The sequence below is a fragment of the Stenotrophomonas sp. RS-48 genome (assembly GCF_030053245.1).
Classification (GTDB): Bacteria; Pseudomonadota; Gammaproteobacteria; order Xanthomonadales; family Xanthomonadaceae; genus Stenotrophomonas; species Stenotrophomonas maltophilia_P.
Genome location: NZ_JASGBV010000019.1, coordinates 1 through 54,997 on the forward strand (window position 1 = coordinate 1; position 54,997 = coordinate 54,997).

54 protein-coding genes, 2 tRNA genes and 2 pseudogenes (1 of these 58 cut by a window edge) are annotated in these 54,997 nt (G+C 66.7%); 29 read left to right on the forward strand and 29 right to left on the reverse strand.

Going from position 1 to position 54,997, the window contains the following annotated elements; all coding sequences use genetic code 11:
* Positions 1 to 434: 434 nt before the first annotated feature.
* Complete coding sequence (locus QMZ25_RS04175) at positions 435 to 2,540, reverse strand: phosphoglycerol transferase I (protein WP_283219179.1); 2,106 nt, start codon at positions 2,538 to 2,540, stop codon at positions 435 to 437.
* Between the two features lie 283 nt (positions 2,541 to 2,823).
* Positions 2,824 to 4,467, reverse strand: a complete 1,644-nt coding sequence (locus QMZ25_RS04180; RefSeq protein WP_227255316.1) for an AarF/UbiB family protein — start codon at positions 4,465 to 4,467, stop codon at positions 2,824 to 2,826.
* 210 nt (positions 4,468 to 4,677) lie between these two features.
* Here QMZ25_RS04180 and QMZ25_RS04185 point away from each other — a divergent pair, with 210 nt between their 5' ends.
* Positions 4,678 to 5,604 (forward strand): DUF808 domain-containing protein, encoded by a 927-nt coding sequence (locus QMZ25_RS04185; protein WP_111186575.1) that lies wholly within the window; start codon positions 4,678 to 4,680, stop codon positions 5,602 to 5,604.
* A gap of 52 nt (positions 5,605 to 5,656) precedes the next feature.
* Here the strand turns inward: QMZ25_RS04185 and QMZ25_RS04190 are convergent, their stop codons facing one another.
* Entirely contained in the window at positions 5,657 to 7,195 is a 1,539-nt protein-coding gene (locus tag QMZ25_RS04190) for a GGDEF domain-containing protein (protein ID WP_053519859.1), read from the reverse strand.
* Positions 7,196 to 7,300: 105 nt separating this feature from the next.
* Here QMZ25_RS04190 and QMZ25_RS04195 point away from each other — a divergent pair, with 105 nt between their 5' ends.
* Positions 7,301 to 7,936, forward strand: coding sequence for an NAD-dependent dehydratase (locus QMZ25_RS04195; RefSeq protein ID WP_283219180.1), 636 nt, complete (start codon positions 7,301 to 7,303; stop codon positions 7,934 to 7,936).
* Positions 7,936 to 8,120, forward strand: a pseudogene (locus tag QMZ25_RS04200) (HTH domain-containing protein); the annotation flags it as partial. The gene QMZ25_RS04195 and the pseudogene QMZ25_RS04200, both read left to right, overlap by 1 nt.
* A 459-nt stretch (positions 8,121 to 8,579) precedes the next feature.
* On the opposite strand, the gene QMZ25_RS04205 reads toward QMZ25_RS04200, so the two are convergent.
* The 3 genes from QMZ25_RS04205 to QMZ25_RS04215 all read right to left on the reverse strand — a co-directional run bounded on the left by QMZ25_RS04205 (position 8,580) and on the right by QMZ25_RS04215 (position 11,309).
* A complete protein-coding gene (locus QMZ25_RS04205; protein ID WP_283219181.1) occupies positions 8,580 to 9,347 on the reverse strand; it encodes an SDR family oxidoreductase in 768 nt (255 codons plus the stop codon).
* Between the two features lie 64 nt (positions 9,348 to 9,411).
* On the reverse strand, positions 9,412 to 10,284 hold the full coding sequence (locus tag QMZ25_RS04210; RefSeq protein WP_227255315.1) for an NADPH-dependent F420 reductase: 873 nt from the start codon (positions 10,282 to 10,284) through the stop codon (positions 9,412 to 9,414).
* Between the two features lie 92 nt (positions 10,285 to 10,376).
* A complete protein-coding gene (locus tag QMZ25_RS04215) occupies positions 10,377 to 11,309 on the reverse strand; it encodes an NADPH-dependent F420 reductase (protein WP_283219182.1) in 933 nt (310 codons plus the stop codon).
* A gap of 117 nt (positions 11,310 to 11,426) precedes the next feature.
* Between QMZ25_RS04215 and QMZ25_RS04220 the strand changes: the two genes are divergently transcribed.
* Positions 11,427 to 12,332: a LysR family transcriptional regulator gene (locus tag QMZ25_RS04220; protein ID WP_227255314.1), complete on the forward strand. Its 906-nt coding sequence runs from the start codon at positions 11,427 to 11,429 to the stop codon at positions 12,330 to 12,332.
* Between the two features lie 138 nt (positions 12,333 to 12,470).
* Here QMZ25_RS04220 and QMZ25_RS04225 read toward each other — a convergent pair.
* From QMZ25_RS04225 to pdhA, 5 genes and pseudogenes are all read right to left on the reverse strand, one after another.
* Positions 12,471 to 12,743, reverse strand: a pseudogene (locus QMZ25_RS04225) (Arm DNA-binding domain-containing protein); the annotation flags it as partial.
* Between the two features lie 122 nt (positions 12,744 to 12,865).
* Positions 12,866 to 14,251, reverse strand: coding sequence for a dihydrolipoamide acetyltransferase family protein (locus tag QMZ25_RS04230; RefSeq protein WP_053519855.1), 1,386 nt, complete (start codon positions 14,249 to 14,251; stop codon positions 12,866 to 12,868).
* The gene (locus QMZ25_RS04235) at positions 14,248 to 14,601 is read right to left on the reverse strand and encodes an SH3 domain-containing protein (protein WP_053519854.1); all 354 of its coding nucleotides are present in this window, start codon (positions 14,599 to 14,601) and stop codon (positions 14,248 to 14,250) included. Before QMZ25_RS04235 ends, QMZ25_RS04230 begins: the two co-directional genes overlap by 4 nt.
* Position 14,602: 1 nt before the next feature.
* A complete protein-coding gene (locus tag QMZ25_RS04240; RefSeq protein WP_053519853.1) occupies positions 14,603 to 15,670 on the reverse strand; it encodes an alpha-ketoacid dehydrogenase subunit beta in 1,068 nt (355 codons plus the stop codon).
* Complete coding sequence (pdhA, locus tag QMZ25_RS04245) at positions 15,663 to 16,745, reverse strand: pyruvate dehydrogenase (acetyl-transferring) E1 component subunit alpha (protein ID WP_053519852.1); 1,083 nt, start codon at positions 16,743 to 16,745, stop codon at positions 15,663 to 15,665. The genes QMZ25_RS04240 and pdhA overlap by 8 nt, the downstream gene beginning before the upstream one ends.
* 335 nt (positions 16,746 to 17,080) lie before the next feature.
* On the opposite strand from pdhA, the gene QMZ25_RS04250 reads away from it, so the two are divergent.
* The 4 genes from QMZ25_RS04250 to QMZ25_RS04265 all read left to right on the forward strand — a co-directional run bounded on the left by QMZ25_RS04250 (position 17,081) and on the right by QMZ25_RS04265 (position 21,522).
* Positions 17,081 to 17,956 (forward strand): tryptophan 2,3-dioxygenase family protein, encoded by an 876-nt coding sequence (locus tag QMZ25_RS04250; protein WP_053519851.1) that lies wholly within the window; start codon positions 17,081 to 17,083, stop codon positions 17,954 to 17,956.
* 179 nt (positions 17,957 to 18,135) lie between these two features.
* On the forward strand, positions 18,136 to 19,635 hold the full coding sequence (locus QMZ25_RS04255) for an oligopeptide:H+ symporter (RefSeq protein ID WP_053519850.1): 1,500 nt from the start codon (positions 18,136 to 18,138) through the stop codon (positions 19,633 to 19,635).
* A gap of 16 nt (positions 19,636 to 19,651) precedes the next feature.
* Positions 19,652 to 20,251, forward strand: a complete 600-nt coding sequence (locus QMZ25_RS04260; RefSeq protein WP_065174365.1) for a thioredoxin family protein — start codon at positions 19,652 to 19,654, stop codon at positions 20,249 to 20,251.
* Between the two features lie 131 nt (positions 20,252 to 20,382).
* Positions 20,383 to 21,522, forward strand: a complete 1,140-nt coding sequence (locus QMZ25_RS04265; protein ID WP_283219183.1) for a hypothetical protein — start codon at positions 20,383 to 20,385, stop codon at positions 21,520 to 21,522.
* 43 nt (positions 21,523 to 21,565) lie between these two features.
* Here the strand turns inward: QMZ25_RS04265 and QMZ25_RS04270 are convergent, their stop codons facing one another.
* Complete coding sequence (locus tag QMZ25_RS04270) at positions 21,566 to 22,060, reverse strand: MarR family transcriptional regulator (protein WP_065174367.1); 495 nt, start codon at positions 22,058 to 22,060, stop codon at positions 21,566 to 21,568.
* 129 nt (positions 22,061 to 22,189) lie between these two features.
* Here QMZ25_RS04270 and hppD point away from each other — a divergent pair, with 129 nt between their 5' ends.
* Together hppD and hmgA are read left to right on the forward strand one after the other, a co-directional pair.
* The gene (gene hppD / locus QMZ25_RS04275; RefSeq protein WP_227255313.1) at positions 22,190 to 23,302 is read left to right on the forward strand and encodes a 4-hydroxyphenylpyruvate dioxygenase; all 1,113 of its coding nucleotides are present in this window, start codon (positions 22,190 to 22,192) and stop codon (positions 23,300 to 23,302) included.
* A gap of 83 nt (positions 23,303 to 23,385) precedes the next feature.
* Entirely contained in the window at positions 23,386 to 24,684 is a 1,299-nt protein-coding gene (gene hmgA / locus QMZ25_RS04280; protein WP_065174368.1) for a homogentisate 1,2-dioxygenase, read from the forward strand.
* 3 nt (positions 24,685 to 24,687) lie between these two features.
* On the opposite strand, the gene QMZ25_RS04285 is transcribed toward hmgA, so the two are convergent.
* Positions 24,688 to 25,212 carry a hypothetical protein gene (locus tag QMZ25_RS04285; RefSeq protein ID WP_263176226.1) on the reverse strand — a complete coding sequence of 175 codons (525 nt, stop codon included), beginning with the start codon at positions 25,210 to 25,212 and terminating at the stop codon, positions 24,688 to 24,690.
* A gap of 121 nt (positions 25,213 to 25,333) precedes the next feature.
* Between QMZ25_RS04285 and QMZ25_RS04290 the strand changes: the two genes are divergently transcribed.
* On the forward strand, positions 25,334 to 25,990 hold the full coding sequence (locus tag QMZ25_RS04290; protein ID WP_053515542.1) for a hypothetical protein: 657 nt from the start codon (positions 25,334 to 25,336) through the stop codon (positions 25,988 to 25,990).
* A gap of 73 nt (positions 25,991 to 26,063) precedes the next feature.
* Entirely contained in the window at positions 26,064 to 27,029 is a 966-nt protein-coding gene (locus tag QMZ25_RS04295) for a sodium:calcium antiporter (RefSeq protein WP_197571976.1), read from the forward strand.
* A gap of 64 nt (positions 27,030 to 27,093) precedes the next feature.
* Here the strand turns inward: QMZ25_RS04295 and QMZ25_RS04300 are convergent, their stop codons facing one another.
* From QMZ25_RS04300 to QMZ25_RS04335, 8 genes are all read right to left on the reverse strand, one after another.
* Entirely contained in the window at positions 27,094 to 27,483 is a 390-nt protein-coding gene (locus QMZ25_RS04300) for a Na+/H+ antiporter subunit G (RefSeq protein WP_053515546.1), read from the reverse strand.
* Positions 27,480 to 27,764, reverse strand: a complete 285-nt coding sequence (locus tag QMZ25_RS04305; protein WP_053515548.1) for a K+/H+ antiporter subunit F — start codon at positions 27,762 to 27,764, stop codon at positions 27,480 to 27,482. The genes QMZ25_RS04300 and QMZ25_RS04305 overlap by 4 nt, the downstream gene beginning before the upstream one ends.
* Positions 27,761 to 28,267: a Na+/H+ antiporter subunit E gene (locus QMZ25_RS04310; RefSeq protein ID WP_164151955.1), complete on the reverse strand. Its 507-nt coding sequence runs from the start codon at positions 28,265 to 28,267 to the stop codon at positions 27,761 to 27,763. Before QMZ25_RS04310 ends, QMZ25_RS04305 begins: the two co-directional genes overlap by 4 nt.
* A complete protein-coding gene (locus tag QMZ25_RS04315) occupies positions 28,264 to 29,799 on the reverse strand; it encodes a monovalent cation/H+ antiporter subunit D (RefSeq protein WP_053515551.1) in 1,536 nt (511 codons plus the stop codon). Before QMZ25_RS04315 ends, QMZ25_RS04310 begins: the two co-directional genes overlap by 4 nt.
* Positions 29,796 to 30,173: a Na+/H+ antiporter subunit C gene (locus QMZ25_RS04320; RefSeq protein ID WP_053515553.1), complete on the reverse strand. Its 378-nt coding sequence runs from the start codon at positions 30,171 to 30,173 to the stop codon at positions 29,796 to 29,798. The genes QMZ25_RS04315 and QMZ25_RS04320 overlap by 4 nt, the downstream gene beginning before the upstream one ends.
* Positions 30,173 to 33,001 carry a monovalent cation/H+ antiporter subunit A gene (locus tag QMZ25_RS04325; RefSeq protein ID WP_283219184.1) on the reverse strand — a complete coding sequence of 943 codons (2,829 nt, stop codon included), beginning with the start codon at positions 32,999 to 33,001 and terminating at the stop codon, positions 30,173 to 30,175. The genes QMZ25_RS04320 and QMZ25_RS04325 overlap by 1 nt, the downstream gene beginning before the upstream one ends.
* 319 nt (positions 33,002 to 33,320) lie before the next feature.
* Complete coding sequence (locus tag QMZ25_RS04330; RefSeq protein WP_283219185.1) at positions 33,321 to 33,806, reverse strand: Mpo1-like protein; 486 nt, start codon at positions 33,804 to 33,806, stop codon at positions 33,321 to 33,323.
* A gap of 117 nt (positions 33,807 to 33,923) precedes the next feature.
* Positions 33,924 to 34,850 (reverse strand): phosphoribosylaminoimidazolesuccinocarboxamide synthase, encoded by a 927-nt coding sequence (locus tag QMZ25_RS04335; RefSeq protein ID WP_053515559.1) that lies wholly within the window; start codon positions 34,848 to 34,850, stop codon positions 33,924 to 33,926.
* A gap of 141 nt (positions 34,851 to 34,991) precedes the next feature.
* Between QMZ25_RS04335 and QMZ25_RS04340 the strand changes: the two genes are divergently transcribed.
* The 9 genes from QMZ25_RS04340 to QMZ25_RS04380 all read left to right on the forward strand — a co-directional run bounded on the left by QMZ25_RS04340 (position 34,992) and on the right by QMZ25_RS04380 (position 42,638).
* On the forward strand, positions 34,992 to 35,321 hold the full coding sequence (locus tag QMZ25_RS04340) for a DnaJ domain-containing protein (protein WP_005411327.1): 330 nt from the start codon (positions 34,992 to 34,994) through the stop codon (positions 35,319 to 35,321).
* Positions 35,322 to 35,350: 29 nt separating this feature from the next.
* Positions 35,351 to 36,028, forward strand: coding sequence for a ribulose-phosphate 3-epimerase (gene rpe / locus QMZ25_RS04345; protein WP_065174373.1), 678 nt, complete (start codon positions 35,351 to 35,353; stop codon positions 36,026 to 36,028).
* A gap of 12 nt (positions 36,029 to 36,040) precedes the next feature.
* Positions 36,041 to 36,523: a GNAT family N-acetyltransferase gene (locus tag QMZ25_RS04350; RefSeq protein ID WP_065174518.1), complete on the forward strand. Its 483-nt coding sequence runs from the start codon at positions 36,041 to 36,043 to the stop codon at positions 36,521 to 36,523.
* 206 nt (positions 36,524 to 36,729) lie between these two features.
* Positions 36,730 to 37,659, forward strand: a complete 930-nt coding sequence (gene yegS / locus QMZ25_RS04355; RefSeq protein ID WP_283219186.1) for a lipid kinase YegS — start codon at positions 36,730 to 36,732, stop codon at positions 37,657 to 37,659.
* Between the two features lie 175 nt (positions 37,660 to 37,834).
* The gene (trpE, locus tag QMZ25_RS04360; protein ID WP_283219187.1) at positions 37,835 to 39,310 is read left to right on the forward strand and encodes an anthranilate synthase component I; all 1,476 of its coding nucleotides are present in this window, start codon (positions 37,835 to 37,837) and stop codon (positions 39,308 to 39,310) included.
* Between the two features lie 108 nt (positions 39,311 to 39,418).
* Entirely contained in the window at positions 39,419 to 40,006 is a 588-nt protein-coding gene (locus QMZ25_RS04365; RefSeq protein ID WP_074900025.1) for an aminodeoxychorismate/anthranilate synthase component II, read from the forward strand.
* 18 nt (positions 40,007 to 40,024) lie between these two features.
* On the forward strand, positions 40,025 to 41,056 hold the full coding sequence (gene trpD / locus QMZ25_RS04370; protein WP_197600278.1) for an anthranilate phosphoribosyltransferase: 1,032 nt from the start codon (positions 40,025 to 40,027) through the stop codon (positions 41,054 to 41,056).
* A gap of 74 nt (positions 41,057 to 41,130) precedes the next feature.
* The gene (gene trpC, locus QMZ25_RS04375; protein ID WP_164151962.1) at positions 41,131 to 41,925 is read left to right on the forward strand and encodes an indole-3-glycerol phosphate synthase TrpC; all 795 of its coding nucleotides are present in this window, start codon (positions 41,131 to 41,133) and stop codon (positions 41,923 to 41,925) included.
* Positions 41,922 to 42,638, forward strand: coding sequence for a haloacid dehalogenase-like hydrolase (locus QMZ25_RS04380; protein ID WP_283219188.1), 717 nt, complete (start codon positions 41,922 to 41,924; stop codon positions 42,636 to 42,638). Before trpC ends, QMZ25_RS04380 begins: the two co-directional genes overlap by 4 nt.
* Before the next feature lie 152 nt (positions 42,639 to 42,790).
* Here QMZ25_RS04380 and QMZ25_RS04385 read toward each other — a convergent pair whose 3' ends face one another.
* Positions 42,791 to 43,552, reverse strand: a complete 762-nt coding sequence (locus tag QMZ25_RS04385) for a sulfite exporter TauE/SafE family protein (RefSeq protein ID WP_065174379.1) — start codon at positions 43,550 to 43,552, stop codon at positions 42,791 to 42,793.
* A gap of 62 nt (positions 43,553 to 43,614) precedes the next feature.
* Positions 43,615 to 44,304, reverse strand: coding sequence for a cAMP-activated global transcriptional regulator CRP (crp, locus tag QMZ25_RS04390; RefSeq protein ID WP_010482649.1), 690 nt, complete (start codon positions 44,302 to 44,304; stop codon positions 43,615 to 43,617).
* Between the two features lie 149 nt (positions 44,305 to 44,453).
* On the opposite strand from crp, the gene speD reads away from it, so the two are divergent.
* Positions 44,454 to 45,248, forward strand: a complete 795-nt coding sequence (gene speD / locus QMZ25_RS04395) for an adenosylmethionine decarboxylase (protein WP_019661504.1) — start codon at positions 44,454 to 44,456, stop codon at positions 45,246 to 45,248.
* A 167-nt stretch (positions 45,249 to 45,415) separates the two neighbouring features.
* Complete coding sequence (gene sugE, locus QMZ25_RS04400; RefSeq protein ID WP_005411314.1) at positions 45,416 to 45,736, forward strand: quaternary ammonium compound efflux SMR transporter SugE; 321 nt, start codon at positions 45,416 to 45,418, stop codon at positions 45,734 to 45,736.
* A gap of 61 nt (positions 45,737 to 45,797) precedes the next feature.
* Here the strand turns inward: sugE and coq7 are convergent, their stop codons facing one another.
* A complete protein-coding gene (coq7, locus tag QMZ25_RS04405; protein WP_053515583.1) occupies positions 45,798 to 46,442 on the reverse strand; it encodes a 2-polyprenyl-3-methyl-6-methoxy-1,4-benzoquinone monooxygenase in 645 nt (214 codons plus the stop codon).
* A gap of 195 nt (positions 46,443 to 46,637) precedes the next feature.
* Between coq7 and rplM the strand changes: the two genes are divergently transcribed.
* On the forward strand, positions 46,638 to 47,066 hold the full coding sequence (gene rplM, locus QMZ25_RS04410; protein ID WP_005414692.1) for a 50S ribosomal protein L13: 429 nt from the start codon (positions 46,638 to 46,640) through the stop codon (positions 47,064 to 47,066).
* Positions 47,067 to 47,068: 2 nt separating this feature from the next.
* Positions 47,069 to 47,461, forward strand: a complete 393-nt coding sequence (gene rpsI / locus QMZ25_RS04415; protein ID WP_053515585.1) for a 30S ribosomal protein S9 — start codon at positions 47,069 to 47,071, stop codon at positions 47,459 to 47,461.
* Between the two features lie 220 nt (positions 47,462 to 47,681).
* Here the strand turns inward: rpsI and QMZ25_RS04420 are convergent.
* Together QMZ25_RS04420 and QMZ25_RS04425 are read right to left on the reverse strand one after the other, a co-directional pair.
* Positions 47,682 to 47,756: transfer RNA gene (locus tag QMZ25_RS04420), tRNA-Gln, on the reverse strand.
* Positions 47,757 to 47,808: 52 nt separating this feature from the next.
* Positions 47,809 to 47,885: transfer RNA gene (locus QMZ25_RS04425), tRNA-Met, on the reverse strand.
* 121 nt (positions 47,886 to 48,006) lie between these two features.
* Here QMZ25_RS04425 and QMZ25_RS04430 point away from each other — a divergent pair.
* The 3 genes from QMZ25_RS04430 to bfr all read left to right on the forward strand — a co-directional run bounded on the left by QMZ25_RS04430 (position 48,007) and on the right by bfr (position 49,556).
* On the forward strand, positions 48,007 to 48,624 hold the full coding sequence (locus tag QMZ25_RS04430; protein ID WP_053515586.1) for an RNA pyrophosphohydrolase: 618 nt from the start codon (positions 48,007 to 48,009) through the stop codon (positions 48,622 to 48,624).
* 108 nt (positions 48,625 to 48,732) lie between these two features.
* Entirely contained in the window at positions 48,733 to 48,942 is a 210-nt protein-coding gene (locus tag QMZ25_RS04435) for a bacterioferritin-associated ferredoxin (RefSeq protein ID WP_032951724.1), read from the forward strand.
* A gap of 143 nt (positions 48,943 to 49,085) precedes the next feature.
* Entirely contained in the window at positions 49,086 to 49,556 is a 471-nt protein-coding gene (gene bfr, locus QMZ25_RS04440) for a bacterioferritin (RefSeq protein WP_005414691.1), read from the forward strand.
* 1 nt (position 49,557) lies between these two features.
* Here the strand turns inward: bfr and QMZ25_RS04445 are convergent, their stop codons facing one another.
* The 3 genes from QMZ25_RS04445 to QMZ25_RS04455 are packed head-to-tail and all read right to left on the reverse strand — an operon-like array spanning position 49,558 to position 54,261.
* The gene (locus QMZ25_RS04445) at positions 49,558 to 51,720 is read right to left on the reverse strand and encodes an ATP-binding protein (RefSeq protein ID WP_283219189.1); all 2,163 of its coding nucleotides are present in this window, start codon (positions 51,718 to 51,720) and stop codon (positions 49,558 to 49,560) included.
* Between the two features lies 1 nt (position 51,721).
* Positions 51,722 to 53,599 carry an EAL domain-containing protein gene (locus QMZ25_RS04450; RefSeq protein WP_065174381.1) on the reverse strand — a complete coding sequence of 626 codons (1,878 nt, stop codon included), beginning with the start codon at positions 53,597 to 53,599 and terminating at the stop codon, positions 51,722 to 51,724.
* Positions 53,600 to 53,643: 44 nt separating this feature from the next.
* Positions 53,644 to 54,261, reverse strand: coding sequence for a DUF4126 domain-containing protein (locus QMZ25_RS04455; protein ID WP_065174382.1), 618 nt, complete (start codon positions 54,259 to 54,261; stop codon positions 53,644 to 53,646).
* A gap of 179 nt (positions 54,262 to 54,440) precedes the next feature.
* Between QMZ25_RS04455 and QMZ25_RS04460 the strand changes: the two genes are divergently transcribed.
* A protein-coding gene (locus tag QMZ25_RS04460; RefSeq protein WP_053515594.1) for a DUF6776 family protein crosses the window boundary here: on the forward strand, positions 54,441 to 54,997 show its 5' portion. Its footprint extends 187 nt past the window's final position; the window shows 557 of its 744 coding nt (coding positions 1-557); it begins with the start codon at positions 54,441 to 54,443; its stop codon lies beyond the right edge, outside the window.

The following is a 54,997-nucleotide window of genomic DNA, read 5'->3' on the forward strand; positions in this document are numbered from 1 at the left end:
GGGGGACGCTGCAAGTACGTCCATGTAAGCTCGGTCGCCGCATCCATGCGGCTCACGCCCCCGCAACCGGGCCCACCCCGCCTTCGACAGATTTCCGCGATCTGCTGGAATTGCTTTTGGGGTCAGATCCGTTTTCTTCCGCAGAAAACGGATCTGACCCTAGATTGATTTCGATATCTGGCAGAAGTGTCGACCAAGGTCGACACCTGCCTACGGCTGCCGGAAACCGTCAGAGGTGGGGCGGTGTGGGTTGGCAGGACCGTTGGCGCCATGGATGGCGCCATCGAGCCCCCATGGATGGGTTTACGGCGTGTCCTGCCAACCTACACCGCCCCGCCATCCCACGGAATGCACGCTGTTGCTGTTGCTGTTGCTGTTGCTGTTGCCTTTGCTCCAGCTTGCAGCAGGTGCAGGGCACAGCCCTGCAGAGAACCCTATCCCCGCGGTCGGCTGCGCGATGGCACCAGCGCGAAGGTATCCACGGCCAGCTTCTCGGCGTGATTCAACCAGGCGCGGATCTCCAGATCGTCCACTTCATGATCCAGTCCGAAGGACACATTGATCTTGCCGTCGGCATCAGGCTGGACCCACTGCTGGGCCAGCACCACCTTGCGCTGCGATGACACGGCCTCGATCCAGAAACCGCGATCCGGGCGCGTGCTTGCCACCAGCTGCAGCATGTACTGGCCGGCGCGGGTGCGGCGGCCCTTCTGGGTGATCATGTGGGCCTGGCGCACGCTCGGGCGCGGTCCCTGGAACGCATCCAGCGGCGCGTCCACCGCGATGCCACCACGCAGGTCGTCGTCGCGGTACAGCTTGATGCCGTTGTCGCGGTTCACCAGCAAGGCGCACCAGTCGCCGTCGGCCGACCCATCCTCGAATGCGGTGCAGCGATCCACATAGGCCAGGGTGTTGTCCGGATCGGCATCGTCGAACTGGCGGGACGTGTTCTCCAGATACACCGACTTCAGGCCCCAGTCCTTGTCGTACTCCAGCAGGACCGGCGGCTGCACGTGCTGCATGCCCACCACCACCTGGTCGTCGTTGTCGATCCTCAGTTCGCGGGTCGGCTCGCCCAGCCATAGCGACCGGGCGAATGCCAGGTACTGCGGGTAATCGCGGCCGCCATCGCGACGCGCCGCGACGCTGGCACTGGGGGCACGTGTTTCGTCCAGCAGCGAGCGGCCGAAGCCCATCGTGCGCAGGCCCGGATCGAGCAGGCCCAGCAGGGTGGCGCCGGAGTCCAGCGTCGAGCCGTTCTCCGCCGCCAGCTGGCGCGGCGCCACGCCATCACCGAGGAACAGCAGCAGGTTCTCGCGCTTCTGCCTGGCCAGCACGTGACTGAGATCGTTGGGCATCGCCAGATGGTCCGAGGCGATCACGATCAGCGTGTCCTTGCCGTACGGACTGGCCTGGATGCGCTGGACCAGCTGCGAGATCAGGCGGTCGGTGCATTTGAGCGCGTTGAGCAGGCCGATGTTGCCGTACTGGCTCTGGTAGCGTTCGCCCTTGCACGACACCGGCAGGTGGCCTGCGGGATGGTGCGTATCCATGGTCAGCGTGGTCAGCATGAACGGTGCGCCGGCGCGCGAGAGCTGCTCGAAGCGCTGGTAGGCGGTGTCCAGCAGCACGTCATCGTGTACGCCCCAAGCAGAGTAGTGAATGCGCCCGATCTTCTTCTGCTGCTTGAACCACGCCAGATCATGTACTTCGTCGAAGCCGTGGCTGGCCAGGAACTGGCCCTTGCCGGCGAACTGGCCGTTGGCGCCGCCCAGATAATGGTTGGTGTAGCCCTGCTGCTTCAGGTAGTCGCCCAGGCACACGGCCTTGGGCAGGAAGCTGCCCATCCGGTCCATGCTGTTCTCATCGCCCTGCGAGGTGGTCAGCGGCACGCCGCACATCGATGCCACCAGCCCGGCGATGGTCCAGCCACTGCCTTCGGCCGATGCCAGGCCGCGCACATCCAACGACCTGGCGGCCAGACGATTGAGATTGGGCATCAACCCGGGAAACACGTTCTCGTCCAGATAAGTGCGTTCAAGACTTTCGCCGTAGATCCAGACGATGTTGCGCGGCCGCTGCAACGGCTGGGTAGGCACCTGGTATTCCGGCGCGATGCGCGCGAAATCAACCGGTCGCAGCTGCTGGTAAAGACGCTGGCCGTCGCGCGCCAGCGGACTGACCATGAGCGTGACCACCCATGCGACGGCGAAGCCGGCGAACCAGGCCGCACCCCGTCCGGGCCGATGCCAGCGGCGGATCCGCGTGGCGAACAGCGGTAGCAGCGAAACCAGGGCCAGCACGATGAAGCCGGCGATGTAGCCCTTGAAGTCGGCGACGCCGGCACCCTCCATGTCCGCACCCAGGTGGTACAGCGTGGCGGCGTTGAGTCCGTCACCGGAGAGCTTGTCGATCAGCCACCACGTGCTGAGCGCCAGCAACAGCAGTGAGAACGAACCGGCCTTCCACCACATCCATTTGTCGGAAGCGAGGAACAGCCAGACCAGCAGCAACAACGACAGCAGAAGGATCCAGAGCATAGGCGGCTTCGGCAGTGAACGGGGTGGTGCGATGGACGTCGTACCGACGCGTGTCCATCCGACCGGCGCTGCCGCTAGCATGTGTGCATGACAGGCCGATGACCCGATAGTGCATGCACGAACCTGACTGAAATGTTTGTTGATCGACCGCGTGCGGTAACAGCGCGATCAAGTAAAACGAGCGTGAAAATGCGCGTTGGATTGCATTAAGAACCGCATGAATGCGGCACTTCAGAGACGGACGTATGCCGCAGGTGCACATGTCGCGCACCACGCACTCCGCTCATCGATGGCCGCGTTCCTCGCGTGCCCGCGCGCGCCGATCGAACAACAGCGCGCTGGTGACGATGCCCAGCCCCAACGCCACGCCGATCAGCATCAGCACCAGCGCGATCGCCGGGTAACCGAACACATGCCAGCCGGTATCGAGCTTCATCATCAGCGATGCGGCGAGAATCAGCGCTGCGCTGATGATGCCCGCCGCCACGCGGTTGGCGATCTTCTGCAGGTTCTCCATCAGCCGTGATTCCTCCAGCCCGGTCACCTTCATCTGCAGGCGGTTCTCGGCCAGCAGGGCCATGATGTCCGACAGCTTGCGCGGCCCATCGCGCAGCAGCTGCTGCAGCTCCATCGCCTCGCTGGCGAGGTTGGCGGCCGACAGCGACTTCTTCAGGCGCGCGCGCATCACATGCTGCAGCTGTCGCTCGACGATGCGGCGCGTGTCCAGTTCGGGCGCGAGCAGGCGGCAGACCGTCTCCAGGTTCAGCAGCGCCTTGCCCAGCAGGCTCAGTTCCGGCGGCGTACGCAATCCACAGGCCGTGGCGATGCGCACCATGTCCAGCACCACGCGTCCCTCGGAGAAGTTGCCGCTGGCGGCATAGCGCGCGATCAACTGGCCGGTCTCGCGCAGGTAACGCTCCTCGTCGAAGGCTTCCAGCCGGGTGCTGATGCTGATCAGATCGTCCGCCACTTCTTCGCCGCGGCCATCGACGGCGGCGAACAGGATCTTCAGCAGGCGCTCGCGCAGCCGCGGTGGCATGTGCGCGACCATGCCCAGATCGAAGATGGCGAGGCGACCATCGGGCATCACCCGCAGGTTGCCCGGATGGGGATCGGCGTGGATCTCGCCATGCACGAAGATCTGGTCCAGGTAGCCCCGGATCAGCGCGGCTGCCAACGGGTCCATCGACTGCTCGGTACGGCGTACGCCGGGTATCGCGTCCACGCGAACGCCGGTGGCCAGCTCCATGGTCAGCACGCGCTGGCTGCTGTAATCCCAGATCGGCTGCGGGACCCACAGGCGCCGGAAGGGCCGCAGATGGCGGCCGAAGCGGGCCAGGTTCTCGGCCTCGGCGTGGTAATCCAGCTCCTGCATCAGGGTCTTGGCGAACTCGTTGAGCCAGTCGCGCAGGCGGACCCGGCGGCCGACCTGGGTCAGGTGATCGGCGGCCAGAGCGAAGCTGCGCAACGCTTCCAGGTCCGAACGCAGCTGCGCGGCGACCTCCGGCTTCTGCACCTTCACCGCGACCTGCCGGCCGTCATGCATCACCGCACGATGGACCTGGGCGATCGAGGCGCAGCCCAGCGGCTCGGGGTCGAAGGCCGCGAACAGCTTGCTCACCGGTGCCCCCAGCTCCTGCTCGACGATGGCATGGATGCGTTCGACCGGAATCTCGGCCACCTTCTCCTGCATGCGCTCCAGTGCCGTGGCGAACTCCACCGGCACCATGTCTGGACGTGTGGACAGCATCTGGCCCAGCTTGACGAACGTCGGCCCCAGCGCTTCCAGGTCACTGACGAACTGCTCGGGATTGCCGTCGGCCGGCACCTCGGCCTGGCTGCCGGCTGCGTCCAGGTTCATGCCGGAGAACACCCCCGAATGACGGTAGCGCATCAGCAGGCGCAGGATCTGGCTGCGTCGGCTCATGCCTTTTACCAGCGGTGGATTGCCAGTGGCGGTGGGCGGATTGTTCAAACGGCACTCCTTGTGGACAACGACCGGTAGTGCCGGGCCATGCCCGGCGGAACGGGATCACCTCGCCAGTCTGGCCGGGGCCGGGTAGGCACGCGGTGAATCCACTTCCTCCCGGGCCGTTGGATCGGTCAGAATCCGTCCATCCTCCCTCCTGGAACCCCCATGGCCGGTGCCAGCCTGTTTGCCCTGCTCGACGATATCGCGACGCTGCTCGATGACGTCTCGATCCTGACCAAGGTGGCCGCGAAGAAGACGGCCGGTGTGCTTGGCGACGACCTGGCGCTGAACGCGCAGCAGGTAACCGGTGTTTCTGCCAACCGTGAACTGCCTGTGGTCTGGGCGGTGGCCAAAGGCTCGCTGCTCAACAAGGTGATCCTGGTTCCGGCCGCGCTGGCGATCAGCGCCCTGGAAGCCTGGCTGCATGGTCGTGGCTGGAACGTGCCGCTGATCGTGCCCTTGATGATGATCGGTGGCGCATTCCTTTGCTTCGAGGGCGTGGAAAAGCTGGCGCACCGTTTCCTGCATTCGGCGGACGAGGACGCCGAGCACCAGGCCGAGCGGCGCAAGGCACTGGCCGATGCGCAGGTGGACATGGTGGCGTGGGAGAAGGACAAGGTGAAAGGTGCGATCCGTACCGACTTCATCCTCTCTGCCGAGATCATCGTCCTGACACTGGGCGTGGTTGCCGCCGCCTCGTTCTCCCAGCAGGTGCTCACCCTGGTGGTGGTCGCATTGGCGATGACGGTGTTCGTCTACGGACTGGTTGCCGGCATCGTCAAGCTGGACGACGCGGGCCTGTACCTCTCGCGCAAGGGCGGAGCGGTCGCAGCGTTCGGACGCGGCCTGGTCGCATCGGCGCCGTGGTTGATGAAGTTCCTGTCGATCGCCGGCACCGTGGCCATGTTTCTGGTCGGCGGCGGCATTCTGGTGCACAACGTGCCGGCGCTGCACCACGCGGTGCAGGCGCTCGGTGGCCAGGGCCAGTGGGGCTGGCTGATCGGCGCGGTTGCCAACATGGTGGTGGGTATCGTCGCTGGCGCCATCGTGCTGGCGGCGGTGACCGGCATCCAGAAGCTGCGCGGGAAGTAGCCGTGTCGCCGGACGGGCGGCGGTAGCGCCGGGCCATGCCCGGCGGAGCGCTTCAGCCCGCCTGCACGCGGTTCTTGCCCTGCCGCTTGGCCGCGTACAGCGCCTCGTCGGCCCGTCGCAGCAGCGCCTCGCTGTCATCGCCGGGCTGCCATTGCGCCAGTCCGGCACTGAAATGCACCGGCACGCGCCGGTCCTGCACGGTCAGTACCCGATGCGCCAGTGAGCGCTGCAGGCGCTGCACGGTGGCCATGCTGTCCGCACCGGGGGTCTCCGGCAGCACCAGCACGAACTCGTCGCCGCCCAGCCGCGCGATGCCATCGGTGGCGCGCAGCAGCAGCCTGCACACCGCCACCATGTGCTGCAGCAGCGCGTCACCGCCGGCGTGACCATGCGCGTTGTTGGTCTGGTGGAAGTCATCCAGATCGATCACCGCCACGCCCAGCGGCGTGTTGTTGCGTTCGGCGCGCGCCAGCTCGCGCTGCAGCAGTTCGTCCAGGCCCCGGCGGTTCAGTGCCTGGGTCAGCGGATCGATGCGCGCGAGGTCGCCGGCCATGCGCAGTTCCTGTTCCAGCTCGGCGATGCGTTGTTCAGCGCGCTCCACGTCCAGCCGTGCGGCAGCCAGGTGGTCGCGTGCCTGCGCGGCCTGCTGCTGCACTTTGCCGGTATCGCGCATCACCTCCTGCAGCAGCTGGTTCAGATCGGCGATGCTGCGCGCCTCGCGCAGCTGCAGTGCGTAGCTGCCGATACGGTCATGGTATTCACCGGTGCTGGTGGCCATGCCATCCATGCGTTCGATGAAATCCCCCATCAGTCCGCGCATCGCCGCCTTGGAGTCGTCGATGCCCTGGCGCAGCAGGCCCTGCCGGTAGATCACCTCGCGCAGCTCGGCACGCGTTCGTTCAACGGCCTCGGCCTGCAGCGGGCCGGACAGCAGTTGCCGCACCGCCGCGATCTGGCCCTGCAGCCAGCTGCGATCGTCCAGCAGTTCGCTCACATTCTCCAGCAGCAGTGCGAACAGCTCCAGCAGCAGCGCCTGCTGTTCCTGCCAGCTGCCGGCACGCACGCCGATCTGATGGCCGAGCTCGCGCACACCCTGCTCGATCGGCTCCAGGGCGCTGCCCGGCTGCCAGTGGCGCAGGCGAAGGGACAGCGCCTGCGCCTGCTCGCGCAGGTCCGGGTCGTGCTGCAGCAGCGCCACTACCGCGCCGCCCAGCAGCAGGCGCAGCTGTTCGGACAGGCGCAGGCTGTCGGGCTGCCCATCCGGTGAATGCTGGTCGATGGTGCGGATGTACTTGTCGATCAGTTGCCGCATCGCCCGCCCGTAGCGTGGCCAGTCGGCGCTGGCCTGCGCGGACTGCAGGCGATCACCCATGTCGCCCAGTTCGCCCGGCAGCGTCGCCATGCCATTGGCGAACGCGGCCAGCAGCGGCTCCGGCGCATCGGCACCAGCAAAGAGCCGTTGCAGGCTTGCGCTGCTGCCGCCCTGCAGGACCACGCGCTCGCCCTCACCTGCGTCGGCCACCGCGCGCACGCGTGCCGGCGGACCGAGGGCGGTGCCGGGGGCGGGGCGCGGGTCGGGGTGGTCCGTCATGGAGCGAATCCTGGGGCTGGCAGGGTCTGGTTCCAGCATATCGGCGCGGCTGCCGATGGCTTGAACGGCTAGGATGGGCGACAGGATGCCGCACGGGAGGTGGTAATGCGCGTGATGTTGCTGGGGGCGACCGGCCTGGTCGGCGGGCTGACACTGCCCGGGCTGCTGGACGACCCGCGCTGCAGCGCCGTGATCGCGCCCACCCGGCGTCCGCTGGCGTTGACCCATGGGAAGCTGGAGAACCCGGTGCTGGCCTTTGACGCGCTGCCGGCCTCGCCTGAGTGGGCGCGCGTGGACGCGGTCATCTGCGCGCTGGGCAGCACCATCGCCCAGGCCGGCAGCCGCGAGGCCTTCCACCGCATCGACCATGACTATCCGCTGGCGTTCGCCCGCCTCGCACAGGCACAGGGCGCGAAGACCTATGTATTGAATTCCGCCGCCGGTGCCAACCCGCAGTCGTCGATCTTCTATAGCCGGGTGAAGGGTGAGCTGGAGCGTGACCTGCGCGCGCTGGGGTTTGCTTCGCTGACCCTGGTGCGGCCTGGACTGATCGGCGGCGAGCGCACCGAGGTCCGTCGTGGCGAGCGTTTCGCGCTGGCGGTGCTCGGTGCCCTGGGGCCGGCACTGCCGCGGGCATGGCGGATCAATCCAGCGGCCGAGATCGCCAAGGCACTGACCGGAGCCGCGCTGGCCCCGCAACCCGGTGAGCACGTGGTGACATCAAGCGCACTGGTCGGCTGATGTCGCGTGCGCTGCGCCTGACCCAGCTGCTGCAGCTGCTGCGCCGCCATCGACGGCCGGTGGCCGGGCAGGTGCTGGCCGATGCGCTGGGTATCGGTCTGCGCATGTTGTATCGCGCAAAGGGACGCGCGCAGGGCTCTGACCCGCATAGCGAAGTGGTGTCGGCTACCTGCTGGCGCCTGGCCGTCCCAATTGATTTGCCACCCAGCGACTTTCAGCCATACCCGTTTCGATGTCATCGATCCGGCCATCACGTTCCCGGGGATAGTAGTTGACGGCATCGACGACGACGGTGTCGGGGCCGATCCCGTCGAAGAGATCCTTAGGCAGTTCGGCGATCTTCCACACGGTATGGCGACGAAAACGATCTCGCCGTTACGGGCTGCCTCGGAGACGGTGACCGCCGTGGCGCCGGTTTCGGCGGCAAGCTCGGCAAGCGAATCCGGGCCGCGCGAGTTGGCGACGGACACCTTGTGGCCCAGTTTCGACAGCCGGCGCGTCAGCGAGCCTCCGATCTCCCCGGCTCCTATGATTCCGATATCCATGAGCGAACTCGCATTTCGCTGGTCGGTTTTGACGGAGGTCAGTTTGACTTGCCCGCGACAAGCGCCGGCAGCGTCACGCCTTATCCGCCCAGGCGGAATCAGAGCTTGTAGCCGCCGCTCGCCTCGATCACCTGGGCAGTCACCCAACGACCTTCATCGGAGGCAAGGAAGGCCACGACTGCGGCGATGTCCGAGGTTTCGCCAAAGCGTCCCAGCGCGGTATCGGCTTCGATGGCCTTCACCATGTCGGCGTTTTCGCGGACAGTGGCGTTCATGTCTGTTCGCGTCCAACCCGGCGCCACGGCGTTCACCGTGATTCCGCGCGGCCCCAGTTCCATCGCCAGCGCATGGGTCAGGTTGCTGATGGCCGCCTTGGCCATGGAGTAGATGGGGACGGCCGGCAATGGGCGCGTGGCCAGTCCGGAGGACATATTGATGATCCGACCACCATCGGAGAGACGGCTCAGCGCGGATTGAACGACGAAGAACGGTGCGCGGGCGTGAACCGCGAACATCGTGTTCCAGGCGTCCGGCGTCGCATCGGCAAGACCGCCCCAGCCTGGGTTGCCGGCGTTGTTGACCAGAATGTCGAGCGCCTTGCTGCCCTTCCTTGCAGTGAACTCGTGGTCGAGCGCATCGAACAGTGCCGGGATCGCCGCGGCATCAACCAGGTCGGCGTGAAGTGCGAAGGCGTTGCCGCCCGCTTTCTCGATGGTCGCAACCACTTCTTCCGCGCCTGCGCTGCTTGTGTTGTAGGTGATGGCAACGGTCGCACCGTTGGCCGCAAGCCGCTCGGCAATCGCGCGACCGATGCCGCGCGATCCGCCAGTGACGAGTGCGGTTTTGCCATTGAGGGACTGGGACATGAGATTCTCCTGGGTAAAGCAAAGTGTGATTTCAGTGGCCTGGCGGATCGGATTGCGAGGTGGCTCAGGTGATCCGTTCGCGTGCGATCGGGCCGGGGTTTGCCTCGATGACCGACAGCGCCAGCCGGACAAGACCCTCCGCGTCCCCGGCATATTCATGCTCGGCAATGTGGTGCAGCAGGACGCCGGCCTGCTCCAGTTGCCGGGCGCCTTTGAGGCGGCCGGCGTTGATGGGTTTGAAACCGGCATCAGCGATCAGACCGCGCGTCACCTGCCCGGCCGAAGCGTCGTCGCTGACATAGAAGACGTTGGGCTGCACCGGCGACTTCGACCACGCTGCGGCCTCGAGCAGTGGCGATCCCAGCAGATTGAACGCCTTGACGATACGAGCCTTCGGCAAGCGTTGTTGCAGAACCTCGGAGGTCGAGTTGTCGCGCATGAAGTCCAGCTCGTGGAAATGCTGGAACTCAGCGGTGACGCCGAGCGGATTCATGGTGTCGATGACGGTCTTGCCATCGAGCGCGTCGCCCACTTCGCTGACGATCGCGTCGACCCGCGGCCAGTAGACGGAGAACAGAACGGCCTCGCCGAACTCGGCGGCCTCCCGGATCGTGCCGAGCCGGGCCTGATCGCCCAGTTCTGCCAGCAGCGGTGCGATCTTGCGATCCTCGCCGTCCTTCGCAATGACGAGGTCATGACCTGCGGTTGCCCAGGCTCGCGCTAGGCGACTGCCGACATTGCCAGCATTCAAGATTCCTATCTTCATCTGCTTTCGAGCTTCCCGGTAGCGCGTTGAAAGCACTACTCTAGGGATGATTGAAAAATAGATAAATGGCAGACAAAACGACAGACAGTTGTCTTTATGCGCATCAATAAACGATTGGAACGAGGCCACACGAGTGGCAATCATCGGCACGGCGAGAGGCGCCAGTTGCATGGTTCCACTTGTCTGTCGGGCCAGGCGCACCGTATCGGCCAGAGGCTGTGAACGGTCATCGGGCGCCCGCAAGGGCGCCCGATGTAGAGGCTTTACTTCTTGACGGTCGCGGCGCTTGCCTGGGCCATGAAGAGGTCGACGTGGACCTGCGGCATGCCCTCGAACGTGCCGCCGATCGGTGACGGGCGCTTTGCCTCGTTGATCAAGCGCTGAGCATCTTCGCGCGACACGGGCGTGCCGGGCTGCGTGTAGGCGCGCTCGGCTTCTTCGCCCGTCGCTTTCAGATCTACCGTCGGAGCATAGCGCCAGAAGTAGATGGGCGTGCTCGGTTCAATGCGCCAGCTGTCTGCGAGCGAGCCCGCATCGATGGTATCGAAGCCGATGTTGTCGAAGAACTCGGTCACCGCCTGCTTCGCTCCGGCGTCGTCACCTGCGATCGGCAGCGTCGTGCGGCTCGCCGATCCCTTCGGCGTCGCGTTGGCCTTCATGTGGAGCCAGCTGAGGTTGTGAAGGCCCTTGACGACCTTTGCTCCCGGCAAACGCCGCTGGATCAGCCCACTCGAGGTCAGCTCCCCCTTGTCGAGAACGTCGTTGTTGCCGAACGCGGGATAGTAGTTCGTCTGGTCGAGTACGACTTTGCCCGCGAACTTGCCGACGGGCAGCTGCTCGGAGGCGGCGATCGGGATCGAGAGCGTGACGATGTCACCCGCCGCGATGGCCTCCTCGGTGGTGCCGGCGCTCGCCAGCGGACCAAGTTCCTCGATCAGCTCCTTGAGGGTGTCCGCGCCGCGGGAGTTGCTGATCACCACCTTGTAGCCCGCTGCGATCGCGAGGCGCGCAACGGCCTTTCCGACGAGGCCGGAGCCAATGATTCCGATTGTTTGAGTCATCTTCGCATTCCTTCTATGGGAGAACGGCGGGAATCCGCCGACAGGTTTCATGGGACGCACGCCTGAGCGCGCCGCGATGCAAGCAAGTCGTTCGAACGTCAGGGCGGTGAGCGTCTCGATCGCCGTGACGCTCACAACCGCAGCGAGTCAGTGCCGCCGCTGATTTCATTGAGTGCGACGTGTTGCATGAATCGGACTATGGACTTACGCTTTTGATTGATAAATATATGGATAAGTCAAATACTGTTGTCCATGAATACATCAATCGATCTGCCCGAGATGCGCGTCTTCGTGGCGGTTGTGACCGACGGCTCTTTCACGACGGCTGCGGATCGGCTGGGCACCGACAAGGCGCGTATCAGCCGCATCGTCAGTCGCATGGAGAAGAAGCTCGGCGCACAGCTCCTCACCCGCTCGACACGGCGCCTCAGCGTGACCGAGGTCGGGCGCGATTACTTCGAGCGCGCCATGTGCATCCTGACCGCCGCCGAAGCAGCGGAGGCGGCGGTAGCGCAGCAGTCCAGGGAGCCCAAAGGACTGCTCAAGCTCACGGCTGGATCCGAGTTCGGAACGATGATCGTGGACGGATGGATCGCAGCGTTTCTGCGAACGGCCCCGAAAGTGACGGTGGAAGCGGAATACACGAACCGTCTGGTCGATATCATCCATGAAGGCTTCGACGTCGCCATCCGTGTTGGCGCGCTTGAGGATTCGGGGCTCTCGGCGCGCAAACTCGGCGAGGTGTCTTACGGGCTGTATGCGGCCCCTGGCTATCTGAAGCGCGGGCCGGTGCTTTCCGCCGTCGGCGACCTGAAGCGCCACAACCTGATCATGAAGACGACGCGGGGGCGCTCCAATTGGGCCCTGGTAAATGGTGAGAACACCGAGAAGGTCACGGCATCCCCGCGCTGTGCAGTCAACAGCACGATCGCCGCGAAGAACCTCGCGCTTGCAGGACTCGGGATCACGCACTTGCCGCGTTTCATGGCTGAACCCTATGTGGCAGCTGGCACGCTGTCTTGCGTGCTTCCCGGCTGGGCAGAGGTTCCGGCGCCTGTCCACGCCGTATTCGCGTCGAGCCGCTATATGGATCCCAAAGTGCGTAGCTTCGTGGATCTCTGCCTAAGTGCGTTCAAGGAGGGTGGCGGCGCACAGTGAGTGGCAGATCAGATGGCTGGCCCGCATTGCCGCCCACGCTCTCACGATACGCCACCGCGACCGTCGGTGACGGGCCGATGCGTCAGTCCGGTGTCGGCGGCAATGTCATTGGCGGCTTGCGCCAGTTCCCGATTGCGGAGTCGGTGCCTTGCGGGCGGCGTTCTTGGCTGCGCTCGAATCGCTTCCCCAGCGAACCTCTGCTAACCACTCCTGCGCCAAGGCACGGGCCTGTTCGACGGTCAGTTCCCAGTATCAGGGCAGGGCGGGTTTTGCGCCGCTCGTCGGCGTTCGAGCGGTACTGAAACATGAACACCCGGCGGCCTGTCGGGTAATCTTGCGAAGAAGGCCGGGTACCACGGTGTGCCGGAGTTGGACGGTCAGCGCCTGGAGCTTCGCCGCATCACTGCGGATTTGGAGCCTTGGCGTAGTCCAGCGAAGTGCTGAGCTGGGGGCATCGTGAAACAAAAAAAGCGCCGGGCAGTGCCCGGCGCTTCGTCCAATGATGTGCCAACCAACAGTTGGCACCCATCCCATCAGCTGGCCAGGGCCAGGTCGTCCATCATCGCGCGCAGGAAGCGGGCAGCTTCGCCGCCGGTGGCTGCGCGGTGGTCGAAGGTGACCGACAGCGGGATGACCTTGTGCGCTTCCACGCCGCCCATCACCGGGGTCATCTGATGGCGGGCACGGCCGGCACCGACGATGGCCACGCACGGCGGCACCACGACCGGGGTCGCGTAGCGGCCGGCGAACATGCCGAAGTTGGACAGCGAGATGGTGTAGCCACTCAGTTCCGAGGCCGCGATCGAGCGCGCTTCCACCTGCTCGCGCAGGCGGTTCACGCCTTCGCGGATGCCACGGGCGTCCAGCATGTCGGCGTTGCGCAGGGCCGGCACGAACAGGCCGTCATCGGTGTCCACGGCGATGCCGATGTCCACCTGCGCGTGCAGGGTGCGGGTCAGCGCTTCGCCATCGAACCAGGCGTTCATCGCCGGCACCTTCTGCGCGGCAACCACGATGGCACGCACCAGGCGGGCGGTGACGTCGTTGCCGGGCAGCCAGGCATGGATGTCGGCGTCGTCGTTGAGCGTGGTCGGTACGACCTTGCTGTGCGCATCGGCCATCACCCGCGCCATGTTGCGGCGCACGCCCTTCAGCGGTTCCGGCTGGCCCTTGGCGACCACGCCCGGCGGTTGCGTGCGCATCGGCTTGCCCGCCGCAGACAAGGGGGTGCGGGTTTCGTTCTGTACCGGCGCAGACACCTGCGCCGGGGCCGGCGCGGCATAGGCCGCAGCGGCAGCCGGGGCCGGCGCGGCGCCGAGCTTGGCGGTGCCGTTGGCGGCGGCCTGCTTGACGTCGGCCATGGTCACCGCGCCATCGCTGCCGGTGGCGCGCACGCGGCTCAGGTCGACGCCCAGCTTGCGGGCCATCGCACGCACCGCCGGCACGGCCTTGACGCCACCGACGGCCAGCGCCTGTTCGGTGTGCACGGCATTGGAGCTCTGCATCGCGCCGACCACCGTGCCGGCGTCATCGCGCTCGGCCTTGGCGTCCTCGGCGGCGGCCGGTGCCGGAGTCGGCAGCGGCGGCGGGGTCGGTGCTGCGGCCGCAGCCGGTGCCGGCGCATGGCCGTGGCTGTGGCCGGTGTCCTGGCCATCGGCACGCTGCGGCAGGTTCGGGTCGATCTCGAAGCTGGCCAGCACCGAGCCGGTCGGAATGATGTCGCCGGCCGCACCGGACAGCTTCAGCACCTTGCCGGAGACCGGCGACGGCACTTCCACCACGGCCTTGGCGGTCTCCATCGACACCAGTGGCTCGTCCAGCTTGATCACATCGCCTTCCTTCACGAACCACTCGACGATGGTCGCGTCCGGCAGGCCTTCGCCCAGGTCGGGCAGGTTGAAATTCTTGGTCTGGCTCATTTGCAGTTCTCTTCCAGCAGTTCCAGTTCGCGGGCCGGCAGCCAGCCCGTCGCACCATTGGCGCGCTCGGACCACCACCATCCGCCGTGTTCGTGATGCAGCTTGACCATCTCGCCGCTTTCCACATCCAGCTCGCGGGCGTCGTAATCGCGCAGGGCTTCGGCGCGACCGTCGTCCAGCAGTTGCAGCCAGGCGACGGGCGCCCAGCCGGCGCGTCCATCGCTCGTGCGTACCCAGGCAAACGCCGGCCATTCCTCGTCACGTACGCCTACTTCGACGATCTGGCCGGTGCGGAACCGGAGCGGGTTGGGATACTGGCTGCGGTAAGCCCCAAGGAGGCGGGCCCGCATGTCAGCCTGCCGCCACCGCGCGCTTGGCCGCGGTCACGATCCGGTCCACGCTCGGCAGGTACTTCATCTCCAGGCGGAACAGCGGAATGTGGGTGTCGTAGCCGGTAACGCGCTCGACCGGGGCCAGCAGGTCGTACATCGATTCCTCGGCCAGACGCGCGGCGATTTCCGCACCGAAGCCCGCGGTCTTCGGGGCCTCCTGCACGATCACGCAGCGGCCGGTCTTGGACACCGACTCGGCGATGGTGGCGAAGTCCAGCGGACGCAGCGTGGCCACGTCGATGACTTCGGCACTGATGCCCTCGCCAGCCAGCTTGTCGGCCGCTTCCAGCGCTTCCTTCACCTGCGCACCCCAGGCGACCAGGGTCACGTCGGTGCCGTCGCGCAGCACGAAGCACACGTCCAGCGGCAGGGCTTCGCCGTCGTTGACGACCACTTCCTTGTACTGGCGGTAGATGCGCTTGGGCTCCATGTAGATCACCGGATCGGGATCGCGCATGGCGGCCAGCAGCAGGCCATAGGCGCGCTGCGGGCTGGACGGCAGCACCACGCGCAGGCCCGGCACGTTGGTGAAGATCGATTCGTTGGCTTCGCTGTGGTGTTCCGGCGCACGGATGCCACCGCCCCACGGCACGCGCAGCACCATCGGGCAGTGCAGGCGGCCACGGGTACGGGTGCGCAGGCGCGCGGCGTGGCAGATGATGTGGTCGACCATCGGGTAGACGAAGCCATCGAACTGGGCTTCGGCCACCGGCTTCATGCCCTGCGCGGCCAGGCCGACGGTGAGGCCGGCGATGGTCGTTTCATCCAGCGGGGTGTCGAGGATGCGCTGCGCACCGAAGCGCTGCTGCAGGCCGGCGGTGGCGCGGAACACGCCGCCGTTGACGCCCACGTCCTCGCCCAGCACCAGCACCGACGGGTCGTGTTCCAGCTCCCAGGCCAGCGCCTGGGTGATGGCTTCGATCAGGGTGATGGGGGTAGCGGTCATTGCGATGTCTCCACCGGCGACAGCAGCGCTGTCGGCGGCATTGGCCTGGGAAGCGGAAGCGCCCGTCTTGATGTCATCCATGGCGCTGCTCCAGGGCAATGGCGGCCGCGCGCTGGGCCAGAAGATCCGGCGGCGGATCGGCATACAGGTAGTCGAACATCGCCTCGACCGGCTGCACCGGGGTATTGAGGTACTGGTTCACTTCCTCGTCGACCCTGGCGCCGCACTGCTCCACCCAGGCCTTTTCTTCATCCTCGCTCCACACGCCCTGGGCGGTGAGGTACTTGCGCAGGCGCAGCATCGGCTCACGGGTCCAGGCATCCTTCACTTCGGCGTCGTCGCGGTAGCGGCGCGCGTCGTCGGCGGTGGTGTGGTCGGACAGGCGGTAGGTCATCAGTTCCAGCACGGTGCCGCCTTCGCCGGCGAGGCCGCGCTCGCGCGCCTGTTCCATCGCCGCCAGCACCGCGATCAGATCGTTGCCGTCCACCTGCAGGCAGTGCAGGCCGCCAGCCAGGCCCTTCTGTGCCAGCGTTTCGGCGCCGGTCTGCGCCGAGCGCGGCACCGAGATGGCCCAGCCGTTGTTGACGATGCACAGGATCAGCGGCAGCTTGTAGGCACCGGCAGAGTTCAGTGCGGCATAGAAGTCGGTCTTCGAGCTGCCGCCATCGCCACACACCGCCACCGCGACCTGCTGCTCGTTGTTGAGCTTGAACTTCAGCGCGGCGCCCGCAGCGTGCAGGCACTGCGTGGAAATCGGCACGCAGAACGGGAAGTCCTTCACCGCATTGCCGGTGAAGTCGTTGCCGCGCTCGTCGCCGCCCCAGTACATCAGCACGTCGTACGGGCGCACGCCACGCATGAACATCGCGCCGTACTCGCGGTAGCTCGGGCCGAGCACGTCGCCTTCGCGCATGCCGGCGCCGATGCCCACGTGCGCCGCCTCGTGACCCAGGCAGGCGGCATAGGTACCCAGCTTGCCGGTGCGCTGCAGGGCGATGGATTTGCTGTCGAACGTGCGTACGTACAGCATCTGCTTGAACAGCGGCACCAGGACGCGCGGATCCTTCAGGGATTCGGGCAGGTCGTCGCGGACGAGCGTGCCGTCCGCATCCAGATACTGCAGGTATTCGATCTTGAATTCAGCGGCAACCGTCATCGCGTACTGCACCTTCGACAGAGAAGTTACAAATGATATGAATCGCCATGTTAAGGAACGCGTACGAAATAGCCTTCCTGCGGCGCAACACGGCGATTCCCCGTTGTACCCCTGCCGGCGGGTGGAGGGCCAATAACAACAACGTATTCAGTCGTTGCTGCATAGCATCAGAATACGCCTCCGGCTGACTGCCGGTGCAACGTCGCAAACGGTTCCACGCGCGGGCGCGCCATCGCCGGGTGATCCACGGCCCACCGCACGGCCCGGTATGGATCCTCCGGCTGCCAGCGCGGCGGCAACGCGCTACCCTTGCCGCCCCCGATCTGGTCCCGCCCATGTCCGTCGACAACAACCAACGCGATCTCGAAGCCGGCATCCACACCGACCTGCACGGCCGGCTGACCTACGGCGGCTACCTGCGGCTGGACCAGCTGCTCAGTGCCCAGCAGCCGCTGTCCAACCCGCCGCACCACGACGAGATGCTCTTCATCATCCAGCACCAGACGTCGGAGCTGTGGTTGAAGCTGCTGGGGCACGAGCTTGGCGCGGCCATCGGCTTCCTGCAGCGTGATGAAGTCTGGCAGTGCCGCAAGGTGCTGGCCCGCAGCAAGCAGGTGCTGCGCCAGCTCACCGAGCAGTGGTCGGTGCTGGAAACCCTGACCCCGTCCGAGTACATGGGCTTCCGCGACGTGCTGGGGCCTTCCTCGGGCTTCCAGTCGCTGCAGTACCGCTACATCGAGTTCCTGCTGGGCAACAAGAACGCGCAGATGCTGCAGGTGTTCGAGCATGATCCGGCCGGGCAGGCGCAGCTGCGGAGCGTGCTGGAGGCACCCAGCCTGTACGAGGAATTCCTGAAGTACCTGGCCCGCTTCGGCCACGCCGTGCCGGCGATGTACGAGACCCACGACTGGACCCAGCCGCATGTGGCCGACGACGCCCTGCAGCCGGTCTTCGAGCGCATCTACCAGGACACCGACCGCTACTGGCGCGAGTATTCGCTGTGCGAGGACCTGGTGGACCTGGAGACGGCCTTCCAGCTCTGGCGGTTCCGCCACATGCGTACGGTGATGCGGGTGATCGGCTTCAAGCGTGGTACCGGAGGCTCGTCCGGGGTCGGCTTCCTGCGCCAGGCGCTGGAGCTGACCTTCTTCCCCGAGCTGTTCCAGGTGCGGACCACGCTGCAGGCCGCGCCCCCGCCGGAGCTGGGCTGATCCCCATTCATCCGGATCCCGGCCGGCGGCTGGATCGTTTCAGATGCAAGTTCAGCGAGCAGGCGGGCACCTGCCTCAAACGGCGTGTATTTGACGTGAACGCCACAAGTCGGTGATCCTCGCGCGTTGCTCCATTGCACATCGGACGTGCTCGTCATCCACCGAACCAGGAATCCCGCATGAGCGTAAACGCCACTGCGAACACCCCGGAGCCGGCGCTGCCGGACTTCAAGACCACGCTGGGCCACCCGCGCCCGCTGTGGATGCTGTTCATGACCGAGTTCTGGGAACGCTTTGCGTTCTACGGCATCCGCTGGGCCTTGGTGCTCTACATCGTCGCCCAGTTCTACAACGGCAACGCCGCCGGCGAGGGCGATGCCAGCCGTATCTACGGTGCCTATCTGGCGCTGGTGTACGCGGCGGCGATCTTCGGCGGCTACGTGGCCGACCGGGTGCTGGGCTACCAGCGCTCGATCCTGACCGGCGCGATCATCATGGCGGCCGGCCTGTTCATGATCTCGCTGCCGGAAGAGCATCTGTTCAAGCTCGGCCTGGCCACGATCATCGTGGGCAACGGCCTGTTCAAGCCGAACATCTCCACCATGGTCGGCAAGCTGTATGGCCTGAAGGACGAGCGCCGCGATTCGGGCTTCACCATCTTCTACATGGGCATCAACATCGGCGCGATGATCGCCCCGGTGCTGACCGAGTACCTGGCCCGCAAGGTGTTCGGCACTTCGGAAATGCCGTCGTACAAGGTCGTGTTCATCGCCTCCGGCGTGGGCATGCTGATCTCGCTGGTGTGGTTCTACATCGGCCGGGCCGGCCTGAAGGGCATCGGCGCACCGCCGGCCGGTGCCGAAGGCTTCGGTCGCATCGTGATGGTGCTGGTAGGCGCGCTGGTGGCCATCCCGGTCGCCTACTTCCTGCTGGCGACCGGCGCCACCGCGCTGGCCTGGATCCTGGGCGTGATGTTCGCTGCGCTGGCCGTGCTGCTGCTGGTCGAAGGCATCCGCGAGGGCAAGGTGCAGCGCGACCGCGTGATCGCCATGCTGATCATCTTCGCGTTCAACGTCATGTTCTGGATGTTCTTCGAACAGGCCGGCAGCTCGTTCACCTTCCTGGCCGAGAACATCGTCAACCGTGACTTCGGCAACTGGACCTTCCCGACCGCGTGGTTCCAGTCGGTGAACTCGGTGGCCATCATCACCCTGGCGCCGCTGATCGCCTGGATCTGGGTGGCCCTGGGTCGCGCCAATCCGTCCATCCCGCGCAAGTTCGGCCTGGGCCTGCTGTTCAACGGCGCGGCCTTCGCCCTGCTGATGTTTGCCCTGTCGCAGATGGTCGTGGACGGCAAGATCCCGTTCTGGACCCTGTTCATGGTCTACGTCATCCAGTCCGTCGGTGAGCTGTGCCTGTCGCCGATCGGCCTGTCGATGGTGACCAAGCTGGCCCCGGTCCGCCTGGTCGGCTTCGGCATGGGTGGCTGGTTCCTGTCCACCGGCATCGGCAACAACCTGTCGGGCATCTTCGCCGGCGCCGTCAGTGGTGAAGGCGGCATGACGATCGATTCGGCACTGAAGGGGTATACCTTCGGCTTCTGGGCCCTGATCGGTTCCGGCGTGGTGCTGTTCCTGATCGCCCCGCTGATCAACAAGCTGATGCACGGCGTCAAGTGATGAGAGGGTAGCTGGCATGCGTAGGAAGCTCGGTGGTGCGATGGGGATGGTCTGTGCGGCGCTGATCGGCGCGTGTTCGCAACCCCCGCCACCCGCCGCCACCGGGCCGACGCAGCCACTGGATACCCGTCCCACCGAGCCACCGGTCGCTGACCCCAGCGAACCGGTGGCCTCGGGCAACACCCCGGTGGCGGCGGATATCGCCGCCATCGCCGGGCTCAGTGCACAGTTCGACCCGGCCCGCGACCCCGCCGACGATCTGGCCACCGCCAAGGTGGAAGCCCAGCGTGGCAAGAAGCGCATCATCCTCGAGGTCGGCAACGCCGGCTGCGACCGCTGTCATGCGCTGGACCAGATCGTGGAGGGGGATGGCGACCTGCGCCGTTTCCGCGATGCCCACTACGTGTGGGTGAAGGTCAACGAGAGCGACGAGAAGCCCAACAGCGCTTTCCTCGGCCAGTTCCCGGAGATGGGCCGCGACTACCCCTACCTGCTGGTGCTCGATGCCGACGGCACCCTGCTGGCACCGCAGGCAACGGCGGCAATGCGCAGGGGCGAGACCTACCTGCCGGCGCAGGTGATGGCCTTCCTCAAGCAGTGGGCGCCTGATCGGTAGCGCCGGGCCATGCCCGGCGGATGCGCGCGCCGTCACATTCCCAGCATCGCCGCCTCAATTTCATCGCACGCACGCCGTTACCGGCAAGGCTCCCGGTCGACCCGACGTCGACGCACCCTACCGGAACGCCCATGCACAGCGACCACGCCGAACGATTGCCCGATCCTGCCAGCAGCCTGGGCGAGGGTGGTGCTGGCGAGGGCGTGACCCTGCCGGCACAGGACGCACTGCTGGATGACGTCGGCATCGGCGACAGTGCCCCCGAAGCGGCCCCGCCGCACCATCGCCTGCCGCAGATCGCACTGCCTGACAACGTCGTGCTGAAGGGCGCGGTGCAGACGCTGGTGGAACAGAAATCGCGACTCGATGCGCTGGCGTCGCAGGGCCAGCTGGCCGGCCTGCTGCCGCCGGAATGGCAGGGCAACGGCGTACGCGCCATCGAGCTGTCCACCTTCATCCAGGGCGTGCTGCCGTTCCTGCAGCCGGGAGAACGTGGCGAGACCGCGGCCGCGCGCCTGCCGGTGCGTCATGTGCTGGGCGACGACAGCCGTTGGGGCCTGCCGGATGTGGCCGAACCGAAGTCGCTGGCGTGGTACCTGGCCAGTGACGAACGCGCCACTGCGGGCGGCAGGGACGTGGCCGAAGCCTTTCTGGTCGGGGCGCTGGGCGTGGCGTGGATGCAGGAGGGGCGCAGCCGCGCGGGCTTCCTGCGTGCCGTGGGGCAGGACAGCCTGGCCGCGCGGGTGACCATGCTGGGCTATCCGGCGGCCACCGAGCTGGCGCTGTACAGCGTGGTCGCGCATGGCCAGTCGCAGGTCTGGTGCGTGTACGGTCGCCGTCGCATGCGTCCACTGGTCGCACCATGGCTGAGCGTGCCGCTGTTGACGGCGTACGGGGTGCCCGCACCGGTGCCATGGCCGTCCGGTTTTCCGCCCGTGGACGCCGTTGCCGAGGCGCTCGCGACCGCGCGCCAGGGACGCGCGCTGCCCGAGGTGGATCTGGGCAAGGTGGTGGCGAAGATGGCCGAAGACGCAGCCGGCGAAGCATGGCAGCCGGTCAGCCTGCTGCAGCTCAACACGTGGTCGCCGCGCTGGCATTTCTTCCTCGGCACCTTCGTCGGCGTGCCGTCGCTGCTGCTGGTGGCTGCCGCGCTGGCCCTGCCGGGTGCGGTCGAAGCAGCCACGGTTGCCGCGTCGCTGGGCTTTGCCGGTGGCGCGATCGGTGCACTCGCTGTGCCGTGGATCCATGCGCGGCGCAAGCACCTGAGCTGAACCGTGCTGTCCTGAGACTGGGGCCGAGCCCCGGCGGCACGCCTCAGACGCCTTCGCCCATCCGTTCCAGGCCATCGCCCGCCAGGCGCAGGATCAGCGTTTCCAGCAGCTGTTCCTCCTCCTCGCTCAGCACCGACATCAGCTTGCGGGTGATCTCGATCACCAGCGGCGCGATGGTCTCGTACACCTCGAAGCCCGCTGCCGACAGGGCCAGGACCGAGCGGCGACGGTCGTCGCCATGGGTCTCGCGCTTGATGAAGCCACGCTCGAGCAGGCGCGCCACCGCGCGGCTGACCGCCACCTTGTCCATCGCCGTGCGGTCGGAGACCTCGCTGGCCGACGACCCGGGATACAGCGCCAGGATGGTGATGACCCGCCATTCCGGAATGGCCAGACCGTAGCGATCACCGTACAGCTTGGCGATGTTGCCGCTGACCCGGTTGGACAGCACGCTCAGCCGGTAGGGCAGGAACTGTTCCAGGTCGAGCAGGACGTGCGATGCACGCAGGCGTGTCGAAGCGGGATCGGCGGGGCTCATGTTGCGGTGCACCTTGCTGGTGGTTTCAAGTGTAACTATAAGGGTTGGGTCCAGACCCTGCATTCTCGCCGGGTCGTTACCTGCCCGCACCTGGTTTGTACCGATGCGGTACCGATTCGGAGCCCCGCCATGAATACCGCAGTCCAGCCCTCCTCGCATCCCAATCCGGGCATGCAGGTCACCACCTTCGAGAACCCGATGGGCATCGATGGTTTCGAGTTCGTCGAGTTTGCTGCCCCGGCCGGCCGCGGCCAGGAGCTGCACGACTACTTCCGCAGGATGGGCTTCACGGCGGTGCTCAGGCACAAGCAGCGTCCGATTACCGTCTATCGCCAGGGCGACGTCAACTTCCTGGTCAATGAAGACCCGGATTCGTTCGCTGCCGACTTCGCCGAAAAGCATGGTCCGTGCGCCTGCGGCTTCGCCATCCGCTTCAAGAAGCCGGGCCAGGAGGTCTACCAGACCGCGCTGGGCAACGGTGCCGAGGCCATCGGCTTCAAGCCGGACAGCAAGGCGGTCGGCGCGCCGGTCATCAAGGGCATCGGTGACTGCATGCTGTACCTGGTCGACCGCTATGGCAGCGCCGGCAGCATCTACGACGGCGACTACGAGCCGATCGCCGGCGTCGATCAGCATCCGGTGGGCTTCGGCCTGACCTTCATCGACCACCTGACCCACAACCTGTACTTCGGCAACATGCAGCAGTGGTCGGACTACTACGAGCGGCTGTTCAACTTCCGCGAGATCCGCTACTTCGACATCAAGGGCCTGAAGACCGGCCTGGTGTCCAAGGCCATGACCGCGCCGGACGGCATCGTGCGCATTCCGCTCAACGAATCGTCCGATCCGAAGAGCCAGATCAACGAATACCTGGACGCCTACAAGGGCGAGGGCATCCAGCACATCGCCTGTTTCACCGAGAACATCTACGAGACCGTCGAGGCGATGCGTGCGCAGGGCGTGGATTTCCTCGACACACCGGACACCTACTTCGACGTGATCGACCAGCGCGTGCCGAACCATGGCGAGGACGTGCCGCGCCTGGCGAAGAACAAGATCCTCATCGACGCCGATCCGGAAACCCACCAGCGCAAGCTGCTGCAGATCTTCACCCAGAACTGCATCGGCCCGATCTTCTTCGAGATCATCCAGCGCAAGGGTAATGAAGGTTTCGGCGAAGGCAACTTCACTGCGCTGTTCGAGAGCATCGAGCGCGACCAGATCCGCCGCGGCGTGCTGTAACGTTTCAGACCTGCACCCTCAGCGGTAGCGCCGGGCCATGCCCGGCGGCTTTCCGTTCCGGCCTTGCCGTTCCAGGAGCCCCCATGTCCACCTCCATCACCGCCCGTGGCTACCAGTCCGGTTTCGGCAACGAATTCGCCACCGAAGCCGTGGCCGGCGCGCTGCCGGTCGGGCAGAACTCGCCGCAGAAGGTGGCCCATGGCCTGTATGCCGAGCAGCTGTCCGGCACCGCCTTCACCGCGCCGCGCGGCAGCAACCGGCGCAGCTGGCTGTACCGGATCCGCCCGGCGGTGACCCATGGTGAGTTCACCCCGTTCGCGCAATCGCGCCTGCAGTGCGATTTCGGCTCGCAGCCGGCCTCGCCGAACCAGCTGCGCTGGAGCCCGCTGCCGCTGCCGGAACTGCCCACCGACTTCGTCGAAGGGCTGTACACCATGGGCGGCAATGGTTCGCCGGATGCCCACGCCGGCGTCGGCATTCATCTGTATGCCGCGAACCGGGACATGGTTGGCCGCTACTTCTACGATGCCGACGGCGAACTGCTGATCGTGCCCCAGCTGGGTGGCCTGCGCCTGCTGACCGAGCTTGGCGTGATCGAGATCGAACCGCAGCAGATCGCGGTGATTCCGCGTGGCGTGCGCTTCCGCGTCGAGCTGCCTGATGGCCCGAGCCGGGGCTACATCTGCGAGAACTACGGCGCCCTGCTGAAGCTACCCGATCTGGGGCCGATCGGCGCCAACGGCCTGGCCAATCCGCGCGACTTTGAAACCCCGCATGCGGCCTTCGAGGACCTCGACGGTGAGTTCGAACTGATCGCCAAGTTCGAAGGACGCCTGTGGCGCGCGCCGATCGACCATTCGCCGCTGGACGTGGTCGCCTGGCACGGCAATTACGCGCCGTACCGCTACGATCTGCGCCGCTTCAACACCCTCGGTTCGATCAGCTACGACCACCCGGACCCGTCGATCTTCCTGGTACTGCATTCGCCCAGCGACACAGCAGGGACCAGCAACATGGATTTCGCCATCTTCCCGCCGCGCTGGCTGGTGGCGCAGAACACCTTCCGGCCACCGTGGTTCCACCGCAACATCGCCAGCGAGTTCATGGGCCTGGTGCACGGTGCCTACGATGCCAAGGCCGAAGGCTTCGTGCCGGGCGGCGCCTCCCTGCACAACTGCATGAGCGGCCACGGACCGGATGCACCGACCTTCGACAGGGCCTCCAGTGCCGATCTGTCCAGGCCCGACGTGGTCAAGGACACCATGGCCTTCATGTTCGAGACCCGCGCGGTGATCCGCCCGACCGCCCAGGCGCTTGATGCCGGGCACCGGCAGGCCGATTACCAGCAGTGCTGGGCAGGGCTGCGCAACAACTTCCGATGAGCCTCATGCGGCATCGGTGAAGGCGTCGCAGTGCTCCAGCGGCAGGACTTCCAGCAGCCGCTGCCGTACGCGTTCGCAGTAGCCTTCGGAGGTCAGCGTGGGCAGTACCTGCAACGCCGAGTGCAGCACCTGCAGCACATCGGTCTGCGCACGTGCCTGCTGCAGGTCGCGGAACAGCGCCGCTGCCTGTGGATGCCGCTGCAGCTCCAGGATACCCAGCACATAGATCCGTGAGGCGACCAGCGAGCGACGCCGTTCGATCGGCGTGGCCGCGGTCGCGGGTGTCTGCGGCCGTGCAGGGGTGGGCCCGGATGCCGTCACTGCGGGAGGAGGGGCGTCGGCTTCCAGATAGCCGGCATGGATCAGCTGGATCAGCATGGCCGGCGTCTCCTGGCCCATCAGCCCGCTCAGCTCGGTGACGCTGCGCTGGCCATCGCACAGGATCAGCAACCGGCGCTGGCGCATGTCCAGCGGCGCGCGGTGCGCCTGCAGCGCGGTTCGGGCGAGATCGGTCTTGCGCGGTTGCATGGATGGGACAGCCAGGACGGTGCACGCCGAGCCTGAACGAAGGCGATGAAACAGCGATGACAATGCAGCGCCTGCACGCGGCCTGCGGTAGCGTCCGCCCATCCCTCCTGGAGCGATACCGATGAAGCTGCTGCCATTGGCTGGCCTGATGCTGCTGTCCCTGACCGCCTGTGGCGGTGGTTCGGACAAACAGGGAGCGGCCGGCAGCGGCAGCGACTCGCCGGCCGAGACCGCCAGTGCCACCGGCCCGGCGCAATCGGCCGATCCGGACCTGGCGTCACGGCCGGCCAACGATGCCCGCGCCGACAGCCCCGCACGCCTGGACGGTTTCGGCGGGGTGGCGCTGGGTGCGGGCATCGCCGAGGTGCGCAGCGGCTTCGGCGCGCCGCTGCAGGGGCTGGGCAGCGATGCGGCAGGCAGGCCATTGCCGGCCGACGACGGCAACGAGGACTGCTATTTCCTGCGTCCGCAGCAGGCCGATGACCCACGCCTGATGATCGAAGGCCGCAAGCTGGTCCGCTATGACGTGCGCAGCGCCGCCATCACCGCGCCAGGCGGCGGCAGGGTCGGCATGACCCTGGGCGAGTTGCAGGTGCTGTATCCGGAGCGTGCCGATGTCGGTCCCGACAAGTACGACGACAAGGCCCAGCACCTGCGCGTGCGTCCGGCGCAGGAAGGTGCGGCGGTGATCGATTTCGCCCTGGGGCCCGACGGCCGGGTCAGCGCGTGGCGGGTCGGCCAGACCCCGCAGGTCGATTACACCGAAGGTTGTGGCTGATCCTTGATGCAGCGCCCAGCCTCGCGGCCGGGCCAAGCGTAGAATCGCGCGACGACCGCTGGGGGAGTGCTCGATGATCGCCATTGCCATCGCCTGGTTTCTGCTTGGCCTGCTGCTGCTGGGGCTCGGCGGAGACTCCATCGTCAAGGCCGTTTCCGGCCTGGCCCAGCGCTTCGGTGCCCGCCCGTTCACGGCGGGTCTGCTGCTGCTCGGCGTGGCGACGTCGATGCCGGAGCTGGTGGTCAACGCCCGCGCGCTGGCCGTGGGCCAGCCGGAACTGGCGCTGGGCAACGCGGTGGGCAGCAGCATCGCCAACCTGGGCCTGACCCTGGCGATCGCGGCGATCGCGGCCCCGTTGCTGCTGCGCGCACGCCTTCAGACCGTGCTCTGGTGGTCGCTGCTGGGGGCCGGCGTTCTGTTGATCCTGTTCGGGCTGGATGGCCGCCTCGCGCGCTGGGAAGGTGTCGTGCTGCTGGCCGGCTTCGTCGTCATGCAGGCCGTGCTGATGCGCCGTGGCCGCAGTGAGACCGCCGATGTGCAGGCGGCCATCGCACGATCGGCGCTGAGCCGCACCAGCCTGCCGTTGAATATGCTGCGTGTGCTGGTGGCCGTGGTGGCCCTTTACTGGGGGGCGCGGCTGGTCGTTGGCGCGGCGGCCGACTTCGGCGTCGCACTTGGATGGACGCCGCTGCTGGTCGGCCTGCTGCCGCTTGCGATCGGCACGGCCTTGCCGGAGGTGGCCACCGCCATCGCCGCCGCGCGGCGTGGCCATGGCGACATGGTGCTGGGCCACGTGCTCGGCTCCAGCGCGGTCAATCTGCTGCTGGTGATCGGCGCGATGGCGGCGCTGCAGCCGCTGGCCCTGCCGGCATCGTTCGTGCGCCTGGAACTGCCCGCGCTGCTGGCCTTTGCCCTGGTGCTGTATCCGATGCTGCGTGGCGACCTGAAGATCAGCCGTGGCGAAGGCGTGATCCTGCTGGTGGCGTTCGTCGGCTGGTTCGTATTGGAACTGCTGCTGGTGGGTGCACCGGCACTGTAGCGCCGAGCCCATGCACGGCTCGGCAGCAGATCCCCGCCCTGAGTGGATGCGGGGAGTCGTGTGATCAGCGTGTCGGGCTCTGCTCTTCTTTCCGCGCCGGCTCCGGCGGCGGCAGCTGCTCTTCGGCAGCCCGTTCGTTGCCGGGCAGGGTAGGACGGGTTTCCATCAGCAGCGACAACGCGGCCTTGGCCATCATGTGCGCGCTGATCGGCGCGGTGATGAACAGGAAGACGGTGATCAGCAGCTCGCGCGGCTGCGGATCCTGGCCGAGGAAGATGTGGTAGCAGACCGAACACACCAGCACGCAGCCCACGCCCAGCGTGCTGGCCTTGGTCGGCGCATGCAGCCGCTTGAAGAAGGTCGACAGCTTCACCAGGCCCAGCGCACCGACCAGGATGAAGAAGCAGCCGAACAGCAGCAGGACCGACAGGCCGATCTGGATCGCGGTGATCATTCGACGATGTCCCGGCGCAGCACGAACTTGCTCAGCACCACGGTGCTGCCGAAGCCGAGCATGGCGATCACCAGTGCGGCCTCGAAGTAGATCGGCGAGTTGAGGTACATGCCGAACAGCATCAGTTCGGCGATGGCAGTCACTGAAAGTGTGTCCAGGGCGAGGATGCGGTCAGGCACGCTCGGGCCGCGCAGCAGGCGCCAGGTCGCCAGCAGCATGGCCAGTCCGACCACGTGCATGCATACCACCAGGGTGGTCTGGATGACTTCAAAACCGGTCATGGGAAGATCTCCATCAACGGGGCTTCGTAACGTTGCTTGATCGTGTCGATCAGCGCCTGTGGATCCTCCAGGTGCAGCACGTGCACCAGCAGGAACCTGCGGTCGTCGCTGAGTGCCGCCGACACCGTACCCGGGGTCAGGGTGATCATGCTGGTCAGCGCGGCGATGCCGTGGATGTTGGCGATGTCCAGCGGCAGCCAGATGAAGCCCGGATGGATGTTCTTCTCCGGGCCGAGCACCTGCAGGGCCACCCGGATGTTGGACATCAGGATGTCCCACAGGGTGACGCACAGCAGCTTCGGTACCGGGCGCAACGTGCCGATGCGGGCGAACTCGCGGTCCAGGCGCGCGGCGAACAGCGGCACGACCACGCCCAGCACAAGGCCCAGCACGATCTGGCCAAGGTTGAAGCTGTCGGACATCAGCAGCCAGAACGCCACCACCATCATGCTCAGTGCGGGCGACGGTACCAGGCGGCGGAAAAGGGGGCGTTGCGCGGTCATGGCTGGCGGATCTCCGGTGTGGTCGCGCGCAACTGCTGCACGTACTCGCCCGGCTGCAGCAGCTGGGCGGCGGTGGCGTCGGTATGGCGCATCAGCGGGGCGGCGGCCAGGGTCATGCCGATGCCGTAGGCCAGCAGGATGCAGGCAGCGAACAGCTCGACCCTGCGCAGCTTGGCCTTGCGGGGCGGCGGCGCGTCCGGCTCGGGCAGCGGCACGCGCCAGAACAGGCGGATGCCCCCTCGGGTCAGGCCCATGATGACCAGCAGGCTGCTGACCAGCACGGCCGTCCATACCGCGCCGGTGTACTGCGCCGGCATCCCGGCCAGCAGGGCGGCCTTGGCCAGGAAGCCCGACAGCGGCGGAAGTCCGGCGACCGACACGGCGCCGATCAGGAACAGTACCGCCGGCGTTTCCTTGCCCGGCATCGGTGCGATCACTTCCTTGCGGTCGCTGGCACCGCCGCGTCGGCGCCGGATCAGGTCGGCCACCAGGAACAGCGCGGCAGCGACGAAACTGCTGTGTGGCAGATAGTACAGACCGGCGGAGAGCACCTTCGGCGTGCCCACCGAGAAGGCAATGAACAGGGTCGCGGCCGAGACGATCACCAGGTAGGAGATCAGCACGCGCAGGCGCGCGGCGGCCAGCGCGCCCAGGCCGCCCAGTACCAGCGTGGCCACGCCGGCCCACAGCAGCCAGTCGCGTCCGTATCCGGCCATCGCGCCGGCGTCCTCGCCGAACCACAGCATCTGCACGCGCAGCACGGCGTACAGGCCGACCTTGGTCATGATCGCAAACAGCGCAGCGACCGCAGCAGGTGCGCGCGCGTACGATTCGGGCAGCCAAAGGTACAGCGGCATCAGCGCGGCCTTGGCGCAGAACACCAGCAGCAGCAGGCCCATCGTGGCCTTCACCAGGGTCAGCTGTGCCGGCGGAACCTCGGCGATGCGCTGCGACAGCTCCGCCATGTTCAACGAGCCGAGCGAGGCGTACAGCAGGCCGAGTGCGATCAGGAACAGCGTCGATGCGGTGACATTGAACACCACGTAGTGCAGGCCGATGCGCATGCGCAGGCCACGGCCGCCGCTCAGCAGCAGGCCGTATGAAGCGATCAGCATCACCTCGAAGAACACGAACAGGTTGAAGATGTCGCCGGTGAGGAACGCACCGTTGAGGCCGACCAGCTGGAACTGGAACAGCGCATGGAAGTGCGGCGCGCGCCGGTCCCAGCCCGAGCAGGCATGCAGCAGGCAGGGGATGGCCAGCAGCAGGGTGGTCAGCAGCATCCACGCCGACAGCCGGTCGGCCACCAGCGCGATGCCCAGGCGCGAGGGCCAGTCACCCAGCAGGTAGACGCGGATGTCACCGCCTGCCGTATCGGCGAACAGCAGCCCGACCACCACGGCCAGGGCCGCCAGTGCTGTCCAGGCCACAGTCCGCTGTACCTTCGGACCATAGCGGCGATGCTCGACGAACAGTGACAGTGCGGCGCCGAGCAGGGGAACCAGGATCGGCAGGATCACCAGATGGTTCATGCGCGGTCCTCGCCCTGGCGCGGCGGCGCATCGTCATCGGGCTCGTGCGCGTCCACGTGGTCGCTGTGGTTGTCGCTGCGGCTGCGCATGGCCAGCACGATGCTCACTGCAGTCATCGCGAAGGCGATCACGATGGCCGTCAGTACCAGCGCCTGCGGCAACGGGTCGGTGTAGTTGCCCAGGTGGCTCTCCACGCCTTCCTGCAGCACCGGTGCCTTGCCCTGCACCAGGCGCCCACCGGCAAAGATCAGCAGGTTGGTGGCGTAGGACAGGAAGGTCATGCCAAGGATCACGTCGAAGCTGCGCGCCCGCAGCAGCAGGTACACGCCGATGGCGGTCAGCACGCCGATCGCGGTGGCCAGGGCCAGTTCCATCAGTGCATCTCCCCGGTGCGGGCCGAACGGCGTTGCAGATCGATCTCGCCCTTGCGGGCGGTGCGGGTTCGAGAGGGCTTGACCGTGCCCATCATCGACAGCATCAGCATGGCGCCACCGAACACCACCAGGTACACGCCGATGTCGAAGCCGATCGCGCTGGCCAGCGGCACGTCGCCGATCAGCGGCAGGTGCAGGTCGAGGTGCCCGCTGGTCAGGAACGGCACGCCGAACAGCATCGAAGCACTGCCACTGAGCAGGGCGATCAGCAGGCCGGTGCCGATGCACCGGATGTAGTCGAAGCCGAAGCGCGACTCCACCGATGCCGTACCCTGGATCACGTACTGGATCAGCAGCGGCACCGCCAGTACCAGGCCGGCGATGAACCCGCCGCCCGGGGCGTTGTGACCGCGCAGGAACAGGAAGATGGAGACCGTCAGCGTCAGCGGGAACATGATCTGCGCCAGGTCGGCCGGTACCGGCAGCTTGATCGGCGGCCCGGGCATGATCTGCTCCGGGGCCATCCGCGTGCGGCGCAGCAGCGCGTGCACCACCAGCGCGGCGATGCCGAACACGGTGATCTCGCCGAAGGTATCAAAGCCGCGGAAGTCGACCAGGATCACGTTGACCACGTTCTGGCCATACGCTTCGGGCAGGGCACGCGCGACCAGCTCACCGGCCATGGTGTTCGGCGGCAGGGTCATCGCGGTATAGGCCAGCGCGCCGAGACCGGAACCGGCGATGACCGCGATCAGCGCGTCGCGGCGCTTGCGCCAGCGCGGCCGCTCCGGTCCGGACTGGGCGGGCAGATAGTTCATCCCCAGCAGCATCAGGACCAGGGTCACCATCTCCACCAGCAGCTGGGTCAGTGCCAGATCCGGTGCCGACAGGAACACGAAGGTCAGCGCCACCATCAGGCCGACCCCGCCCACCAGCAGCACCGCCAGCAGGCGCTGCTTGTACACGCGCAGCGTGGCGATCGCGCAGCCCATCATCACCAGCCACAACGCCCAGCCCAGCAGTGGAATCGGCTGCGGCGCGGTCCAGTTCGGGGACGCCGGGTTCGCCACGAACGGCGCGGCGGCCACCACGATCGCGACCAGCACCAGGCCCAGCAGCATCCGCTGCAGGCTGCCGTTGGCAATGCCGTTGGTCAGGCGCATGGCCAGTGCGGAAACCGCATCCAGCTGCGCATGGAACACGTTGCGGCCGGTGGTGGTATTGGTCACGGCATGCAGGTTGATCAGCTTGCGCAGGCCGAAGTACAGGGCGATACCGCCCACCACGCCGATCGCGCTCATCGCCAGCGGCAGGTTGAAGCCATGCCATACCGACAGGCTGTACTCGGGCATGGCGCTGCCGAGGATGGAGGCGGCAGCGGCATGCAGGACCGGCGCCACCGTCAGCGCGGGCGCGATGCCGACTGCCACGCAGACCACCACCAGCAGTTCCACCGGTACCTTCATCCAGCGCGGCGGTTCATGGGGAACGCGGTCCAGCCCGTGCGGGCCGGGGGCGAAGAAGGTGTCGTGCACGAAGCGCAGGCTGTAGGCCACGCCGAACACGCCGGCCAGCAACGCCGCGATCGACACCGCCATGCGCATGGTCTCGGTGCCGCCGGCGCTGATCGCCTCGGCGAACAGCATTTCCTTGGACAGGAAGCCGTTGAGCAGCGGAATGCCGGCCATGGCCAGCGAGGCGATGATCGCCAGTGCGCTGGTGAAGGGCATCAGTTTCCGCAGTCCGCCCAGCTTGCGCATGTCGCGGGTGCCGGTTTCATGGTCGATGATGCCGGCGGCCATGAACAGCGAGGCCTTGAAGGTGGCGTGGTTGAGGATGTGGAACACGCCGGCGACCACCGCCATCGGCGTGGACAGGCCGAACAGCAGGGTGATCAGGCCCAGGTGGGAGATCGTCGAATACGCCAGCAGCCCTTTCAGGTCGTGCTGGAAGATCGCGTTCCAGGCGCCGATCAGCAGGGTCAGCGCGCCGATGCCGCTCACCGTATAGAAGAACAGGTCGCTGCCGGCCAGTGCCGGATGCAGGCGCGCCAGCAGGAACACGCCTGCTTTGACCATGGTGGCCGAGTGCAGGTAGGCCGAGACCGGTGTCGGCGCCGCCATCGCATGCGGCAACCAGAAATGGAACGGGAACTGCGCGCTCTTGGTGAAGATGCCGGTCAGCACCAAGAACAGGGCATAGGGATACAGCGCGCTGGCGCGGATCTGTTCACCGGCCGCCAGCACCACATCCAGGTCGAAGCTGCCGACGATGCGCCCGATCAGCAGCACGCCACCGAGCAGGGCCAGCCCGCCGCCGCCGGTGATCACCAGCGCCATGCGTGCGCCCTCGCGCGCATCCTGGCGATGCGACCAGAAGCCGATCAGCAGGAACGAGCTGATGCTGGTCATTTCCCAGAAGATCATCAGCAACAGCAGGTTGCCCGACAGCACCATGCCGAGCATGGCGCCCATGAACAGCAGCAGGTAGCAGTAGAAGCGGTGGGCGTTGTCCTGCGCACTGAGGTAGTACCGCGCGTACAGCACCACCAGCGCGCCGATGCCCAGCACCAGGCCGGCAAACATCCAGGCCAGGCCGTCCAGCCGCAGATGGAAGTCCAGGCCGATCTGCGGCAGCCAAGGCAGCAGGGTGCGGACGATCTGGCCGTCGAGCACCGCCGGGGTGAGCCAGCCGAGAATGGCCAAGCCGCCCAACGGCGCCAGCGCCGCCAGCCAGGCAGCAGTCGAGCGCGAACTACGGGGGAAGGCCGCAACAGCCGCTGCCATCAGGAACGGCAGGGCCAGCAGCAGAGGCAGGCTGGGGAGCATGCAGGGAATCCATGATTCACGAGCAGGTCAGTGAGGATAACAGGCTGCGAAATGTCGCCGAAAGCCATCGAACGGCGATCAATTGCCTGTAACGTTCGCTGATTCATTTTTTTGCAGTGCAGCATCTGCTCCGCGGTGCCGGCAGGGGCTGCACCCTACGCCCGCGCACGGCGACCGCAGGCCCTGTCGCACAGGGGCTGCCGCTGCGACAGGCGCTCAGGCAAAGGGCTGAGCGTGCAGGCTGGCAGGCCGGCAGTGGACCGCAGGTGAGGAAACCCGCCCGTTCAGGAAGCGAGGGTGACGCTCGCCCGGAGGCGTGTCAGTAACGCCAGTCGAGCCTGCGATAGAGCTTGGCCATCACCCAGGCCGGGCCGATCAGCAGGTAAGTCAGGTCGGTCAGGAAGCTGGGCTTGCGGCCCTCGAACTTGTGCCCGATGAACTGCGCGATCCAGGCCACCACGAACCCCGTCACCGCCAGCCAGAACAGGTTGTGCAGGCCGATCTCGGCCTCCAGCAGGCGGCACAGGCAGCCGAACACGAAGAACTGGATGAGCATGCCGATGCCCAGCGGACGCGACAGCTTGTTGTAGAAGCACCAGGCACTGAACATCGCGAACGCCGACCAGATGCCGTACTGGAACCAGGTGATCAGGGGGGGCAGGCACCACAGCAGGGCCACGGCCGACCACAGGATGGCCGGTACCGCGACCACGTGGATGCGCTGGTTGATCGTATTGCGGTGATCGTCGGAGTAGCTGGCGAAGTAGCGGTCGATCGGCCGCGCGAGCTCGGTGGTGGTCTGCATGCTTCTTCGCTTCCTCCGGTGAGGCCGACAGCATACTCCCGGGCGCCTTCGCACAGCGCCACCCTGGGCGCTGCCGGGCAGGACGCCCCCGGTCGCTGCGACCGGGGGCGCAGGGGATCAGTCGACGCTGATCCCGGCCAAACGCTGCAGCGCCTCGGCGTACTTGGCGCGGGTGCGCTCGATGATCTCCGCCGGGATGTTCGGGCCCGGGGCGGTCTTGCCCCAGTCCAGCGTCTCCAGGTAATCGCGCACGAACTGCTTGTCGTAGCTGGGCGGGCTGGTGCCCACTTCGTACTCGTCGGCCGGCCAGTAACGCGATGAATCCGGCGTCAGCATCTCGTCCATGATGTACAGGCGGCCGTCGGCATCGGTGCCGAACTCGAACTTGGTGTCGGCCAGGATGATGCCGCGCTCGCGGGCGTAATCGGCGGCGAACTTGTAGATGCGCAGGGTGGCATCGCGCACGCGCTCGGCCAGTTCGGCGCCGACCTGCCGCACCATCGCATCGAAATCGATGTTCTCGTCATGGTCGCCCACCGCGGCCTTGGTCGAGGGGGTAAAGATCGGTTCGGGCAGCTGCTCGGCCTGGCGCAGCCCATCGGGCAGGTCGATGCCGCTGACCTTGCCGGTGCGCTGGTAGTCCTTCCAGCCGCTGCCGATCAGGTAGCCGCGGGCGATCGCTTCCACCGGCACCGGCTTCAGCTTGCGGGTGACCACGGCGCGCCGGGCGTACAGCGCCGGGTCCACGCCTTCAGGCAGCACGCTGGCCACGTCGATGCCGGTCAGGTGATTGGGCATCAGGTGCGCGGTCTTGGCGAACCAGAAATTGGAGACCTGGCAGAGCATTTCGCCCTTGCCGGGGATCGGGTCGGGCAGCACCACGTCGAACGCCGACAGGCGATCGGTGGCGACCATCAGCAGGTAGTCGCCCGGCGGGGTCCCTGCAGGCAGCCGCTCGCGCGGGATATCGAACACATCACGCACCTTGCCGCGGTGGCGCAAGGGCAGGCCGGGGAGATCGGATTGCAACAGCGTGGTTGGCACGGGCACTCCTGGGGCGTTGTCGATACGGCTGCCCAACGGACCCGGCGGGCCCGCTGACCAGCGGGCGGCCTAGTGTAAAGCCGTCCGGGCCCGCTGTGACGTAAAATGAGCGTCCATTTCGTCGGTCGACCCCGGAGCGCCATGCGCTGGTACGGAAAACTGCTCGGATTCATCGCCGGCGCCCTGCTGTTCCGGCCCAATCCGCTGTTCGGCGCGGTGGTCGGCCTGCTGATCGGCCATGCCTTTGATTCGGATTGGTTCCGCCTGAACAAGGAGAACCCGTACCGGGAGCTGGGGCTGACCTCCGAGGCCACCGATGCCGAGGTCGAGCGCGCCTACCGCAAGCTGATCTCGCAGTATCACCCGGACAAGCTTGGCGGCGCCGCCCCCGAGCTGCAGCAGCAGGCCGAGCAGAAGTCGCGGCGCATCAACGCCGCCTACGACCGCATCAAGACCCTGCGCAAGCGCTGACCCCTTTCCCCTCGTTGCAAGGCCCGGCCATGTCCCACTGCCTCATCGCCCCCTCCATCCTGTCCGCCGATTTCGCCCGCCTCGGCGAGGAAGTCGACAACGTCCTGGCCGCCGGTGCGGACTGGGTCCACTTCGACGTGATGGACAACCATTACGTACCCAACCTGACCATCGGCCCGATGGTCTGCCAGGCACTGCGCAAGCACGGCGTGACCGCGCCGATCGACGTGCACCTGATGGTCGAGCCGGTCGACCGCATCATCCCGGACTTCGCCGAAGCCGGTGCCACCTACATCAGCTTCCATCCGGAGGCCAGCCGCCACGTGCACCGCACGATCCAGCTGATCCGTTCGCTGGGCTGCAAGCCGGGCATCGTGCTGAACCCGGCCACGCCGGTGGACATCCTCGACTGGGTGCTGGATGACCTGGACCTGGTGCTGCTGATGTCGGTCAACCCGGGATTCGGCGGCCAGGCCTTCATTCCTTCGGCGCTGGACAAGCTGCGCGTGGTCCGCCAGAAGATCGATGCCAGCGGCAAGGACATCCGCCTGGAAATCGACGGTGGCGTGAAGGCCGACAACATCGGCGAGATCGCGGCTGCGGGCGCCGACACCTTCGTCGCCGGCTCGGCCATCTTCAATGCCAAGACCCCTTACCAGGACGTGATCGCGCAGATGCGCGCCAACGTCGCTGCGGCGCGGGGCTGAGGCATGAGCACGGTGGCCGTGTTGAACATCCGCCCGGCCACTGCCGCCGACGCGGGCCTGATCCTGCGCTTCATCCGTGAGCTGGCCATCTATGAGCGGGCCGAGCATTCGGTGCAGACCGACGAGATCGGCATCGCCGAAAGCCTGTTCGGTCCCGACGCAACTGCCCGCGCGCTGATCTGTGAAGCCGATGGCGAGGCCATCGGCTATGCGGTGTATTTCTACAACTACTCCACCTGGCTGGGCCGCAAGGGCATCTACCTGGAAGACCTGTATGTCAGCCCGCAGCAGCGGGGCGCGGGCGCTGGCAAGGCGCTGCTGAAATACATCGCGCGGCAGGCGGTCGCCGAAGGCTGCGGTCGCTTCGAATGGTCGGTGCTGGACTGGAACACGCCGGCCATCGAGTTCTACACCGCAGCGGGCGCGAAACCGCAGGATGAGTGGACCGTATACCGGCTGCAGGGCCAGGCGCTGCACGATTTCGCCAACGGCTGACGATCGCGCCCGGGTGCGACTTCAAAAAAAAGGCCACGCCCATCGTTGGCGTGGCCTCGCTGCATGCGTGGGAGGCTGATCCTGCCTCCATCCGTCGTCCCTGCTATGGCCTTCCATTCTCCGGGAGCTGAATGACACGCATGTGACATTCACTGCCGGCAAACGGTGCGTTGCTAGCCTGTGCCACCCCACACCGGAATCCCCGCATGACCGCACCGCGCTGGCGCCTGATCCTCAACGGCAAGTCCGCAGGCAATGACGAGCTGCGCGACGCGGTGCGCCAGTGGCGGGAGCGGGGCGTGCAGCTGGAGGTACGGGTCACCTGGGAAGAGGGTGACGCCGAGCGTTATGTGGCCGAGGCCATCGACCACGGGGTAGACGTGATCGTGGCGGCAGGCGGCGACGGCACGCTCAGTGCGGTGGCCGAAACGCTGGCCCACCGCGATGAATCCGCCGATGCCCTGCCTTCGCTGGCGTTGGTCCCGATGGGCACCGCCAATGACTTCGCCACCTCGGCGAACATTCCGACCGAGCCGGAGGCCGCGCTCGCGCTGATCGGGCAGGCCACGGCACATGCCATCGATCTGCTGCGCGTGGATGCCGATGGCACACCCTGGTGGTGCGCCAACTTGGCCAGTGGCGGTTTCGGCACGCAGGTCACCGTGGAAACCGATGCCGGCCTGAAGAAGATGCTCGGTGGCCTGGCCTACGTGATCACCGGCATTGCCAAGCTGGGGCGGATCGAGCCGATCACCGCGCGTCTGCACGGTCCGGACTTCGCCTGGGAAGGCGGCTTCATCGCGCTGGGGATCGGCAACGGCCGGCAGGCCGGTGGTGGCCAGCAGCTGTGCCCACAGGCACTTATCGATGACGGCCTGCTGGATGTCACCGTCGTACCCGAACTGGAGGGGGAGGTGGCGTCGACGCTGGGGCAGATGCTCACCGGTGGCAAGGAAGCGGCGCTGGAACGGGTGGCCACCCGCGTCCGGCTGCCCTGGCTGCAGCTCGAGTCGGCGCAGCCACTGACCCTGAACCTGGACGGTGAGCCCGTGCAGGCGCGGCGGTTCCGCATCGACTGCGTGGCTGGTCGGGTGCGCATGCATCTGCCGGCCGATTGCCCGCTGCTGGCCACGTAAGGTGGCTGCCACGCCTGGCGCTGCGGGGTTCCACTCCCGTCCAAGCTGCGATACAGTCAAGGGGTGTCCAGCCTGACGACCCCGCATACCCTTTCTTCCGCACGCCGTTGGTGGCGATGGTGGCCCGTTGCCGTCGTCCGCCCCCATAACGCTGTGTCCCGGAAGGAAAGTCGTCTTGAACTCGCACGCTCAGTTTCAGCTGCAGGCCGCTGAAGGCCACACCCACATTCCCGTTGTCCGCGAAGTGCTGTCCGACCTGGACACGCCGCTTTCGGTCTATCTGAAGCTCGCCGACGGCCCCAATACCTACCTGTTTGAATCCGTCGAAGGCGGCGAACGCTTTGGTCGTTACTCGATCATTGGCCTGCCGGCGCGCCGCGTGTATGCCTTCCATGGCCATACGCTGACCGTGCGCGAAGACGGCCAGGTGGTGGAAACCCGCGAGGTGGCCGACCCGTTTGCCGAAGTCGAGGCGCTGCGCAGCGCCCACTCGGTGCCGAAGCTGGAGGGCCTGCCGGGCTTCACCGGTGGCCTGGTCGGCTGGTTCGGTTTCGAGTGCATCAGCTATATCGAGCCGCGCTTGGCACCGCCGGCCGGCCGCGATGAACTGGGCACGCCGGACATCCTGCTGCTGCACTCCAACGAGCTGGCGGTATTCGACAATCTCAAGGGCCGCCTGTACCTGATCGTGCACGCGGACCCGCGCGTCCACGGCGCGTTCGAGCAGGCGCAGGCACGCCTGGATGCGCTCACCGCAAAGCTGCGTGCACCGGGTGCCGGCTATCCCGCACCGCTCAACAGCGATGTGCTGGATGAATCCGATTTCGTCTCCGGTTTCACCCGCGATGGCTTCGTCGATGCGGTCCAGCGCAGCAAGGAATACATCCGCGCCGGCGACATCTTCCAGGTGGTGCTCAGCCAGCGCCTGAGCGTGCCGTTCAAGGCACGCCCGGTGGACGTGTACCGCGCGCTGCGCGCATTGAACCCGTCGCCGTACATGTATTTCCTGGATGTCGGCGACCTGCAGGTGGTTGGCTCCTCGCCGGAAATCCTGGTGCGCCTGCAGGACGGCGAAGTCACTGTACGCCCGATCGCCGGCACGCGTCCGCGCGGCGCCACCGTCGAGCAGGACCTGGCACTGGAAGCCGAGCTGCTGGCCGATCCGAAAGAACGTGCCGAGCACCTGATGCTGATCGATCTCGGCCGCAACGATGCCGGTCGCGTATCAAAGGCCGGCACGGTGGAAGTGGGCGAGCAGTTCGTGATTGAACGCTACAGCCACGTCATGCACATCGTCAGCGAGGTGACCGGGCAGCTGCAGCCGGGCTTGAGCTATGCCGACGTGCTGCGCGCCACCTTCCCGGCCGGCACCGTCAGCGGCGCACCGAAGATCCGCGCGCTGGAAGTGATCCGCGAACTGGAGCCGATCAAGCGCAATGTGTACGCCGGCAGCATCGGCTACATCGGTTGGCACGGCGATGCCGATACCGCGATCGCGATCCGCACCGCGGTGATCAAGGACGGCCGCCTGTACGTGCAGGCCGGCGCCGGCATCGTCTACGACTCGGACCCGGACAAGGAATGGGACGAGACGATGAACAAGGGCCGCGCGCTGTTCCGCGCCGTCGCCCAGGCCGCCAAGGGCCTGTAAGGCACCCTGCGCCGTGGCCTGCGCTGCGGCACCTTCCGCTGTACCTGGCCCTCTCCCTGTGCGGCACCCACGTGTACGCCCACTCCCGATAAGCGACGGAACCCGACCATGTTGTGGATGATCGACAACTACGACAGCTTCACCTACAACCTCGTGCAGTACCTGCAGACGCTGGGTGCCGAGGTGAAGGTGGTGCGCAACGATGCAATGAGCGTGGATGAGATCGCCGCGCAGAAGCCCGAACGCATCGTCATCTCGCCCGGCCCGTGCACGCCCAACGAGGCGGGTGTGTCGCTGGAACTGATCCAGCGCCTCGGTCCGACCACGCCGATCCTTGGCGTGTGCCTGGGCCACCAGGGCATCGGCCAGGTCTACGGCGGCACGGTGATCCGCGCGGGCAACATCATGCACGGCAAGACTTCGCCGATCCGCCATGAAGGCAAGGGCGTCTTCGCCGGCCTGCCGGATCGCTACCAGGCCACCCGTTACCACTCGCTGGTGGTGGACAAGAACAGCCTGCCCGATGTGCTGGAAGTGACCGCCTGGACCGAGAACGACGACGGCTCGATCGAAGAGATCATGGGCCTGCGCCATCGCCACTTCCCGGTGGAAGGCGTGCAGTTCCACCCCGAATCCATCCTCACCGAACACGGCCACGCCCTGCTGCGCAATTTCCTGCAGCGACCGGCCGCCTGAGTCCAAGGAGCAATCCCGATGAGCTTCTCCCCCCAGGAAGCCCTGCACCGCACCATCGAGCACCGCGAGATCTTCTTCGACGAGATGGTCGACCTGATGCGGCAGATCATGCGTGGCGATGTTTCGCCGATGATGACGGCAGCCATCCTCACCGGCCTGCGCGTGAAGAAGGAGACCGTGGACGAAATCGCCGCGGCGGCCACCGTGATGCGTGAATTCGCCCGGCCGGTGCCGGTGGCCGATACCTCCAACCTGGTCGATATCGTCGGCACGGGGGGCGATGGTTCGCATACCTTCAACATCTCCACCTGCGCGATGTTCGTCGCGGCGGCTGCCGGCGCGCGCGTGGCCAAGCATGGCAACCGCAGCGTGTCGTCCAAGTCCGGCAGCGCCGACGCGCTGGAGGCGCTGGGCGCGGTGATCGAGCTGCAGCCGGAGCAGGTGGCCGCGGCCATCGAGCGGACCGGGATCGGTTTCATGTTCGCGCCGATCCACCACCCGTCGATGAAGGTGGTGGCGCCGGTGCGCCGCGAGATGGGCGTGCGCACCATCTTCAACATCCTCGGCCCGCTCACCAATCCGGCCAGCGCACCGTCGGTGCTGATGGGCGTGTTCCACCCCGATCTGGTGGGCATCCAGGCGCGCGTGCTTCGCGAGCTGGGCACCGAGCGCGCCATGGTGGTCTGGGGCCGCGACAACATGGACGAGATCTCGCTGGGCGCCGGCACCCTGGTCGGCGAATTGCGCGACGGCAAGGTGCGCGAGTACGAGATCCACCCGGAGGACTTCGGCATCGCCATGTCGGCCAGCCGCAACCTGCGCGTGGATGGCCCGGAGCAGTCCATTGCCCTGCTGCGCGCGGTGCTGGACAACGAGCCCGGCCCCGCGCTGGACATCGTCGCGCTCAATGCCGGCGCCGCGCTGTACGTGGCCGGCGTGGCCGACGACATCGGCGATGGCCTGGCCCGTGCCCGCGCCGCCATCGCCAATGGCAGCGCCCGCCAGCGCCTGCACCAGTACATCGAGACCACCCGCGCACTGGTTGCCTGAGCGCGTGGTTCAGCCTGACCCCGTCGATGGCCGATAATGGCCGTCCTCACCGCCCCCGCACCGAACCGAAGACGATGAGCGACATCCTGCAGACGATCCTGGCCCGCAAGGCCGAAGAAGTAGCCCAGCGTCGCGCCCAGCGCCCGCTCGAGGAGCTTCAGGCCGCCGTGGCCAGCGCCCCGCCGGTACGTGGCTTCGTGCGCGCGTTGCAGGCGGCGGTGGCCAACGGCGACCCCGCGGTGATCGCCGAAGTGAAGAAGGCCAGCCCCTCCAAGGGCGTGATCCGCCCGGATTTCCGCCCGGCCGACATCGCGGTCAGCTACGAGTTCGGTGGTGCCAGCTGCCTGTCGGTGCTGACCGACGTGGATTTCTTCCAGGGCGCCGACGCCTACCTGCAGCAGGCCCGCGAGGCCTGCACGCTGCCGGTGCTGCGCAAGGACTTCGTGATCGATGCCTACCAGGTGTACGAGGCGCGCGTGCTGGGCGCTGACTGCATCCTGCTGATCGTGGCGGCGCTGGACGATACCCAGCTGGCCACGCTGTCGGAACTGGCACTGTCGCTGGGCATGGACGTGCTGGTGGAAGTGCACGACATCGACGAGCTGGAGCGTGCGCTGCAGGTGCCGGCGCCGATGATCGGCATCAACAACCGCAACCTGCGCACCTTCGAGGTCTCGCTGCAGACCACCCTGGACATGCGCCTGGCCGTGCCGCGCGACCGCCTGCTGGTGACCGAGAGCGGCATCCTCGGACCCCAGGACGTGGCGCTGATGCGTGACGCCGGCATCCACGCGTTCCTGGTCGGCGAGGCCTTCATGCGCGTGGAAGAGCCGGGCGAGGGCCTGCGTCAGCTATTCTTCGCGGCATGAAAACGCATTACCCGACGCCACGCGCGGATGCGCCGCTGGTGGTCTTCGACTTCGATCACACCCTGTACGACGGTGATTCGGGCACGCACCTGTTCGCCTCGCTGATCAAGCGCAACCCGTTGCGCATGCTCGCGGCGCTGCTGGTCACCCCGATCGCCGGGCCGATGGTGGCGATGCTGCCGACCCGCCGTGCCGGCATTTCGATCTACGTGTGGATCGGCAGCTTCGGCCTGCATCGTGCGCGCGAGTTCAACCGGGTGATCGACGCCTACGTGATCAGGAACGAGGCGCAGATGCGCGCCAAGCTGCTGCCGCAGGCGCTGGAGGTGTTCGCCGCGCACCGTGCAAAGGGGGATCGCGTGGTGGTGGCCACGGGCGCCCCGCCCGAACTGGCCCGCGCGATCCTGGCCTTCGTTGCGCACCAGGACGTGCCGGTCATCGGCACGGAGGTCGGGCCGCGCCTGGGAGGGGTGGGGCCGACCCGTCACTGCCACAACGAAGAGAAGATGCGCATGCTGCGTGAACGTGGCTATGGCGACATCGACATTGCCTACTCCGACAGCACTGCGGATCTGCCGCTGCTGCTGGCGGCGAAGGCGCCGGTAGTGGTCAACCCGAAGGCGGGCAAGGTGGCGTTCTTCCGCAGCGTACTGCCGGCGGGCACCCGCATCCTCAACTGGGGCTGCGTCGACCGCGGCGGCGACAAGGCCTGATCCACCGGACCCGCCGGGCATGGCCCGGCGCTACCCCTTGCCGCCCGATGGCGCCGTGCCATTGCACGCCATCCCGCAGCGCGGGGCCATGCCCGGCGAATCCGCAAGCCATCCGGTAGCGCCGGGCCATGCCCGGCGGGCGCGGGGCGCGGTCAGCGCGCCAGGTACCCGGTCACCGCGTGGCCGATCTGGAACAGGCTGATGCCCAGTACCAGCACGCCAACCGCGACCAGTACCCAGCGTTCCTTGACCCGCTTGACCAGGATCGCAGCCACCGGCGCGGCCATCATGCCGCCGATCAGCAGCCCGGCAACGATCTGCAGGTGCTGCACTCCCATCGACAGCAGGAAGGTGGCCGAGACGGTCAGGGTGACCACGAATTCGGCCGCGTTGACCGTGCCGATGGTGGTACGGGCCTGGCCGCCACGCGCCAGCAGGGTGGACGTGGCGATCGGGCCCCAGCCACCGCCGCCGCTGGCGTCCAGAAGGCCGGCGAAGAAGCCCAGAACCGGCACGCGGCGGATCTCGCCGCTGGGCATCCAGCGCCCGGCAGCACGGGCCAGGATGACGATGGCAAGCACCAGCAGGTACAGGTAGATCAACGGGCGAATGAAATCGCCGGGCAGTTGGGCGAGTACATAGGCACCGATCGCACCCCCGATCGCGCCGGGCAGCGCCAGGCGCACGAACAGGCGCTTATCGACATTGCCAGCCGCAAGATGCGACACACCGGAGGCGCCGGTGGTGAACACTTCGGCGGTGTGGATGCTGGCGCTGACCTGGGCCGGCGGCAATCCCATGCTCAGCATCACCGACGAGGAGACCAGGCCGAAGGCCATGCCCAGCGCGCCATCGACCAGCTGCGCACCGAGGCCGATGAGGATGAACCACCAGAATTCGCTGCTCAGTTCCATGCACCGAGCCTAGCGCGCGAAGGAGTGCGGACCAAGGTCCGCACCCACCGGGTGCTCAACGCTCAACGGGTGCCGTAAAGCACCACGGTCTTGCCGCGGGCATGCAGCAGCCCGTCGGTCTGCAGCTTCTTCAGCACGCGGCCGGCCATCTCACGCGAGCAGCCGACCAGGCGCGCCAGTTCCTGCCGCGAGACGCGCAGCTGGCTGCCCTGCGGGTGGCTCATCGCCTCCGGCTCCTGGGCCAGATCGTGCAGGGTGCGCACGATGCGGTCGGTGACGTCCAGGAACGCCAGGCGGCTGGCCTTGCGGCTGGTGTCGAGCAGACGCTTGGAGATCTGCTGGCCCAGCGCGTACAGCAGGCGCGGGGCGTCGGCCGACAGCGGGCCAAGGAACAGCTGATGCAGGCGCTCGTAGCTGATCTCGGCCAGCTCGCAGGCGGTGCGGGTCCGCAGGATCACTTCTCGGCGGTCCGATTCCACGAACAGGCCCATCTCGCCGACGAACTCGCCGGCACCGAAGTAGCCCAGCACCAGCTCACGATCGTCATCTTCCTCGGCCATGATCGAAACCGAGCCGCTGATGACGTAATACAGGGTTCCCGCCGGGTCTCCTGGTCGGAAGACGTCGGTCCGGGTGGGATATCGCCGCCTGTGGCTGTGCGCCAGGAAACGATCGATTGTTGCGATATCCAGGGCCAGTGGACTGCTAGCTAGGCGCACGGTTGACACGATAGGGGCGCTCCCTCTGCGCATGAACGGATTCACGGGGTCGATAGCGGAGCTTAACCAGCGCAATTGTTAAGGGCAAACAGTGTGCCAGAACTCTTGCGTCTTCACGTTCCCCCCGGGGGCGGTTTGCCCCATAATTCACCCTTTCTCTTCTTACACAGGAATCGACCGCCGTGGTCAAGCCGTTGCCTCGCCTGAGGTTGCAGGGTTTCAACAACCTCACCAAGGCGCTGAGCTTCAACATCTATGACGTGTGTTACGCGCGCACCGAAGAGGAGCGTCAGCGTTACATTGAATACATCGATGAAGAGTACAACGCCGACAGGCTGACTCAAATCTTGACCGATGTCGCCGAGATCATCGGCGCCAACATCCTGAACGTGGCCCGCCAGGACTACGATCCGCAGGGTGCTTCGGTGACCATCCTGATCTCCGAAGAGCCGGTGATCGACAAGAAGCTGGCGGGCAAGGAGCTGATCTCCGACGCCGTGGTCGCGCACATGGACAAGAGCCACATCACCGTCCATACCTACCCGGAAACCCATCCGCAGGAAGGCATCGCGACGTTCCGCGCGGACATCGACGTAGCCACCTGTGGCGTCATTTCGCCGCTGAAGGCCCTGAACTACCTGATCGAGAGCCTGGAATCGGACATCGTGATCATGGACTACCGCGTCCGTGGCTTCACCCGCGATGTGAAGGGCAAGAAGCACTTCATCGATCACAAGATCAATTCGATCCAGAACTTCCTGGCCAAGAACATCAAGTCGCGTTACGAGATGTTCGACGTCAACGTCTACCAGGAGAACATCTTCCACACGAAGATGCACCTGAAGGACTTCGACCTGGATCAGTACCTGTTCGAGGAAAAGGCCAGGAACCTGTCGTTCAAGGAACGCATGAAGATCGAGGCGCTGCTCAAGCGCGAGATCGAAGAGCTGTTCCACGGTCGCAACCTGTCCGAGTAACACCCCTGTGCGATGCCGGCAGGCATCGTCACCCAGGCGGGACGACCCGCCCCGTGGAACCTGCGTGCTGCGCAATTCATAGTTCCACGGCGATGTACCGACCTACGGCCCGGTGTGAAGACACCGGGCCGTTTTCGTTTTTCAACCACTAGGTAAGGACCCCACCCATGCCCTGGATCTACCTGCTGCTGGCCGGCCTGTTCGAGATCGGCTTCGCGCTTGGAATGAAGTACTCCGAAGGCTTCAGCAAGCCACTGCCCACGGCCGCCACGGTCGTTTCCGCGCTGATCAGCCTGTACCTGATGAGCCAGGCCATGAAGAGCATTCCGGTCGGCACGGCCTATGCCATCTGGACCGGCATCGGGGCCATGGGCGTGGCAGTGCTGGGCATCTACCTGTTCAACGACAGTGCTTCACCGGCCCGCCTGGCCTGCGTGGGCCTGATCGTCGCCGGTGTGATCGGCCTGAAGCTGGTGTCGCCGAACTGAGCCGGCGCTGAGGCGTCCGATGCCGCGTTGCCGGCAGCGCCGGGCCATGCGCGGCGGCCGTTCAGAGGCGGTACGCGATGGTCTTCATCACCTTCGAGGCCAGCGCCATCGCCCCCGGAATCGGGAAGGGCAGGCGGCGGGCGCCGGCCTGCTCGGCATGGTCCGCATGCCGGGCCTCGTCCTGCTTCATCACTTCGATGACCGCGCGGCTGCGCAGGTCGGCGGCCGGGAGATCGACCAGATGCTCATCCAGGTGGGCCTCTACCTGGCGTTCGGTCTCGACGACAAAACCCAGGTTCCAGCCATCACCGCGCAGCCCGGCCAGGGTGCCGATGGTGTAACTGCCTGCGTACCAGAGCGGGTTGAACAGGCTCGGCCGGCTGTCCAGTTCGGCCAGGCGGGTGGCACACCACGCCAGGTGGTCGGTTTCCTCCTGCGCTGCCTCCAGCAGATGCTCGCGGGTGGCCGGGTCGCGGGCCACGGCGGCCTGGCCGAAATACAGGCCCTGCGCGCAGACCTCGCCGACGTGGTTGATCCGCATCAGCCCGGCCGCATGGCGGCGCTGGCGGGCGTCCATGCCCGGCTCGTCGGTGTCCACCGCCGGATAGGGGCGGCTGGCCGGCGGGTTGCCGAACACCGTGTCCAGGGCGCGCTGGGCTTCGGTCAGCAGGTGGTCCAGCGGGGTGGTCTGGCGGAGCACGGTCATGGCGATACGGTGGGGCGGGAGACCCGCCGATTCTCGCCCGCGCCCGCGCCCCTGCCAACCCGGGACAGGGGGCGGCTTGCGCCGGGGCCTGGACCTGCGTACAATCCCGCCCCTTGCGCTTCACCTTTCACAACGCGTGGCAGAGTTCCGGCGAGTCCTTCGCCGCAATGAGCCCGACCTAACCTAGAGTTCTTCATGAGCACTTTCACTGCCAAGAACGAGACCGTCCAGCGCGACTGGTACCTCGTCGACGCCGAGGGCAAGACCCTGGGCCGTCTCGCCACCGAGCTGGCCCGCCGTCTGCGTGGCAAGCACAAGCCGGTCTACACCCCGCACGTTGATACCGGCGACTACCTGGTCGTCATCAATGCAGAAAAGATTGCCGTCACCGGCAAGAAGCTGCAGGACAAGATGTATCACCGTTTCACCGGTTACATCGGCAACCTGAAGACCGAGTCCCTGGCCCAGGCGCTGGAGCGCCACCCGGAGCGCGTGATCGAGATCGCCGTGAAGGGCATGCTGCCGAAGGGCCCGCTGGGTCGCCAGATGTACCGCAAGCTCAAGGTCTACGCCGGCACTGAGCATCCGCACGCCGCACAGCAGCCGCAGGTTCTGGATATCTAATCATGGCTATCACTCAAAACTACGGCACTGGCCGCCGCAAGTCCTCCACCGCTCGCGTGTTCCTGCGCAAGGGTTCGGGCAACATCACCGTCAATGGCCGTCCGCTGGACGAGTTCTTCGGTCGTGAGACCGCGCGCATGATCGTGCGCCAGCCGCTCGAGCTGACCAAGAACACCGAAAGCTTCGACATCCTGGTCACCGCCACCGGCGGCGGCACCACCGGCCAGGCCGGTGCGATCCGTCTGGGCATCGCCCGTGCGCTGGTCGAGTATGACGAAACCCTGAAGTCCGAGCTGCGCAAGGCTGGCTTCATGACCCGTGACGCCCGTGAAGTCGAGCGTAAGAAGGTCGGTCTGCACAAGGCCCGTCGCGCCACCCAGTTCTCCAAGCGCTGATCCACTGCGCCTGGCTGGGCTCCTCCGGGAGCCCGCTGGTTGGAAAAAGCAGAAGCCCGGCTTTGGCCGGGCTTTTGCCGTTTCGGGGTTGTGCATTGGAGAGAGTGGGGTCAGGGCCCATTCCTGCGAACAACCCCGGGGTTCTCTCTGGAGGGGAGCCCCCGCGGAGCCCAGAAACGCAGAAGGCCAGATCTTTCGATCTGGCCTTCTGCGTTTAATTTGGCTGCCCCGGATGGATTCGAACCACCGAATGCCTGAGTCAGAGTCAGGTGCCTTACCGCTTGGCGACGGGGCAATGTATCGTGTAACTATTTTCTCACTTTTCACGCTGAAAAACAACTTCAGCATGGTGGCTATGGGTGGACTCGAACCACCGACCCCAGCATTATGAGTGCTGTGCTCTAACCGGCTGAGCTACATAGCCTTGGTGAGCCCGCTATTCTGCGGATACGCCGCGGGACTGTCAACACATTTGTGCCGCGCTTGTCGCCTGACAGGTGGCGTGGGATAGTCCTGACCAGTAGATTTTTTTAGGAGTCCGCATCGTGATCGATCCGGACGGCTATCGACCGAACGTCGGCATCGTGCTGATGCGGCAGGACGGGCAGGTGTTCTGGGCACGACGCGTGCGCCGGGATGGCTGGCAGTTCCCGCAGGGTGGGATGAACACCGACGAGACGCCCGTCGAGGCCATGTATCGCGAACTGCAGGAAGAGACCGGCCTGCTGCCTGAGCACGTGGAAGTGCTGGGGGCAACGCCCGGCTGGCTGCGCTACAAGCTGCCGGCGCGGGCTGTCCGCCGCAATGAACGGCAGGTCTGCATCGGCCAGAAGCAGGTCTGGTTCCTGCTGCGCCTGACCGGTGACGAATCCCATGTGTGCCTGGACCATACCGATTCGCCGGAGTTCGACCACTGGCGCTGGGTGGATTTCTGGTACCCGGTGGAGCATGTGGTGATGTTCAAGCGCGGCGTCTACGCGCGCGCGCTGCGACACCTGGCGCCGTTGGCGCGCGGGGTGGCGGGGCAGGGCGTCACTGCCATGCCGAAGAGCGCAGCGGAAGCGTGGATGCCCGGCAACACCGCGGGCCACGACCGTCCGCGCAAGCGGCCGCGCAGCAGGGGCTACTGGCCAAAAAAGGCGCAGGAAGGACCGACGAGCTGACCGCCTGAACGGTATCGAGAATGGTTCAGGTCTCTGATTGACAACCATTCTCGTTTCCATTGGAATAGCGACCAGGCCGCTTCTGGCCTGTCAGCCCGGTTCCCGCCCGTGTACGTCTGCATCTGCAACGGAGTCACCGACCACCAGATCCGCGAAGCCGCCAGCCATGGCGTGACGTCGGTGGCCGAGCTGACCATGCGCACCGGATGCGGCGCGACCTGCGGGTCCTGTCTGGACATGGCCGGCGAGCTGCTGGCCAAGGCACGTGCCACCCACGATCTGCCGTTGCCGGTACTCGGTCTGGCCCAGGTCGCCTGACTGTCTTTTCCGCGGTGCGTTGATACCGCGCCTGCGCATCCCTCACGTGCGGCCGCACAGGCCAATGCGCACGATTCGCGTTCCTTCACGACCGCACGCAAGGCGGTAAAGTGCCTGCGTTTTCAGCGTGCAGGAGTATCCCCATGAAGGGCGACACCAAGGTCATCGAATTCCTCAACAAGGTCCTCTACAACGAGCTGACCGCGATCAACCAGTATTTCCTGCACGCCAAGATGCTGAAGAACTGGGGCATCAAGGAACTCGCAGAGCATGAGTACAAGGAATCGATCGACGAGATGAAGCATGCCGACATGCTCGCCGACCGCATCCTGTTCCTTGAAGGACTGCCGAACTTCCAGGCGCTGGGCAAGCTGCGCATCGGCGAGAACCCGACCGAGATCCTGCAGTGTGACCTCTCGCTCGAGCGTGATGGCGTGGTCACCCTGCGCGAGGCGGTGGCCTATGCCGATTCGGTCGGCGACTATGTGAGCCGCCAGCTGTTCGTGAAGATCCTCGATTCGGAGGAAGAGCATATCGACTGGCTGGAAACGCAGCTGGACCTGATCGAGCGCATCGGCGAACCGAAGTACCTGCTGAGCAAGCTCGAAGAGTGAGTCAGCCCGCCTGGCCGGCGCGATGCTGTGCCAGGTACCCGCCCAGCGCCACCCGTGCCCGGGCGAATTCGGCCACCAGCAGCGCAACCGCAACGGCGGGGCGCTGCAGACTGCCGGCGCGGGCCTCGTGCTCGATCCGCTGTGCGACCGCCGACAGCGACATCGCGCCGACATTCGCGCTGGAGGACTTCAGGCTGTGCGCGACTGCCTGCAGGCGCTGGCCATCGTGGTCCTGCGCCGCCTGCTGCAGCGCCTGCACCATCGCCGGTGCGTCTTCCAGGTACACCGATACGATCTGCGTGGCGGCATCACCGATGACCGCCTGCAGCTCGTCCAGCACGTTCCGGTCCAGAACCGGGTGGGCGACAGGTGCCGCCACGGCCTTCGCTGCAGCCGCCGGCACCGGCGGCGTGGGGAGGGCTTTGTGGCCCCAGCGCAGCAGCAGCGCGTGCAGCGTGTCGCGTGCGATCGGTTTGGACAGGTAATCGTCCATGCCTGATCGCAGGCAGCGTTCGCGATCGCCGGCCATGGCATTGGCGGTCATGGCGATGATCGGCAGGCGCCGGCCTCCGGCTGCGATCTCTTCCTCGCGCCACTGGCGCGTCGCGGCGTAACCGTCCAGCACCGGCATCTGGCAGTCCATCAGCACTACGTCCACACCGCCTTCGCGCAGCGCGACCAGTGCCTGCTCGCCATCGGCGGCGTTGCGGACCTCGCACTGGAATACCCGCAGCAGGTGTTCGGCCACCATGCGGTTGACCGTGTTGTCCTCCACCAGCAGCACGCGTAGACCGAGCGCTGGCAGGGCAGCCGGTGCCTGGCCCTCTTCGGCGGCAGCCAGCCAGGCGGACGGGCGCGCGCTGGCGGTGGGCGTGGCAAGCAGGGCGTGCAGGGCGGCATCCTCGAAGGCGACCGGCAGCTGGCGATGGCGCTCCTGCGCGGGCAGCGGCTTGTCCTGCAGCCACAGCACCTGCAGCGTGTCGTCCTCACCGCGCGCAGCCAGCGCCTGCCGCAGGCGGGTTCCGCCGCTGCGGCGCGCAGGCGCATCGATCAGCAGCCAGGCCGGCGCAGCGTGCCCGGGGCGGGGCACGGCTCGCAGCCGCTCGGCCAGCGCGTCCATCCCGTCGATGACCTGCACCTGCAGCTCGTGATGGGCGGCAATGCGTTCGATGCGCGCCTGCAGGTGGCTGTCGGCACTGAACAGCAGCAGGGTGGCCGGTGGGCGTGCCATCGCCGGCAGGTCGCCGGGAACCTTCAACAACGGAATCTCGAACCAGAAGCGGGCGCCCTGGCCGGGGGTCGACTGGACGCCGATGTGGCCGTGCATCAGGTCGATGATGCGTTTGCAGATGGCCAGGCCCAGGCCGGTGCCACCATAGATGCGGGTGGTTGACGCATCGGCCTGGCTGAAGGACTGGAACAGGCGAGCCTGCTGGGCCTCGTCGATCCCGATGCCGGTGTCGATCACTTCGAAGCGCAACTGGTGCTGGGCCGGACCTTCGCCCAGCCGTTGCACGCGCAGCTGCACCTGGCCGCGTGCCGTGAACTTGATGGCATTGGCCAGAAGGTTGCTCAGCACCTGCCGCAGGCGCACCGGATCGCCGCGCACGGGAAGGCGGACCGTCGGATCCAGTTGCAGCACCAGTGCCAGTCCCTTGGCGTCGGCAGCGCGCTGCATCAGCTGCACCACGGCGTCGAGCAGCTCGCGCAGATTGAAGCTGGTGATCTCCAGCTCCAGTGCCTGTGCTTCCAACCGCGAGTAATCGAGGATGTCGTCGACGATACGCAGCAGCTGCTGCGAGCTGGCCGATGCGGTGGCCAGCATCTGCCGCTGGTCCTCGCCCAGCGGGCCACGCGCGATCAGCTCCAGCATCGGCAGGATGCCGTTGAGCGGCGTGCGGATCTCGTGGCTCATCGTGGCCAGGAACTCGCCCTTGGCCAGCACCGCGGCCTCGGCCGCCTGCTTGGCCTGCAGCAACTGCTGTTCGAGCTGGCCCTGGCGCTCGGTGGTGCGGCGCAGCTGGTCGCGCTCGCTGGCCAGCGCGGCACGATCCCGTTGCAGTGCGGCCAGCGCCTGGCTGCGCGTGCGCAGGCGCAGCCCCGCCAGCAGCAGCGCGATGGCCGCCACGGCCAGGGCCACCAGCAGAACCGCCCACAGCGGCATGTCAGAGCACCGCGTTGTGGAAGTCGAAGTTCAGGTCGCTGCCGGCGGACTGCACCATGTTGCCCTGGATGTAGTCGACCCCTCCCACCCACATCGCGGCCGCTGCCTGCGGATCTTCGATCTGCTGCCCGATGATCTGCAGACCGGCGCCGTGCGCCCGCTCGATCGCCCTGCGCAGTTCTTCGCGCGTGCCTGGATTGGCGTGGCTGCTGGAGAAGCGTGCAGCCATGCGTACGAACGAAAGCGGCAGCTGGCCCAGCAGCGCGTCGGCATCGTTGCCGGGCTCGAACTGGCTCAGGCAGAAGCGCACGCCGGCCTGCGCCATGCGCTGACAGAACTGCTGCAGCGGCACGGTGTGGATCAGCGCATCAGGCAGGCGCACGTCGATGACCAGCGCACTGCCTGGCAGGTCGCGCTGCTGCAGCGACTCCAGCAGCCAGTCGGCGAAGGCGTCGCGCTGCAGGGTACGCAGCGACTGCGAGACGAACAGATTGAGCGGCTGGGTGGCATGCCGGTACAGATCCAGCAGGCCCAGCGCATGATCGAGCACCTGCTGGTCGAGGTCGGCGATGCGGCCGGCGGCTTCGGCGGCCGGAATCACCTGGCCGGCGGTCAGCACGGTGCCGTCGGCCTGGCGCAGCCGCAGCAGGACCTGGTACTGCGCGCTGCCTCCACCGGCGACGGCGACGATGGGTTGGTAGGCCAGTTCCAGCTGGCCTTCCAGCAGGGCCAGATGCTCCTGTTCGCTGATGGCCTGCCGATGCACGTGGCCGGCCACGCCGGCACTGAGCAGGCGCGCCTGCAGGGTCGTGCGCTCGACGGCTTCCAGCGCACTGGCGGCATCCTCGAAGCCGGGCGACAGCGGTGCATAGCCGACCACGCCACGCAGGTGCACCGATTCGTCATCGCGGATCACGAAGGCCCTCGCGGAGAGCTGCTCGCGCAGGGTGGCGGCCACGCTCTCCAGCCTGTCCTCATCGGCATCACGCGCCAGCAGCAGGAAACTGTTGTCGTTCAGGCGCGCCAGCAGGTGCGGATGGCCGGCTTCGGCCAAGCGCTGTCCGGCCTGCACCATCAGCCGTTCGAACGCAGCGTAGCCATAGCGCTCGCGCAGGCCCAGCGCGCTGGCCACCTCGATGAAGAACAGGCCGCCACGATCATGGTGGGCCAGGGCGGCGTTGAGCTGCTGCAGCACATGATGGCGCGTCGGCAGGCCGGTTTCAGGATTGCTGGTGGCCGGCGTGCCGGAGGCGCCGGGCAAGGTTGCCGCCTGCGCGCGGGCACGGCGGATGCGGTTGGCGACCGCCGCGATCAGGTGCCGCGGCCGGATCGGCTTGCTCAGGTAGTCGTCGGCACCGCTGTCGAGCACTTCGAACTGGCGCTCCGGATCGGGATCGCCGCTGAGGAACACGATGGGCAGCAACTGCAGGCCGGGCTGCTGGCGAATCATCGCCGTCAGCCGCATGCCGTCCAGGCCGGGCAGGTGCAGGTCCATCAGGATCAGGTCAGGGCGATGGTCCTTGATCGATTGCTGGACGCCTTCGGCATCGCTGAGCACGATGGCCTGCATGCCGGCGCCGTGCAGCACGCTCTGCGCGAACAGGGCCTGCGCACGGTCGTCCTCGACGATCAGCACGCGGTACGGTGAATCCGCCGGCGCCGGTGCCGGGTCGTGGTTGCCCGCCTCGGGCTGTGAGGTGACGCCCGGCAGCGGCGGTGGAGCACCGCCGGAGGCAGGCCCACTGTCAGCGACGCTGGACGGAACCGATGGGGAGGCACCCGCGTCCACCACCGCAGTGGCCCAGCGTTGCCAATGATCGGCCGGTGGCGTTTCAGCGCGACCCGGGCGGACGCCTGCGGGGGATTCAATTGCGGCCATGGGGGCTCCTGATGATCGCAGCCATTATGCGACACGCCCGGCGTTCATCTGGTGCGTGGCTGTTGCCGGTCAGTGCCGTTGCCGGCACGGGCAAGCCAACGCACGCCGCGCCACAGAGCGCGCCATGCCAGCCAGACCAGCAATGCGCCGGCCAGGCTGCATGCCAGCACCACGACCAGCGCGATCCAGGGGTGTGCCAGGGCCAATGCCAAGCCGCCAACCACCACGGTGTCTTCGGCGATCGAGGCGACCCAGTTGCTGGCCGGCTCCGGCGAGGTGTTGAGCAGGGCACGGGTGCCCGCCTTCAGGCCATGGCTGGCCAGGGCTACGCCGGCGCCGGCAGCGAGCGCACCGGTACCCAGCTGCCCATCCGGCGACAGGGTGGCGGCGGCGAGGAAGGCGCCGGCGGGGACCCGGGCAAGGGTCTGCACCAGGTCCCAGACCGAATCCACGCCGGGAATCTTGTCGGCAAAGAACTCGGTCACGGCCAGCGCCGCTGAGGTACCCAGCACCCACCACGACTCGGTCGCCTGCAGGGCGGGCGGCAGGTCGACCCAGCCCAGCAGGCCGGCCAGGCCGACACCGAAGACGGTGAGGTAGACACGGATGCCGGCCAGCCAGGCCAGCAGGATGCCGATCACGAACAGGTGGGCTTCGGTCATGGCGATGCTCCGATGGCGGAACTGTGCGAGGGGCCACACTATCGACGATGGCGTGCCTGAACGCCACAGACCTCGGTCGCCTCCAGCGCAGGAATCCCGCCGATCCTGTCATACACTAGCCCGTCGTTTGCCACACGGGCCGTGCCGGTGTCGCGCCCGCGATGCCACGGGATCTACCCATGACCAACCGTCCTCCCATGCGCGTGCAGGTCCGCCTGCCCGGCGCGTCACATCCGCCCGCGGACCGCCGTCGCCTGTGGGTGATTGGAGGCATCTGGCTGCTCAGCCTGGTGCTGGCCACGATCGGAGGCTGCTGGATGGGGGCGCCGCGTGGCGAGCAGGGACAACGGTTGCAGGCGGCCGAGAAGCGTGCCGAGAGCCTGCAGGCGCAGCTGACCGAACTGCGCCAGAAGCAGGCCACGCTGGAAGCCTCCGACCGCATCAGCCGCGCCGCCAACAACGAAGTGCAGTCCTCGCTCGCCGAGCGCGACGAAGAGATCGCCGGGTTGCGCGCGGACGTCGCCTTCTATGAGCGCCTGGTCGGTTCGACCAGCCAGCGCAAGGGCCTGAACACCCACTCGATCGAGTTCAGCCCGGAATCGGCCGGCACCTGGCAGTACACCGCCGTGCTGACCCAGAACCTCAACCGCGGGGCCATCAGCCAGGGGCAGATGCGTTTCACCGTGGAAGGCGTGAAGAACGGCAAGCTGGCCACGATCAGCTGGGATGATCTGCA

Coding starts and splice junctions, on each gene's coding strand:
- QMZ25_RS04230 (WP_053519855.1), bottom strand. CDS start 14,251: ATGAGCCAGACCAAGAATTTCAACCTGCCCGACCTGGGCGAAGGCCTG.
- QMZ25_RS04270 (WP_065174367.1), bottom strand. CDS start 22,060: ATGAGCCCCGCCGATCCCGCTTCGACACGCCTGCGTGCATCGCACGTC.
- hmgA (WP_065174368.1), top strand. CDS start 23,386: ATGTCCACCTCCATCACCGCCCGTGGCTACCAGTCCGGTTTCGGCAAC.
- QMZ25_RS04235 (WP_053519854.1), bottom strand. CDS start 14,601: ATGCGGGCCCGCCTCCTTGGGGCTTACCGCAGCCAGTATCCCAACCCG.
- yegS (WP_283219186.1), top strand. CDS start 36,730: ATGACCGCACCGCGCTGGCGCCTGATCCTCAACGGCAAGTCCGCAGGC.
- QMZ25_RS04255 (WP_053519850.1), top strand. CDS start 18,136: ATGAGCGTAAACGCCACTGCGAACACCCCGGAGCCGGCGCTGCCGGAC.
- QMZ25_RS04315 (WP_053515551.1), bottom strand. CDS start 29,799: ATGAACCATCTGGTGATCCTGCCGATCCTGGTTCCCCTGCTCGGCGCC.
- QMZ25_RS04455 (WP_065174382.1), bottom strand. CDS start 54,261: ATGACCGAAGCCCACCTGTTCGTGATCGGCATCCTGCTGGCCTGGCTG.
- QMZ25_RS04310 (WP_164151955.1), bottom strand. CDS start 28,267: ATGACCGCGCAACGCCCCCTTTTCCGCCGCCTGGTACCGTCGCCCGCA.
- QMZ25_RS04450 (WP_065174381.1), bottom strand. CDS start 53,599: ATGGCCGCAATTGAATCCCCCGCAGGCGTCCGCCCGGGTCGCGCTGAA.
- QMZ25_RS04330 (WP_283219185.1), bottom strand. CDS start 33,806: ATGCAGACCACCACCGAGCTCGCGCGGCCGATCGACCGCTACTTCGCC.
- QMZ25_RS04250 (WP_053519851.1), top strand. CDS start 17,081: ATGTCCGTCGACAACAACCAACGCGATCTCGAAGCCGGCATCCACACC.
- QMZ25_RS04285 (WP_263176226.1), bottom strand. CDS start 25,212: ATGCAACCGCGCAAGACCGATCTCGCCCGAACCGCGCTGCAGGCGCAC.
- QMZ25_RS04260 (WP_065174365.1), top strand. CDS start 19,652: ATGCGTAGGAAGCTCGGTGGTGCGATGGGGATGGTCTGTGCGGCGCTG.
- QMZ25_RS04385 (WP_065174379.1), bottom strand. CDS start 43,552: ATGGAACTGAGCAGCGAATTCTGGTGGTTCATCCTCATCGGCCTCGGT.
- QMZ25_RS04185 (WP_111186575.1), top strand. CDS start 4,678: ATGGCCGGTGCCAGCCTGTTTGCCCTGCTCGACGATATCGCGACGCTG.
- QMZ25_RS04290 (WP_053515542.1), top strand. CDS start 25,334: ATGAAGCTGCTGCCATTGGCTGGCCTGATGCTGCTGTCCCTGACCGCC.
- pdhA (WP_053519852.1), bottom strand. CDS start 16,745: ATGACGGTTGCCGCTGAATTCAAGATCGAATACCTGCAGTATCTGGAT.
- rpe (WP_065174373.1), top strand. CDS start 35,351: ATGTCCCACTGCCTCATCGCCCCCTCCATCCTGTCCGCCGATTTCGCC.
- QMZ25_RS04220 (WP_227255314.1), top strand. CDS start 11,427: ATGAATACATCAATCGATCTGCCCGAGATGCGCGTCTTCGTGGCGGTT.
- bfr (WP_005414691.1), top strand. CDS start 49,086: ATGAAGGGCGACACCAAGGTCATCGAATTCCTCAACAAGGTCCTCTAC.
- QMZ25_RS04445 (WP_283219189.1), bottom strand. CDS start 51,720: ATGCCGCTGTGGGCGGTTCTGCTGGTGGCCCTGGCCGTGGCGGCCATC.
- hppD (WP_227255313.1), top strand. CDS start 22,190: ATGAATACCGCAGTCCAGCCCTCCTCGCATCCCAATCCGGGCATGCAG.
- QMZ25_RS04340 (WP_005411327.1), top strand. CDS start 34,992: ATGCGCTGGTACGGAAAACTGCTCGGATTCATCGCCGGCGCCCTGCTG.
- QMZ25_RS04210 (WP_227255315.1), bottom strand. CDS start 10,284: ATGCAACTGGCGCCTCTCGCCGTGCCGATGATTGCCACTCGTGTGGCC.
- rpsI (WP_053515585.1), top strand. CDS start 47,069: ATGGCTATCACTCAAAACTACGGCACTGGCCGCCGCAAGTCCTCCACC.
- QMZ25_RS04380 (WP_283219188.1), top strand. CDS start 41,922: ATGAAAACGCATTACCCGACGCCACGCGCGGATGCGCCGCTGGTGGTC.
- QMZ25_RS04320 (WP_053515553.1), bottom strand. CDS start 30,173: ATGGAACTGGCCCTGGCCACCGCGATCGGCGTGCTGACCGCCATCGGC.
- QMZ25_RS04325 (WP_283219184.1), bottom strand. CDS start 33,001: ATGCTCCCCAGCCTGCCTCTGCTGCTGGCCCTGCCGTTCCTGATGGCA.
- QMZ25_RS04175 (WP_283219179.1), bottom strand. CDS start 2,540: ATGCTCTGGATCCTTCTGCTGTCGTTGTTGCTGCTGGTCTGGCTGTTC.
- trpD (WP_197600278.1), top strand. CDS start 40,025: ATGAGCTTCTCCCCCCAGGAAGCCCTGCACCGCACCATCGAGCACCGC.
- rplM (WP_005414692.1), top strand. CDS start 46,638: ATGAGCACTTTCACTGCCAAGAACGAGACCGTCCAGCGCGACTGGTAC.
- QMZ25_RS04205 (WP_283219181.1), bottom strand. CDS start 9,347: ATGTCCCAGTCCCTCAATGGCAAAACCGCACTCGTCACTGGCGGATCG.
- QMZ25_RS04265 (WP_283219183.1), top strand. CDS start 20,383: ATGCACAGCGACCACGCCGAACGATTGCCCGATCCTGCCAGCAGCCTG.
- QMZ25_RS04240 (WP_053519853.1), bottom strand. CDS start 15,670: ATGGATGACATCAAGACGGGCGCTTCCGCTTCCCAGGCCAATGCCGCC.
- coq7 (WP_053515583.1), bottom strand. CDS start 46,442: ATGACCGTGCTCCGCCAGACCACCCCGCTGGACCACCTGCTGACCGAA.
- sugE (WP_005411314.1), top strand. CDS start 45,416: ATGCCCTGGATCTACCTGCTGCTGGCCGGCCTGTTCGAGATCGGCTTC.
- QMZ25_RS04305 (WP_053515548.1), bottom strand. CDS start 27,764: ATGACCGGTTTTGAAGTCATCCAGACCACCCTGGTGGTATGCATGCAC.
- QMZ25_RS04300 (WP_053515546.1), bottom strand. CDS start 27,483: ATGATCACCGCGATCCAGATCGGCCTGTCGGTCCTGCTGCTGTTCGGC.
- crp (WP_010482649.1), bottom strand. CDS start 44,304: ATGCGCAGAGGGAGCGCCCCTATCGTGTCAACCGTGCGCCTAGCTAGC.
- QMZ25_RS04365 (WP_074900025.1), top strand. CDS start 39,419: ATGTTGTGGATGATCGACAACTACGACAGCTTCACCTACAACCTCGTG.
- QMZ25_RS04295 (WP_197571976.1), top strand. CDS start 26,064: ATGATCGCCATTGCCATCGCCTGGTTTCTGCTTGGCCTGCTGCTGCTG.
- QMZ25_RS04180 (WP_227255316.1), bottom strand. CDS start 4,467: ATGAGCCGACGCAGCCAGATCCTGCGCCTGCTGATGCGCTACCGTCAT.
- QMZ25_RS04195 (WP_283219180.1), top strand. CDS start 7,301: ATGCGCGTGATGTTGCTGGGGGCGACCGGCCTGGTCGGCGGGCTGACA.
- trpC (WP_164151962.1), top strand. CDS start 41,131: ATGAGCGACATCCTGCAGACGATCCTGGCCCGCAAGGCCGAAGAAGTA.
- QMZ25_RS04190 (WP_053519859.1), bottom strand. CDS start 7,195: ATGACGGACCACCCCGACCCGCGCCCCGCCCCCGGCACCGCCCTCGGT.